Origin of the sequence: Chromatium okenii (genome assembly GCF_016583745.1) — a bacterium.
GTDB lineage: Bacteria > Pseudomonadota > Gammaproteobacteria > Chromatiales > Chromatiaceae > Chromatium > Chromatium okenii.
The window spans coordinates 57,672-115,342 of the sequence record NZ_NRRQ01000005.1 but is presented as its reverse complement, the minus strand read 5'-3'; the positions used below and the strand labels follow the sequence as shown (position 1 = coordinate 115,342).

50 protein-coding genes (2 of these 50 cut by a window edge) are annotated in these 57,671 nt (G+C 52.8%); 26 read left to right on the top strand and 24 right to left on the bottom strand.

Features of this window, described 5'->3' with window-relative positions:
- The 3 genes from ruvC to cobF all read right to left on the bottom strand — a co-directional run.
- Positions 1-100: the 5' end (the start) of a crossover junction endodeoxyribonuclease RuvC gene (gene ruvC / locus CKO12_RS03245; RefSeq protein WP_242466179.1), read on the bottom strand. The gene continues 461 nt to the left of window position 1, outside the view; the window shows 100 of its 561 coding nt (coding positions 1-100); it begins with the start codon at positions 98-100; the stop codon falls past the left edge of the window.
- Entirely contained in the window at positions 72-821 is a 750-nt protein-coding gene (locus CKO12_RS03240) for a YebC/PmpR family DNA-binding transcriptional regulator (protein ID WP_200153296.1), read from the bottom strand. Before CKO12_RS03240 ends, ruvC begins: the two co-directional genes overlap by 29 nt.
- 74 nt (positions 822-895) lie before the next feature.
- Entirely contained in the window at positions 896-1,669 is a 774-nt protein-coding gene (cobF, locus tag CKO12_RS03235; RefSeq protein WP_200153295.1) for a precorrin-6A synthase (deacetylating), read from the bottom strand.
- A gap of 216 nt (positions 1,670-1,885) precedes the next feature.
- On the opposite strand from cobF, the gene bchE reads away from it, so the two are divergent.
- From bchE to CKO12_RS03180, 11 genes are all read left to right on the top strand, one after another.
- Positions 1,886-3,532 (top strand): magnesium-protoporphyrin IX monomethyl ester anaerobic oxidative cyclase, encoded by a 1,647-nt coding sequence (bchE, locus tag CKO12_RS03230; RefSeq protein WP_200153294.1) that lies wholly within the window; start codon positions 1,886-1,888, stop codon positions 3,530-3,532.
- Positions 3,533-3,675: 143 nt separating this feature from the next.
- Positions 3,676-3,876, top strand: a complete 201-nt coding sequence (locus CKO12_RS03225) for a hypothetical protein (protein ID WP_200153293.1) — start codon at positions 3,676-3,678, stop codon at positions 3,874-3,876.
- Positions 3,873-4,127 carry a type II toxin-antitoxin system RelE family toxin gene (locus CKO12_RS15340; protein ID WP_200153292.1) on the top strand — a complete coding sequence of 85 codons (255 nt, stop codon included), beginning with the start codon at positions 3,873-3,875 and terminating at the stop codon, positions 4,125-4,127. Before CKO12_RS03225 ends, CKO12_RS15340 begins: the two co-directional genes overlap by 4 nt.
- Positions 4,128-4,382: 255 nt before the next feature.
- On the top strand, positions 4,383-4,814 hold the full coding sequence (locus CKO12_RS03215; RefSeq protein ID WP_200153291.1) for a DUF29 domain-containing protein: 432 nt from the start codon (positions 4,383-4,385) through the stop codon (positions 4,812-4,814).
- 49 nt (positions 4,815-4,863) lie between these two features.
- Positions 4,864-6,432, top strand: coding sequence for a cobyric acid synthase (locus tag CKO12_RS03210; RefSeq protein WP_200153290.1), 1,569 nt, complete (start codon positions 4,864-4,866; stop codon positions 6,430-6,432).
- Positions 6,433-6,435: 3 nt separating this feature from the next.
- Positions 6,436-6,729 carry a cysteine-rich small domain-containing protein gene (locus tag CKO12_RS03205; protein ID WP_200153289.1) on the top strand — a complete coding sequence of 98 codons (294 nt, stop codon included), beginning with the start codon at positions 6,436-6,438 and terminating at the stop codon, positions 6,727-6,729.
- Positions 6,713-7,030, top strand: coding sequence for a nucleotidyltransferase domain-containing protein (locus CKO12_RS03200; protein ID WP_200153288.1), 318 nt, complete (start codon positions 6,713-6,715; stop codon positions 7,028-7,030). The genes CKO12_RS03205 and CKO12_RS03200 overlap by 17 nt, the downstream gene beginning before the upstream one ends.
- Positions 7,031-7,066: 36 nt before the next feature.
- A complete protein-coding gene (gene metH, locus CKO12_RS03195; protein ID WP_200153287.1) occupies positions 7,067-10,822 on the top strand; it encodes a methionine synthase in 3,756 nt (1,251 codons plus the stop codon).
- Positions 10,815-11,384 carry a bifunctional adenosylcobinamide kinase/adenosylcobinamide-phosphate guanylyltransferase gene (cobU, locus tag CKO12_RS03190; protein WP_200153286.1) on the top strand — a complete coding sequence of 190 codons (570 nt, stop codon included), beginning with the start codon at positions 10,815-10,817 and terminating at the stop codon, positions 11,382-11,384. Before metH ends, cobU begins: the two co-directional genes overlap by 8 nt.
- Positions 11,384-12,232, top strand: a complete 849-nt coding sequence (locus CKO12_RS03185) for an ABC transporter substrate-binding protein (protein ID WP_200153285.1) — start codon at positions 11,384-11,386, stop codon at positions 12,230-12,232. The genes cobU and CKO12_RS03185 overlap by 1 nt, the downstream gene beginning before the upstream one ends.
- Before the next feature lie 62 nt (positions 12,233-12,294).
- Positions 12,295-12,783: a peptidylprolyl isomerase gene (locus CKO12_RS03180; protein WP_200153284.1), complete on the top strand. Its 489-nt coding sequence runs from the start codon at positions 12,295-12,297 to the stop codon at positions 12,781-12,783.
- A 5-nt stretch (positions 12,784-12,788) separates the two neighbouring features.
- Here the strand turns inward: CKO12_RS03180 and CKO12_RS03175 are convergent, their stop codons facing one another.
- The 3 genes from CKO12_RS03175 to CKO12_RS03165 form a co-directional block, all read right to left on the bottom strand.
- Entirely contained in the window at positions 12,789-14,414 is a 1,626-nt protein-coding gene (locus tag CKO12_RS03175) for a methyl-accepting chemotaxis protein (protein WP_200153283.1), read from the bottom strand.
- Positions 14,415-14,538: 124 nt separating this feature from the next.
- Complete coding sequence (locus CKO12_RS03170) at positions 14,539-14,868, bottom strand: Rieske (2Fe-2S) protein (RefSeq protein ID WP_200153282.1); 330 nt, start codon at positions 14,866-14,868, stop codon at positions 14,539-14,541.
- Position 14,869: 1 nt separating this feature from the next.
- Positions 14,870-15,985, bottom strand: coding sequence for an anthranilate phosphoribosyltransferase (locus CKO12_RS03165; protein ID WP_200153281.1), 1,116 nt, complete (start codon positions 15,983-15,985; stop codon positions 14,870-14,872).
- Between the two features lie 404 nt (positions 15,986-16,389).
- On the opposite strand from CKO12_RS03165, the gene CKO12_RS03160 reads away from it, so the two are divergent.
- Positions 16,390-17,199 carry an RMD1 family protein gene (locus CKO12_RS03160; RefSeq protein ID WP_200153280.1) on the top strand — a complete coding sequence of 270 codons (810 nt, stop codon included), beginning with the start codon at positions 16,390-16,392 and terminating at the stop codon, positions 17,197-17,199.
- Here CKO12_RS03160 and CKO12_RS03155 read toward each other — a convergent pair.
- From CKO12_RS03155 to CKO12_RS03130, 6 genes are all read right to left on the bottom strand, one after another.
- The gene (locus CKO12_RS03155) at positions 17,196-17,957 is read right to left on the bottom strand and encodes a phosphate signaling complex PhoU family protein (RefSeq protein ID WP_200153279.1); all 762 of its coding nucleotides are present in this window, start codon (positions 17,955-17,957) and stop codon (positions 17,196-17,198) included. The genes CKO12_RS03160 and CKO12_RS03155 overlap by 4 nt on opposite strands.
- Before the next feature lie 42 nt (positions 17,958-17,999).
- Positions 18,000-18,863, bottom strand: coding sequence for a phosphate ABC transporter ATP-binding protein PstB (pstB, locus tag CKO12_RS03150; RefSeq protein WP_200153278.1), 864 nt, complete (start codon positions 18,861-18,863; stop codon positions 18,000-18,002).
- A gap of 44 nt (positions 18,864-18,907) precedes the next feature.
- Entirely contained in the window at positions 18,908-20,224 is a 1,317-nt protein-coding gene (pstA, locus tag CKO12_RS03145; RefSeq protein WP_200153277.1) for a phosphate ABC transporter permease PstA, read from the bottom strand.
- The gene (pstC, locus tag CKO12_RS03140; RefSeq protein ID WP_200153276.1) at positions 20,217-21,608 is read right to left on the bottom strand and encodes a phosphate ABC transporter permease subunit PstC; all 1,392 of its coding nucleotides are present in this window, start codon (positions 21,606-21,608) and stop codon (positions 20,217-20,219) included. Before pstC ends, pstA begins: the two co-directional genes overlap by 8 nt.
- A 96-nt stretch (positions 21,609-21,704) precedes the next feature.
- Complete coding sequence (locus CKO12_RS03135) at positions 21,705-22,748, bottom strand: PstS family phosphate ABC transporter substrate-binding protein (RefSeq protein WP_200153275.1); 1,044 nt, start codon at positions 22,746-22,748, stop codon at positions 21,705-21,707.
- A 96-nt stretch (positions 22,749-22,844) separates the two neighbouring features.
- A complete protein-coding gene (locus CKO12_RS03130) occupies positions 22,845-23,228 on the bottom strand; it encodes a hypothetical protein (RefSeq protein WP_200153274.1) in 384 nt (127 codons plus the stop codon).
- A gap of 90 nt (positions 23,229-23,318) precedes the next feature.
- Between CKO12_RS03130 and CKO12_RS03125 the strand changes: the two genes are divergently transcribed.
- Entirely contained in the window at positions 23,319-24,467 is a 1,149-nt protein-coding gene (locus tag CKO12_RS03125) for a glycosyltransferase (protein WP_200153309.1), read from the top strand.
- Between the two features lie 73 nt (positions 24,468-24,540).
- On the opposite strand, the gene CKO12_RS03120 is transcribed toward CKO12_RS03125, so the two are convergent.
- Positions 24,541-24,756, bottom strand: coding sequence for a hypothetical protein (locus CKO12_RS03120; RefSeq protein WP_200153273.1), 216 nt, complete (start codon positions 24,754-24,756; stop codon positions 24,541-24,543).
- Between the two features lie 99 nt (positions 24,757-24,855).
- Positions 24,856-25,782, bottom strand: a complete 927-nt coding sequence (locus CKO12_RS14835; protein WP_242466178.1) for an Lcl C-terminal domain-containing protein — start codon at positions 25,780-25,782, stop codon at positions 24,856-24,858.
- Between the two features lie 123 nt (positions 25,783-25,905).
- Between CKO12_RS14835 and orn the strand changes: the two genes are divergently transcribed.
- Positions 25,906-26,454 (top strand): oligoribonuclease, encoded by a 549-nt coding sequence (orn, locus tag CKO12_RS03110; protein WP_200153272.1) that lies wholly within the window; start codon positions 25,906-25,908, stop codon positions 26,452-26,454.
- Here the strand turns inward: orn and CKO12_RS03105 are convergent.
- Together CKO12_RS03105 and CKO12_RS03100 are read right to left on the bottom strand one after the other, a co-directional pair.
- Entirely contained in the window at positions 26,451-26,867 is a 417-nt protein-coding gene (locus tag CKO12_RS03105) for an SseB family protein (RefSeq protein ID WP_200153271.1), read from the bottom strand. The two genes, orn and CKO12_RS03105, sit on opposite strands and share 4 nt — an antisense overlap.
- A gap of 74 nt (positions 26,868-26,941) precedes the next feature.
- Entirely contained in the window at positions 26,942-27,997 is a 1,056-nt protein-coding gene (locus CKO12_RS03100; RefSeq protein WP_200153307.1) for a 3-deoxy-7-phosphoheptulonate synthase, read from the bottom strand.
- Between the two features lie 141 nt (positions 27,998-28,138).
- Between CKO12_RS03100 and CKO12_RS03095 the strand changes: the two genes are divergently transcribed.
- Positions 28,139-29,332 carry an efflux RND transporter periplasmic adaptor subunit gene (locus CKO12_RS03095; protein ID WP_200153270.1) on the top strand — a complete coding sequence of 398 codons (1,194 nt, stop codon included), beginning with the start codon at positions 28,139-28,141 and terminating at the stop codon, positions 29,330-29,332.
- Positions 29,329-32,616 carry an efflux RND transporter permease subunit gene (locus CKO12_RS03085; protein ID WP_338032684.1) on the top strand — a complete coding sequence of 1,096 codons (3,288 nt, stop codon included), beginning with the start codon at positions 29,329-29,331 and terminating at the stop codon, positions 32,614-32,616. The genes CKO12_RS03095 and CKO12_RS03085 overlap by 4 nt, the downstream gene beginning before the upstream one ends.
- 6 nt (positions 32,617-32,622) lie before the next feature.
- On the opposite strand, the gene CKO12_RS03080 is transcribed toward CKO12_RS03085, so the two are convergent.
- The 4 genes from CKO12_RS03080 to CKO12_RS03065 all read right to left on the bottom strand — a co-directional run bounded on the left by CKO12_RS03080 (position 32,623) and on the right by CKO12_RS03065 (position 37,025).
- A complete protein-coding gene (locus CKO12_RS03080; RefSeq protein WP_200153269.1) occupies positions 32,623-33,207 on the bottom strand; it encodes a histidine phosphatase family protein in 585 nt (194 codons plus the stop codon).
- Between the two features lie 116 nt (positions 33,208-33,323).
- A complete protein-coding gene (locus CKO12_RS03075) occupies positions 33,324-35,522 on the bottom strand; it encodes a sodium-translocating pyrophosphatase (protein ID WP_200153268.1) in 2,199 nt (732 codons plus the stop codon).
- Positions 35,523-35,579: 57 nt separating this feature from the next.
- Positions 35,580-36,359 carry a hypothetical protein gene (locus CKO12_RS03070; protein ID WP_200153267.1) on the bottom strand — a complete coding sequence of 260 codons (780 nt, stop codon included), beginning with the start codon at positions 36,357-36,359 and terminating at the stop codon, positions 35,580-35,582.
- A 204-nt stretch (positions 36,360-36,563) separates the two neighbouring features.
- Positions 36,564-37,025: a sulfur globule family protein gene (locus CKO12_RS03065; RefSeq protein WP_420826823.1), complete on the bottom strand. Its 462-nt coding sequence runs from the start codon at positions 37,023-37,025 to the stop codon at positions 36,564-36,566.
- Positions 37,026-37,420: 395 nt separating this feature from the next.
- On the opposite strand from CKO12_RS03065, the gene CKO12_RS03060 reads away from it, so the two are divergent.
- From CKO12_RS03060 to CKO12_RS03045, 4 genes are read left to right on the top strand one after another with little or no spacing between them, the layout of a single operon-like run.
- On the top strand, positions 37,421-39,241 hold the full coding sequence (locus CKO12_RS03060; protein ID WP_200153306.1) for an ABC transporter ATP-binding protein/permease: 1,821 nt from the start codon (positions 37,421-37,423) through the stop codon (positions 39,239-39,241).
- A complete protein-coding gene (locus CKO12_RS03055) occupies positions 39,216-40,583 on the top strand; it encodes a GH1 family beta-glucosidase (protein ID WP_200153265.1) in 1,368 nt (455 codons plus the stop codon). Before CKO12_RS03060 ends, CKO12_RS03055 begins: the two co-directional genes overlap by 26 nt.
- A 36-nt stretch (positions 40,584-40,619) precedes the next feature.
- Positions 40,620-42,140, top strand: a complete 1,521-nt coding sequence (locus CKO12_RS03050; protein WP_200153264.1) for a hypothetical protein — start codon at positions 40,620-40,622, stop codon at positions 42,138-42,140.
- Positions 42,141-42,171: 31 nt separating this feature from the next.
- Positions 42,172-42,828, top strand: coding sequence for a hypothetical protein (locus tag CKO12_RS03045; RefSeq protein WP_200153263.1), 657 nt, complete (start codon positions 42,172-42,174; stop codon positions 42,826-42,828).
- Positions 42,829-42,912: 84 nt separating this feature from the next.
- On the opposite strand, the gene CKO12_RS03040 is transcribed toward CKO12_RS03045, so the two are convergent.
- Complete coding sequence (locus CKO12_RS03040; protein WP_200153262.1) at positions 42,913-45,861, bottom strand: DUF4116 domain-containing protein; 2,949 nt, start codon at positions 45,859-45,861, stop codon at positions 42,913-42,915.
- Between the two features lie 266 nt (positions 45,862-46,127).
- Here CKO12_RS03040 and CKO12_RS03035 point away from each other — a divergent pair, with 266 nt between their 5' ends.
- On the top strand, positions 46,128-46,901 hold the full coding sequence (locus CKO12_RS03035) for a hypothetical protein (protein ID WP_200153261.1): 774 nt from the start codon (positions 46,128-46,130) through the stop codon (positions 46,899-46,901).
- A gap of 140 nt (positions 46,902-47,041) precedes the next feature.
- Here the strand turns inward: CKO12_RS03035 and CKO12_RS03030 are convergent, their stop codons facing one another.
- Positions 47,042-47,611 (bottom strand): RDD family protein, encoded by a 570-nt coding sequence (locus CKO12_RS03030; RefSeq protein ID WP_338032683.1) that lies wholly within the window; start codon positions 47,609-47,611, stop codon positions 47,042-47,044.
- On the opposite strand from CKO12_RS03030, the gene CKO12_RS03025 reads away from it, so the two are divergent.
- The 4 genes from CKO12_RS03025 (at position 47,610) to CKO12_RS03010 (ending at position 54,749) form a co-directional block, all read left to right on the top strand.
- Positions 47,610-50,102: a PAS domain-containing sensor histidine kinase gene (locus CKO12_RS03025; RefSeq protein ID WP_200153259.1), complete on the top strand. Its 2,493-nt coding sequence runs from the start codon at positions 47,610-47,612 to the stop codon at positions 50,100-50,102. The two genes, CKO12_RS03030 and CKO12_RS03025, sit on opposite strands and share 2 nt — an antisense overlap.
- 20 nt (positions 50,103-50,122) lie before the next feature.
- Complete coding sequence (locus CKO12_RS03020; protein ID WP_200153258.1) at positions 50,123-50,404, top strand: nucleotidyltransferase domain-containing protein; 282 nt, start codon at positions 50,123-50,125, stop codon at positions 50,402-50,404.
- Positions 50,401-50,865, top strand: coding sequence for a HepT-like ribonuclease domain-containing protein (locus tag CKO12_RS03015; RefSeq protein WP_200153257.1), 465 nt, complete (start codon positions 50,401-50,403; stop codon positions 50,863-50,865). The genes CKO12_RS03020 and CKO12_RS03015 overlap by 4 nt, the downstream gene beginning before the upstream one ends.
- Positions 50,866-50,930: 65 nt before the next feature.
- Positions 50,931-54,749 carry a DUF3683 domain-containing protein gene (locus CKO12_RS03010; protein ID WP_200153256.1) on the top strand — a complete coding sequence of 1,273 codons (3,819 nt, stop codon included), beginning with the start codon at positions 50,931-50,933 and terminating at the stop codon, positions 54,747-54,749.
- Between the two features lie 46 nt (positions 54,750-54,795).
- Here CKO12_RS03010 and CKO12_RS03005 read toward each other — a convergent pair whose 3' ends face one another.
- Positions 54,796-55,710, bottom strand: coding sequence for a hypothetical protein (locus tag CKO12_RS03005; protein WP_200153255.1), 915 nt, complete (start codon positions 55,708-55,710; stop codon positions 54,796-54,798).
- A 46-nt stretch (positions 55,711-55,756) separates the two neighbouring features.
- The gene (locus tag CKO12_RS03000; protein WP_200153254.1) at positions 55,757-57,208 is read right to left on the bottom strand and encodes a vWA domain-containing protein; all 1,452 of its coding nucleotides are present in this window, start codon (positions 57,206-57,208) and stop codon (positions 55,757-55,759) included.
- A gap of 140 nt (positions 57,209-57,348) precedes the next feature.
- Here CKO12_RS03000 and CKO12_RS02995 point away from each other — a divergent pair, with 140 nt between their 5' ends.
- Positions 57,349-57,671, top strand: the 5' portion of a protein-coding gene (locus tag CKO12_RS02995; protein WP_200153253.1) for a class I SAM-dependent methyltransferase. It continues 271 nt past the right edge of the window; only the first 323 of its 594 coding nucleotides appear in the window; it begins with the start codon at positions 57,349-57,351; the stop codon falls past the right edge of the window.

Sequence of the window (57,671 nt, the reverse complement as noted above, 5' to 3'; positions counted from 1 at the left end):
TGATGGCAAAACCGGTGCAGCGCGAGCCGGGATCAATGCCGAGAATGCGCTGGAGCTGGCGCGGAGCGGGATTAACCATCGAGCGCAGCGAGAATCTCATCCGCGATGTCGGCGTTGTGATACACCTCCTGCACATCGTCGAGTTCTTCCAACATCTCGATCATTTTCAATAACTTTTCCGCCGTCTCACGTTCTAATTCAACCAGCGTCGCCGCGTTATAAGTGATTTCGGCCGCCTCGGTATCAAAGCCAGCGTTCGTCAACGCATCCTTGACGGCCGCAAATGCCTCCGGCGTGGTCACAACATCAATCGCGCCATCGTCATAAGTGGTCACATCATCTGCGCCCGCTTCGAGCGCCGCATCCATCACCGCATCTTCATTGGTGCCCGGCGGCAAACTGATCACGCCCTGCTTGGTGAACAGGTAGCCGACCGAGCCATCAGTACCCAGATTGCCGCCGCGTTTCGTGAACGCATGGCGCACATCCGACGCGGTGCGATTGCGATTGTCGGTCATGCAATCGACCATCACCGCCACGCCGCCGGGGCCGTAGCCTTCATAACGAATCTCCTCATAATTCTCGCCTTCCATACCGCCAGCGCCGCGCTTGATCGCCCGCTCCACCGTATCGCGGGGCATGTTGGCCCCAAACGCCTTATCCATCGCCAGCCGCAGACGCGGATTTGCGCCCGGATCGCCGCCACTTTCTCGCGCCGCCACCGTCACTTCCCGAATTAACTTCGTCCACATCTTGCCGCGCTGTTTATCCTGCGCTGCTTTCCGATGTTTGATATTCGCCCACTTACTATGACCTGCCATTGCGACACTGCTCCTAATTAAAAATCACGTCATTGTTGAAGAAAAATTGCCGCATATTGGGCAAATAGTGTTGTTTATTCCTGTGGCGTCATCGTGCGCCGTCGCAATAAATAAATATCCATTAACCAACCTTTGTTCTCGCGCACCTGCGCTTTCAATTGCAACAAATCATCGCGCACTTCATCCACCGCCCCCGCCATTAAAATCTCATCAGGACAACCGAGATAACCGCCCCAATACACATCCATATTTTGCCCGGTGAAGCGTTGAAAAGAAGCATTATAATCCAGCATCACCACCGCATTATCAATGCTTGCCGGATCGCAGGTTTCAACATGGCGTCCAGTGGTAATGGTGATGCTTTCGCCCACGCGATTGAGCGGGATTTTATGCTTTGCCGTCAACACCTGCACTGAGGTAATCCCCGGAATGATCTCGAATTCAACCAGCTCATCCGTATTGGCGACCACTTCAGCAATGAGTGAGACAGTTTGATCGTATAGCGACGGATCGCCCCATAACAAAAAAGCGCCAATCTGACCATCTGCCAATTCATTCCGAATCAACTCAACAAATAGCGCACGTTTCTCATCATGCCACACCTGCACATCATTTTGATAATCAAGCGTTTTGGCACGCGGCGGGCTATTCACAGTCACCACCCGATACTGCTGCGGAGCGCAATACTGCTGCAAAATCGCATGGCGCATTGCCAATAACTCTGCTTTACCGCGCCCCTCTTTTTCTAACATAAAAAAGACATCAACTTGTTTAAGCGTGGTAATGGCTTGCAGAGTGAGATATTCGGGATTGCCCGGTCCCATTCCAATTAAATAGAGCTTTTTCATGATGCGCTGTCTCTTTAGCCCAACGATTGCACCGCTGCCGGTAGCCGCACCGGCGTTCTATAGCGGTTTAAGGATGTCGTTGCTATTATCGCCAACCTGATCCGATTTCCCTAGATTAAGTGCTCAATTGGTGCGACCCTTGCCCCAACGCTCTGTCGTCACCATCTTTCGTCGGCTACCGTAACCGACTGTTTTTTATTCACCCCGGAGTTGCCAATGCGTATCCTCTTTGTCCACCCTAACTACAGCGCCGGTGCCGCCGACATCGCGGGTAACTGGTCGCCAGCTTGGGTTGCCTATCTAGCCGGCTATCTCAAGTCGGGTGGCTACCAAGATTATCAGTTCATCGACGCGCTGGTGGACAAGCTGGATGACGACCAATTGCGCGTCGCCATTCGGAATGCCCGCCCCGACATCGTGGCGACAACGGCAATGACGCCGATGATTTATACCGCGCAGCGCGTATTACAAATTGCGAAAGAAGAACATCCAAATGCCATTACCATGTTGGGTGGTATTCATGCGACTTTCATGTATGCGCAAGTATTCGCTGAAGCGCCATGGATTGATGTTGTGGTGCGCGGTGAAGGTGAAGCGGTCACGCTCAATTTAGTCCGCGCTATTGATGAAGGACGCTGGCTGACTGAACGCGAGAACATTAAAGGCATTGCTTATGTCGATGACAATAAACAAGTCATCGCCACTCCCGTCGAACCATCAATTAAAGATGTCGATTCGATTTGGCCAGATTGGAGCGTATTGGAGTGGAAAAAGTACATTTACATTCCGCTCGGCGTTCCGGTAGCAACGCCGAATATGGCACGCGGTTGTCCGTTTACATGCAGCTTCTGCTCGCAATGGAAGTTCTGGCGTGATTATCGCGTGCGCAGTCCTAAGCGCATGGTCGATGAGATTGAAGAATTGGTGAAGGTACACAAAATTGGCTTCTTCATTCTCGCGGATGAAGAACCGATGATTAACAAGAATATGTTTGTCGAGTTCTGTCAGGAATTGATTGACCGCAAACTTGGGATTTTGTGGGGCATTAACACCCGCGTCACCGACGTGATGCGTGATGAAGATTTGCTGCCGTTTTATCGTAAAGCTGGCTTGGTGCATATTTCACTCGGCACCGAAGCGGCAGCGCAGTTGAATTTGGATCGTTTCGTGAAAGAAACGACGGTCGCGCAGAATAAACGCGCCATTCAATTGTTGCAGCAGAACGGGATTGTGACCGAGGCGCAGTTTATTGTTGGGTTGGAGAATGAAACCCGCGCCACGCTGGAAGAAACCTATGAGATGGTGATGGATTGGGGCGCAGATATGGCCAATTGGTCGATGTTCACGCCGTGGCCGTTCTCCGATATGTTTACGGAAATGGGCGACAAGGTGGAGGTGCATGATTATTCTAAATACAACTTCGTGTCGCCGATTATGAAGCCCGACAACATTGATCGCGCTGAATTATTGGATGGCGTGATGGCGAATTATCGGCGCTTTTATATGCGCAAGATGTTTTTCCAATATCCTTGGGTGAAAGACCCAGTGCGCCGTCGTTATTTGCTGGGCTGTATTAAGGCGTTTTTGAAGAGCGCCTATGAACGCCGCTTCTATCAATTGGGGCAGCAGAATTATTGGGGCCCGCTGTTGAAAAAGCTCATTCGCTTTGATTATGACAAGAGCAGAACGAAGATTGTTGAGCCAGATCATAATGCGTGGAAACAAGCGCCAGCCGCGAAACGTCCGGCGATCAGTGTGATTGGCGCTGCACCGCAAACGTGCAGCAGTGGTGCGCCGAAAGCCTGCGGTGGCGGCAATGAGCAGATGACTGAGGAACAGATCAAGCAATACGAACGGGTTTGAAAACGTTCAGCAAATTGACGTTTAGTCAGTTTGAGTGCGTTTGCTGAATAAGTTGGTCGTGCGCCGATTAGTTTTTATTCTTTTAATTCGGCGCACTACCATTATCAATCGCAGCACTAAATTTTTTTAACAGCAGATGTGCTATGACAAAATTAGAACAGATAGAACACCAAGTGAAACAACTGAATCCCGCAGATTTTGCGGAGATTAAGGAATGTTTTCTTGAATATGAATGGCAGGAATGGGATCAAAAAATTGAGCAAGATGCGAAATCAGGCAAGCTGAAAGCTCTGGCAGAAAAAGCATTGGCCGACCACGCGGCTGGGCGGACGAATCCACTTTGATTCATCACGCCAATCCTGATTTTTGGAACCATTACCGACAATTGCCGCAAGACATTCAACGTCGCGCTGACAAGGCTTACGCACTACTTCAGGAAAATCCACGCCATCCTTCGTTGCATTTCAAAAAGGTTGGTGATTTATGGTCAGCGCGGATCACGCTTGATTACCGGGCATTAGCAGTGGAAAGTCAAGGCGAGTACATTTGGTTTTGGATTGGAACACATGAATATTATAATTTCATTTTAACCTAAGTGCATAAAAAACTCTTATATTTTATTAAGCAATCTTGTTAATTTATTTAGCTGCAATCGAGCGCAAATACTAAATTGCTTTTATAGATGCCGTAAATGGTAAGCCTGCATTTGCCGCAATTGCGGTCTTAATGCAGGCTTTTTAGTATTTAAGCGATGAATATATTTCAGGCTTCGGTAACATAAAAAATTCATCATCTCACTTTATTATGCAATAAACCCTGATGTGTACTTTGATTTAGGGAGCAGAATTTCATGCACGCTTATGATAAAGATATTCTGGCTTGGTCTCAGGAACAGGCGCAATTGATTCGCGCTGGTCATTTTGAATTGATTGATGTGGTGCATGTTGCTGAGGAGATTGAAGACGTGGGCAAAAGCGAGCAGCGCGAAATGATTCATCGCATGGCGGTGCTGCTGGCACATTTGCTTAAATGGCAATATCAACCTGAGCGACGCGGCGCGAGTTGGGAAAAAACAATTAAAGCGCAACGTAAAGAACTCGCTTATCACTTCGATGAAACGCCAAGTTTGAGACCGAAGCTATTGGAAAATCGCTGGCTGGAAATGGTTTGGGCTAAAGCTGTTGCGCAAGCGGTATCGGAAACGGGTCTTGATTGTTTTCCAGATGAATGCCCGTGGGCAATGGAAGAAAAGATATTAAATCCGCATTGGTTTCCGGCGTGATCATTGCCATGTTCTATTATGAACACAACTCTTTTTTGAGAATTAACGCATGACCGATTCTGCACCGCCAATCACGTTGATTTTGCCGCCGTTGCTCGCACACGGCCCGCGTCGCGCCCGTACTTTGATGATTCAAGGCACGGCCTCTGATGTCGGTAAGAGCTTGTTTGTTGCGGGATTATGTCGGGCGTACACGCGACGCGGGTTGGTGGTGCGGCCGTTCAAAGCGCAAAACATGAGCAATAACGCGGCAGTAACGGCAGACGGTGATGCGCCAGCGGATGTTGCTGGCAAGCAACAACGCGGTGAAATCGGCCGTGCGCAGGCGTTGCAAGCGCGCGCTTGTGGCGTCGCGCCATCAATTCACATGAACCCCGTATTATTAAAACCACAAAGCAACGTCGGTTCGCAGGTCGTGTTGCGCGGACGCTCGCTCGGCAATTGTCCGGCGCGGGTCTATCACGAGATGCGCCAAGGCTTGATGCCAGCGGTGTTGGACAGTTTCGAGCGCCTCTGCGCCGAGGCCGATTTGGTGTTGGTGGAGGGCGCGGGCAGCGGCGCGGAGGTGTATTTACGCCACTGCGACATCACCAACATGCACTTTGCCGAACGCGCCAAGGTGCCGGTCATTGTGCTCGGCGATCTGGACAAAGGCGGCACGATGGCGTCATTAGTCGGCACTTGGCTGCTGCTCGATCAAGCGGATCGTGACCGCGTGGTCGGCTACATCGTCAACAAATTTCGCGGTGATTTCTCGCTGTTTGAACCGGCCTGCGCGACGATTACTGCACACACCAACTGGCCATTTTTGGGCATGGTGCGCTGGTTTGAAGGCGCGGCGCGGCTGCCAGCGGAGGATTCGCTGGCGCTGGAACGACCGGCGGAAACGAGCGGCGGCACCTTAAATATCGTGATTCCACGCCTGTCGCGGGTCGCCAATTTTGACGACATGGACCCGCTGGCCGCCGAGCCGAGCGTCAATCTGCGCTGGCTCAACTCCGGCGAACCGCTGCCGGCGAATACCGATGTCGTGATTTTGCCCGGCTCGAAAGCGACCCGCGCTGATTTGGAGGTGTTGCGGCGCGAAGGTTGGGACATTGACATCCTCGCGCATGTGCGACGCGGCGGGCGCGTGGTCGGATTATGTGCGGGATTTCAAATGCTTGGGCGCGTCGTGCGCGATCCGCTGGGCATTGAGGGAGCGCCGGGCGAGACCGCCGGTTTGGGGCTGCTTGATCTTGAAACCGAGATCAGCGGCGATAAACGCCTGATTGAAATTGTGGCGCAAGAACAACAGAGTGGCTGCCGCGTCACAGGCTATGAAATGCACATGGGACGGACGACTGGCGCGGGGCTGGCGCGACCTTGGCTGCTGCTAGATGACAGCGCGGGCGACGTGCGAGCGGAAGGCGCGATGACGGCGGACGGGCGCGTGATGGGCGGTTATGTACACGGAATTTTCGGCGCGGATGCGTTTCGGGCGCATTGGCTGGCGCAGGTTGGCGTGCAAGCAGCGCAAATTGATTTTGAAGCACGAATTGAATCCGCATTAAATGCGCTGGCTGATCACGTTGAAAGCTGTTTAGATTTAGATGCGTTGCTGGCGCTGGCAAAATGAATAATGAATGCCGCTGCATCTTTCCAAGGATTTACCAATACCGCCTGTGCATTTTATCCCTGTCACAGCGGTATTAAAAAAGAATTTAACTGCTTATTCTGCTATTGCCCGTTATATGCTTACAATTGCCCCGGCACTTATTCAATGTTAATTGATCGTCATGGTCAACCGCGCAAAGATTGTTCTCAGTGCCGCTTGCCGCATGATGGTTATGCAGCATCGTGGCAGTTCATTCAAAAGTGGTTAGAACAACCGACGCTGTGGAATAGTGAGACTGCACATGAGCGACATCAATGACATCGTCCGCCGCTGTAAAATAGCACTTGCTCAGTATTATGGCGATAACTTTAATGGCTTGATTTTTTATGGATCGGCAGCGCGTGGTCAAGCACAAGCCGCGAGCGATATTGATTTGTTGGTGCTATTTAATCAATCCTTTGATTATATCGCCGAATTGTATCAATTGATTGAGGTGCTTTATCCCATTCAAATGGAATCAACGTGGTTGATTTCTGCCAAGCCAGTGACGGCAGATGATTTTGAGCACGGTAAAATTCAGCTTTATCGCAATGCAAAACGTGAAGGGATTAGATTGTAATTCATTGCCCACTGACAACCTTTAAGGATACTCATAATGCTTAATTCAACCTCATGCTTAAACGACCGCCTTGCGCAAACGATTTTAATTCTGGATGGTGCAATGGGCACCATGATTCAACGTCACGGTTTAACCGAAGCCGATTATCGCGGCACACGGTTTGCGGACTGGCCGAGCGATGTAAAAGGTAATAATGATTTATTGGTCTTAACGCGCCCTGATGTGATTGCCGGTATTCATCGCGCTTATTTAGAAGCGGGCGCAGATATTATTGAAACCAACAGCTTCAATGCCACGCGCATTGCAATGGCTGATTACGGCATGGAAGCGTTCTCTTATGAAATCAACGTGGCAGCGGCGCGATTAGCGCGAGAATCTGCAGATGCGTATTCAACACCAGATAAACCACGTTTTGTTGCTGGCGTTCTCGGCCCCACCAATCGCACTGCATCTATTTCACCTGATGTAAATGATCCTGGTCATCGCAATGTTGATTTTGATACGCTGGTTGCGGCTTATACCGAATCAACTCGCGGTTTAATTGTGGGTGGCGCAGACATCATTTTAATTGAAACCATTTTCGACACCTTGAATGCAAAAGCGGCCGTATTTGCAGTGCGCCAAGTTTTTGATGAAGATGGGATTGAATATCCAATCATGCTGTCTGGGACAATTACCGATCAATCCGGGCGCACATTAACAGGTCAAACGACTGAAGCATTTTTCAATTCGCTGCGCCATGCTGATCCAATTAGCATTGGCTTAAATTGCGCTCTCGGTCCGTATGAATTGCGCCCCTATGTACAGGAATTAGCACGAATTGCCGACTGCATGGTTTCTGCACATCCTAATGCCGGATTACCGAATGAACTTGGCGGTTATGATCTCAGTCCTGAACAAATGGCAACTGAAGTTGCGAATTGGGCGCAAAGTGGTTTTCTTAATATCATCGGCGGCTGTTGCGGCACGACGCCCGATCATATTCGCGCAATGGCTCAGGCGGTTGCTGGAATGCCACCGCGCCAGCGTCCAAATATCGCGCCAGCGTGTCGGTTATCGGGGTTGGAACCATTTAATATCGGTGCAGAATCGCTGTTTGTGAATATCGGTGAACGCACCAATGTTACTGGCTCGGCACGCTTTAAGCGGTTAATTAAAGACGGTGATTACGATACCGCATTGAGTGTGGCGCAAGAGCAAGTTGAAAACGGCGCACAAGTCATTGATGTGAATATGGATGAAGGGCTGCTTGATGCAGTTGCGGCGATGCGGCGGTTTCTCAATTTAGTGGCTGCGGAACCAGAAATTGCTCGCGTACCGGTGATGATTGATTCCTCAAAATGGGAAGTGATTGAAACTGGATTGAAATGTGTGCAAGGCAAGTCCATCGTCAACTCAATTTCAATGAAAGAAGGTGAAGCAAAGTTTTTACAGCAAGCGCGATTATGTCGGCGTTATGGCGCAGCAGTGATCGTGATGGCATTTGATGAAGTTGGGCAAGCGGATACGCAAGCCCGCAAAATTGAAATCTGCACTCGCGCTTATCGGCTTTTAACCGAACAAGTTGGTTTTCCGGCAGAAGATATTATTTTTGATCCGAATATCTTTGCGGTCGCTACCGGAATTGAAGAGCATAACAATTATGCGGTCGATTTTATTGAAGCGACCCGTGAGATTAAACGCAGCTTGCCTCATGCCAAAATCTCCGGCGGAGTTTCCAATGTCTCGTTTTCGTTTCGTGGCAATAACCCAGTGCGCGAAGCAATTCACGCCGTATTCCTCTATCACGCCATTCGTGCTGGCATGGATATGGGTATTGTTAATGCCGGTCAATTAGCTATTTATGATGATTTAACTGCTGAATTGCGCGATGCAGTTGAGGACGTGATTCTCAATCGTCGCGCTGATAGCACTGAACGGTTATTGGATATTGCACCGCGTTATCAAAGCGATGGCGCAACAGAAGTGCGTCCAGAAGAACAAGAATGGCGCAGTTGGCCAATTGAAAAACGCTTAACCCATTCGCTAGTGAAAGGCATCACCGATTATATTGATGAAGATACAGAAGCAGCGCGGCAATTATTAGGACGACCATTGCTGGTGATTGAAGGACCGTTAATGGCGGGCATGAATTATGTCGGTGATCTATTCGGCGCAGGCAAGATGTTTTTACCGCAGGTGGTGAAATCAGCGCGAGTGATGAAAAAAGCGGTTGCTTATTTATTTCCATATTTAGAAGCGGAAAAAGCTGCTGCTGGTGATATGGCGAAAAATAACGGACGCATTTTAATGGCAACTGTGAAAGGCGATGTCCACGATATTGGTAAAAATATCGTCGGCGTTGTTTTGCAATGCAATAATTATGAGGTGATTGATCTTGGCGTGATGGTTTCCGCAGAAACTATTTTTCAACGGGCGCGTGAGGAGCAGGTTGATATTATTGGTTTATCGGGATTGATTACGCCGTCATTAGAAGAAATGGTGCATGTTGCGCAAGAAATGCCACGACAAGGTTTAGATATTCCGTTGTTAATTGGTGGTGCGACGACTTCTAAATTGCATACTGCATTAAAAATTGCGCCGCAACGCACTGCGCCTGTGATTTATGTGCCAGATGCGTCACGGGCAGTTGGTGTTGCCTCTAAATTACTCAGTGATGAGATGCGTGGCGATTACATTGCCGCAATCAATACAGAATACGCCGCAATTCGTGCTGCGCGTGAAAGCAAAGATAACACCCGCAAAGCGATGTTAATTGCGGATGCGCGTGCCAATCGGACGCGGATTGATTGGGCGAATGAGCAACTACCGCGTCCGGCAATACTTGCACCAGAATTCACGAATAACGCTCAATTTAATCTGCACATTGAACGCGACGGCGACCGCGTGATTGGTGTGATTGAAGATTTCCCGCTCACTGAATTGGTGGATTGCATTGATTGGCTGCCGTTCTTTAATGCGTGGGAATTGGCGGGTAAATTCCCTGATATTCTGGACGATGAAATCGTCGGCACGGAAGCGCGGGCATTATTCGCAGATGCGCAACCATTTTTAGCACAATTAGTGAATGAACGTTGGCTAACGGCGCGTTGTGTTTTTGGGTTTTTTCCCGCCAATCGTATTGCTGATGATGATCTTGCGCTCTATACCGATGACACGCGCCAAACCGAATTAATGCGATTGCATCATTTACGTCAGCAAATGTTGCGCAGCGCCGAACGTAGTCAATTTAATCTCTGTTTAAGTGATTTTATTGCGCCAATTGAAGCGCAGCAGCGCGATTATCTTGGTGCGTTTGCATTAACTACTGGCATTGGTATTGACGCGCATTTAGCGCGTTTTGAAGCCGATCACGATGATTACAGCGCCATTATGTTAAAGGCGCTGGCGGATCGTTTAGCAGAAGCCTTTGCGGAACGGCTGCATCAATTGATTAGAACGCATTATTGGGGTTATGCACCGCATGAAGCATTAGATAATGCGGGATTGATTGCCGAACAATATCAAGGTATTCGCCCCGCGCCGGGTTATGCAGCCTGTCCCGATCACACTGAAAAAGGGACGTTGTGGCAATTATTAGAACCGGAGCGGCGAATTGGTTTGCAACTCACTGAAAACTTCGCCATGTTGCCAACTGCTGCCGTTTCCGGTTGGTATTTTTCACATCCGCAAGCGCGTTATTTTGGCACGGGTAAAATTCAAAAAGATCAAGTTGAAGACTATGCAAAGCGTAAAGGAATGACGCTGGCGGAGGCAGAACGATGGTTAGCGCCAGTATTGGGTTATGAATAAATCTCCTTTGCCCACTGTATTAAAAGGCGAGACCATTCTCATTACTGGTCCAGCGCGAAGTGGTAAAAGCGAATGGGCGGAACGGTTAGCGTATGAATCACAACGGCAAGTGATTTATTGCGCAACCGCACTTGAAAATGCTGATGATGCAGAATGGACGGCACGAATTGCTGCCCATCGCACCCGACGTCCGGCAACATGGGCAACGGTTTGCGCTCCAATTGAATTGTCGGCAACGCTTGCCGCTTATCAGAATGCGCAGTATTGTCTATTGGTTGATTCGCTCGGCACTTGGACGGCGAATTTAATTGAACTGAATGACGCGGATTGGCAACTTCAGATCACGCAATTGTTTGAACAATTGAAAACACATCCCGCGTTAATTATTTTTGTTGCCGAAGAAACCGGCTGGGGTGTCATTCCCGCATATCCGATGGGGCGGTTATTTCGTGATCGTTTGGGTGGATTGATTCGTCATCTCGGCGGGCAATGCGCAGCGACCTATTTGGTGACTGGCGGTTATGCGTTGGCATTAAATCGTTTGGGTGTGCGGATTGAATAATGCAGCAGATTGGTGTATTCATCAGCCTATTGTTATTAACGTTATCGACGCTGGCAGATTCATTGCCAACGGTTGCCAGCACCAATTTATGCGCTGATTTGTTATTGCTGCAAATTGCTGATCCGGCGCAGATTATTTCGGTGTCTCGCGCCAGCCACAATCCGCAACTCTCACCGCTCGCTACTGCGGCGGCGCGTTATCCGCCGAATCGTGGCAGCGTGGAGGAAATGTTGGCGCTCAAACCGAATATCGTGCTGGTGTACAGCGGTTGGATGGGGCGGCGTCATGCACAATTGCTTGCAAATCAAGGAATTGAAGTGATTGCGCTGCCGTATCCGAAACATTGGGATGATGCACTGAACACGGCGCGGCAGCTTGCCGCTCGGCTGGGACGCAGCGCGGCGGAGGCTAAAATTGTAGCGTTAGCGCAACAGATGGCGGCGCTGGCGGCGACTGCTCGACCGGCATATAACGTCTTGTATTTGCGAGCAAATGGCGGTACAGCGGGCGCAAATACCTACGTTGATGACGTGTTGCAGCGGTTGCATTTACGCAACGCAGCAGTGTCACAAGGTGTTGCTGGTTGGGGGCGAATGCCGTTAGAACAAGTGGTGCTCACGCCGCCGGAGGTATTTTTGTTGGGATATTTTGAGCAGAATCAAGCGGTTAATCACGCAACATTTGCGCAACATCCGTTGTTGCAACGAATGCTCGCCCAGCGTCCAACCGTTTCCATCGCGGGCAAAGCGTGGGGTTGTGGCGGATTAGAAACACTGGATGCCGCCGCCCAGCTCGCCGCGCAACTCGCACGCCTCCCGTCATCACAGTCACTTTCACCGCAGCGTTAAATTCCGTATTATACGTTGCTCTTTTTAATGCTATTCATTGCACGAATGAGGAATTGTTTGACATGATTAAATTAACCACCTCACACGGTGACATCGTTATTGAATTGGATACAGAAAAAGCGCCGGAGACCTGCGCTAATTTTGAGCAATATGTGCAAGATGGCTATTATGACGGCACCATCTTTCATCGCGTCATTGATGGCTTTATGGTGCAGGGTGGCGGTATGACCGTCGAGTTCAAAGAAAAAACCACACGGGCACCGATTAAAAATGAAGCCAAGAATGGCTTAAAAAATCAGATCGGTACCTTGGCAATGGCGCGGACGCCCGATCCCCATTCCGCTTCGGCGCAGTTTTTCATTAACGTCGCCAATAATAGCTTTTTGGATTATCCAGGGCAGGATGGCTGGGGATATTGTGTGTTTGGGCGCGTGGTAGATGGCATGGCGACGGTGGAGTCAATTAAAGGCGTGGCGACCGGTTCGCGTAAAGGTCATCAGGATGTTCCAGTCGATGATGTTGTGATTGAAAAAGCCGAAGTTCTGGCTTAATTCAATTAAACGCGGAAGCGCACAATCTGTTGTTTAAGATTGAGCGCCAACGCTTCTAAACGATTGGCAGTGCCTGCTGCCATGTGAATTGTGGCGGTGGTATCCGCAACCATGTGCGCAATGCGATCAATATGTTGGGCAATTTCTGTTGACGCATTTGCTTGTTCATGGGTGGTATCGGCTACGGCATGAATGCGTTCTAAATTGCCGCGTGTATTCTCTTCAATTGCCCGCAAAGATTCCGATGCTGAATTCGCCAGCGTCACGCCAACTTCTAATTCCGGCAGTGCTTTATTCATTGCTTCTACTGCGCCTTCGGTATCGTGTTGAATTCCTAAAATCATCTGTTCAATTTCAGTAGTTGCGGTCGCAGTGCTACTGGCTAATTTGCGCACTTCATCGGCGACAACCGCAAAACCACGTCCTTGTTCTCCCGCTCGCGCTGCTTCAATTGCGGCATTGAGTGCCAATAGATTTGTTTGTCCCGCAATCCCTTTAATGACATTGGCAATGGTAGAAATTTGTTTCGTGCGATCTTCTAAAGCACGCATTCGCGCTGAGGCGTCATTCATGGTGGCGGCAATGGTTTGAATAGCGCGACTGGCTTGATCGGCGCGACCGCGTCCTTGTGTTGCTAATGTCAACGCATCTCGAGAATTGCTTTCTGTTTCGCGGGCATTATCGGAAATCTGGCTGGAGCTGACAGTCAATTGGTCAATTGCGGCTGCCATTGCTGACGTTGCTGACGTTTGTTGATTCGCGGCACTGGAGACTTCATTGAAAGCTAATTTAATTTCTTCGGCATCATCAACTAATGAATTCGCTTCTTTATTGATGTTTGTAATCAATTGGCGCAAGGCGCTGATCATGGTGTTGAGCGATTCAAGTAAACTTTCTGGCGGAGGATTTTGGAATGAGATGGATAAATCTCCGGCAGCGATCTGTTGCATTTTTACTTGTGCGGCAGTGGGCTCTCCGCCTAATTGCACCAAAATAGTATTGCCAATTAACCAGCCAACTACGGTTAATACTACCAATAACACTCCTGCAATGCTGCCGAATAACAGCACGGCGTTCCAATATGCGCGTTCAATATCATCAATATAAACGCCAGTGCCAACGACCCAGCCCCAAGGTTGAAATAAGGTGGCATACGAGAGCTTGGGTTCCATTTGGGTTTGATTAGGACGCGGAAACCAATAATCAACAAATCCTCCGCCTTTCTGCGCGGCGGTGACTAATTCTTGCACTAAAAATTTGCCGTTGGAGTCTTTTAAGTCGCGTTTATTTTGTCCTTCAAAGTCGGGTTTAGAAGGATAAAGGACATACACATGATTGGTATCAAAAATGAAATAGTAGTTATCTTGGTCATAACGCAAATGCCGCAGGGTTTCACGCGCTGCGCTTTGCCCTTCTTGTTCTGAAAGCGTGCCCGTTTGTACTAATTGTTGAAAGTGTTTTAAGGTGGCGACGCCAACGTCAACTAAATTCTTGGCTTGCGCTTTGCGTTCTGCCAACATATTTCCTTGCAATTGAAATAATGCAATCATGCTAATGCCAAGTACCCCGAATAACATTAACCCAATCAATGAGCGAATGCGGGTGGCGACTTTCAATTGTTTGAATAACATAATGGCTCCAAGAAATGCTGGAATTCAGCAGCGCGACCTGACATCAACTCATTTTAGCGCAAATAGCGTGACCCACCGCACAAATGCGAGGCGCGGTGATGCGCCTCGCAGCGGGCGATGGGCGTTAATTTGCGGTTGAACTGCTGGGATGCAGCCAGATTTGCCCGTCAGCAACCATCAGGCGATAGGTGCGCAGCGGGGTGACGGCGGGTTCTTCGCAGGCGGCACCGCTGGCGAGATCAAAACGACTGCCGTGCAGCGAGCATTTGATCCGTGCGCCTTCTAAGCAGCCAAACGCCAGCGGGTAGTCTTCGTGGCTGCAATTGTCTTCCACTGCATACAGCACGCCGTCAACGTTGGCGAGGAGACAGCGTTGTCCGGCGGCGGTGACGCTGATGAATTCACCCGCTGCCAGCGCGTCGGCGGCGGCAACTGCAATCCAAGGTGCATCCATGTCAGCGTACCCGGGCGACGGCAGCGCCGGAGTTGAGAACGTCGCGCACGCGGTCGGCGGCGACTGTCAAAGACGGTTCGCGCCCGATATGCCACAAAATCAGTGCGCCCGCGCAGACGAGGCTGTCATACGTCGGGCCGGGCTGTCCGGCGAGAGCGGCCATGCCGACGGCGGCAGCCGCTTGCGCAGTGGCGGTGACATCAACGGCAACTGCGATCTCATCGCCGGGGCGCATCGCTTGCGGCAGGCTATCGGGCAACGGCACCGCCCGTTCTGGCTGTTCAATGCCGAGCGCGACCGGATCAATATCAAACGCCTGTTCTTCGGCATGATGGTGATAGTTAAAACAGACGCCCGTTTGCCGCAGCGAGGGCATCATTCCGCCTTCAATGCCGCGCACCAACAGCGCCGAATCAAACCCGGCGTGTCGCGCCAGCAGCGCATAAATCCGCGAATAGGGTTTATGCACATAACCCGTCACCAGATGAGTGCGGTTGCGACCGTGAAGCGGACGCGCCATCACCTCAACCGTCGTCAACGCCTGCCGCTTCACGATTGCCGTGCGCAACGCCGTCAACGCGTGCAAGGGCGGGCAAAATTGACTCTGATCGAGATAACTCCAGCCCAACGTCGGATCGGCGAGCCGCGCTGCCGCTTGCGCGGGCGTCAACTCCGTCGCCACGCCCGCTGCCGCCAAAATATGCCGATGCGTCACACCAAACTTCGGCCCCACCGCCAACGCCCCCTGCGTGATCGCCGCCACGCCGCACTCCGCTAACAACGGCAACACAAACGGCGCAGCCGGCAAACAACGGTTATAGCCATCGTAGGGATCGGCGATGTCCACCACCTCATCAACTTCCGCCGTTACCGCGACAGTCACATCGCGGATCGCATCTAAAATACCTTTAAATTCATCATCGGTTTCGCGCTTCATTCGCAGCGCAATTAAAAAGATGCCCGCCTGCACTGGCTCAATCAATCCATCTAAAATTGCCCGCATTCCCGCCCGCGCTTCTTCTTGTGAAATCGCTTTAGATAACGTGGGGCCAGTAGCAATGCGTTGAATAATTGAGCGCATTTGTAAACGCGCAACATCAATCTGAGCATAATTCATTCTTTAATGTCCAAATAAAATTCTAATCGCCATTGATTAGAAAACTTCATTGATACTTGGTGGGCGATAACGCTTGCTCGCCCCATCCAAGCTCCCAGTAGCCGTACATGATGTCACACGACTGCCGCCCGGTGACAACGCAGCGCGACCGAACGCAATCAACTCAGCACTTCTCAGCCGCCAGCGGCGGGAACAACCACCGCTGTTTGGCGCACCTTTAAGATGGGTAAGCAGCGTGCATCAATCAAGCGGTGCAGAAATAGCACCAGCGCAAGTCTAAATCACACTGCCAACTGCCAACTCAAAAAAATCGCCATTCCTGTCTTATAAACTTCACAATTTTAATCACCCAATTATGTTAGTTTTTCTGTAACGCAACACGGAATAACACATGGAAACCGGCGATGTCTTTTGCTTCAGTCAATCCAGAATTACCTATTTTAACAGCGCGAGCGGTGTTAATTGGACGTTATCTTGATTTGCGGCGTCTCGATCAATTTGAGCCATTAGCAACTAATCCATTGCTAGTGACGGTTCCGCAGCACGGTCAAGCCGTCTTATTACGTTCTGGTGCCGTAGTTTTATTCGGCGTCACGCTGGAAGATGAGTTGGCATTTATTACCCAACTGCGTCCGCTGATTAAAGAACCGTTAGCGCGGAATGAATATGAAGAATTGCTATTAACGATTGATAGCAAACGTCCCGAAGGCATTGAGCGAGAGCGCGTGATTTTAGCCAATACGGAAAGCGCACGGTTACAAGTGATTGCCGATATTCTCGGCAAAAGCGTATTGCTGGCGGAACAGGAAACGCGAGTAGCCCGCGCCTTTGATCGCATTGAACCATTGGCGAATCGTTTACGCAATGATGGACGCGGCGGCAGCAATGCCAAAACCCTGATTCGTCATATTGGCGAAGCGTTAGCAATTCAACAGGAAATGGTGGGACGGGGTGAAGTGGGCGATAAACCCGAAGTGATTTGGGAGCGCCCTGATTTAGAACGGCTCTATTTGAATTTGGAAGCGGAATATGAAATCCGCGAGCGTCAAGTGGCGTTGGAACGTAAATTAGCGTTAATTAACGATACCGCCGCCACCTTATTAGATTTGCTGCAAAGTAAGCGCAGCATTCGCGTGGAATGGTACATCGTGATCTTAATTGTCGTCGAAATTGTTTTGACGCTGTACGATCTGTTTATTCATTCCGCGACTTAATATCCATAATGGCGCAGGGTATCAATTAAAATCTCACGATTGCGATAACGAATATCCTGCCCCAACGCCACATAAATCACCTGCTCGGCAATCGTTGCAGCGTGATTACCAATCCGTTCCAGCGCATGAGCCGCAGTTAATAAACACACCACTTGGCGCGGAATTAACCCTTCACGATTCATCTTGCCCAACAATTGCCGCGCTGCATTGGAAGCCTGATATAAACTCGGTTCATCTTCAAAAATACTGAGTGCGAGTTTCACATCAAAGGTGGCAACGGCTTGAATACTCCGCTCAAACATGCAGCAGGCTTTATCATCTAAGGCTTGCAGCGCCTGATTCAACTCATCAGAAATCACATCAGCATTCGTATCTAATAACGCCAATAATTCCGATGCTTGCCGCGCAATTCGTGCCGCTTTATCGCCAGCGCGTTCGACTTCTCCCGCAATTTTTGACAGCGCCAACACAATACGCAAATCAATCGCAGTGGGTTGTCGCCGCGTAATCACACGAAAGACTTCTTCATCCGCATCCAGCGATAAATAATCAATCAACGGTTCCCGATCCAAAACGCGATAGGCTTGGCATTCAACGCGATCAACTAATGCCACCACTGCTGCTTGCGTTTGTTCGACAACGCGCCCACCCATCTCTAAAATAATGCTGCGCAGTTTGGCGAGTTCTTCATCATAACGATGTACGGTGTGACCAGTGGTAATATCCGTTTTTGGTTTAGCAAAGCTAGGGTCTGGCATGATGAATCCGGGCAACAGGATGAATGGAAATGCGCTGCGACATTAACCGAAACGACCGGTAATATAATCTTCAGTTAATTTGTGTTGCGGGTTGGTAAAGATGTGATTGGTTTCTCCCACTTCAATGAGATCGCCTAAATGAAAATAAGCGGTACGTTGTGAAACGCGAGCCGCCTGTTGCATGGAATGGGTGACGATGGCGATGCTGTAATTCTGGCGCAATTCGTCAATCAATTCTTCCACAATTGCGGTGGCAATTGGATCCAATGCCGAACAAGGTTCATCCATTAAAATCACTTCCGGCGAAACCGCAATGGTGCGGGCAATACACAGCCGCTGCTGTTGTCCACCAGATAAGCCCGTACCGGGTTGATCTAGCCGCTCCTTCACTTCTTTCCATAAACCCGCTTTTTGTAAACTGGCTTCGACCAGTTCATCTAATTCCGCTTTGTTATTGGTCAAGCCGTGAATGCGCGGGCCGTAAGCGACGTTCTCATAAATCGACTTGGGAAATGGATTGGGTTTTTGAAATACCATGCCCACTCGCGCCCGCAATGGCACCGGATCAAGTTTTTTGTCGTAAATCTCTTCACCGTCTAATTGAATGGAGCCGGTGACGCGACAATCAACGATGGTGTCATTCATCCGATTTAAGCTGCGTAAAAAGGTCGATTTGCCGCAGCCAGACGGGCCAATCATCGACACCACTTCATTCTTGCCAATATCTAAACTGACGTTTTTAATCGCCTGTTTGTTGCCATACCACACGTCAACATTGCGGCACACCATGCGCGGTTCAGCGGCAGTGAAATCGCCAACCGTTTCGCGTGAATGTTGGGCGCTGGCGAGTTCGGCAGAAGTCATGACACTCATTGCTTTATCCATTGCTTCAACTGTAGTGCTCATTTTGAATGAAAACCTCAATTCGGGTGAATTCAATAATCATGCGTTTACCAGCGCCGCTCGAATTTGCGGCGTAATAATACGGCGGCGAGGTTCATTAAAAAGAGAAATGCTAATAATACGATAATCGCCGCCGAGGTGCGTTCGACAAAGGCGCGTTCGGGGCTGTCTGCCCACAGAAAAATCTGCACCGGCAACACCGTCGCGGAATCGGTAAAACCACTAGGAATATCAACGATGAACGCGATCATGCCGATCATCAGCAACGGCGCACTTTCGCCCAGCGCCCGCGCCATGCCGATGATCGCGCCAGTCAACATGCCGGGCAGCGCCAGCGGCAGCACGTGATGGAACTGGGTTTGCAGCGCCGAGGCACCAACGCCGAGCGCCGCTTCCCGAATGGAGGGCGGTACCGATTTGAGCGCCACCCGGCTGGCGATGATGATGGTCGGCAGGGTCATAATCGTCATCACCAGCGCCGCCACCAGCGGGGTGGAGCGCGGAATGCCGAAAAAGCCGATAAACACTGCCAATCCCAGCAGCCCGAATACAATCGACGGCACGGCAGCTAAGTTGTTGATATTCACCTCAATTAAATCCGTCCAGCGATTTTTGGGGGCGAATTCTTCCAGATACAACGCCGCGCCTACGCCAATCGGAAATGACAGCAGCAGCGTCAGCAGCAAGGTGTAAAACGATCCCATCAACGCGCCAGCAATGCCGGCTAATTCCGGCTCCCGCGAGGTGCCGTGCGTTAAAAAGATGGTGTTAAACCGCTTGGCGACGCGCCCCTGCTGCTCCAACTGCGTCACCCAGCCAATCGTTTCATCGCTGACCCGCCGATCTTCGGGCGCGGCGGTGCGGTCGATATTGCCCTTGACCAGCATGTCAATATCGTCATCCGCCAGCACCCACAGCTCCGGCGTCGTCCCAATCAACGCCGGCTCCGCCAGCACCTGCTCACGCACCAGATCACCCGCGCCCACGCTCACCAGCGCATACAGCCGCCGCAAGGCTTGGCGCTCCGTCAGATCGGGAAATTGCTGGCGCAGCGCGTCACGAATCAGCTTGGTGTAATTGGCGGCAGCGAGCGTTGCCGGTTCCCGCGAGCCGCTCGGATCAATCACCTCGGCGCTCAAATTGAGCGGCAGTTGGATATAGGTTTGGGCAAAGGCGGTGTAGCCCTTGCTGACGATGTCGGTAAACAGCAACACGACAAAGCTCAATCCCAGCGCGACGGCAAACGCCCCGAGGCGGCGAAACCGGCGCTCGCGGGCATAACGGCGTTTGAGCGAAGCGTTGACGATGTCGATGGTGCGGCGCGGCGCGTCAGATGCTGGCGGGGGAGAGGGAGTGTTATTCATATTGCTCACGATATTTGCGCACGATAGAAAGAGCGAGAACGTTGAGTGCCAGCGTTACCACAAACAGCGTCAACCCCAGCGCGAAGGCAGCGAGCGTTTTGGCGCTGTCAAATTCCTGATCGCCGGTCAGCAAGGTCACGATCTGCACCGTCACGGTGGTCACGCTGTCGAGCGGATTCGCGGTCAGATTTGCCGCCATGCCTGCCGCCATCACCACGATCATCGTTTCACCAATCGCCCGCGACACCGCCAGCAAAATCCCGCCGACGATGCCCGGCAATGCCGCTGGAATCACAACGAGGCGGATCGTTTCCGACTGCGTCGCGCCGAGCGCATAAGACCCATCGCGCAGCGCCTGCGGCACCGCGTTAATCACGTCATCAGCCAGTGATGAAATAAACGGGATAATCATCACCCCCATCACCAAGCCAGCCGCCAGCGCACTTTCTGACGCCACCTCCAGCCCCACTGCCGCGCCCAGCTCGCGGATCACCGGCGCGACCGTCAGCGCCGCGAAAAAGCCATACACCACCGTCGGAATGCCGGCGAGCACTTCAATGATCGGCTTGGCAATGGCGCGGACAGAACGCGAGGCGTATTCGGAAAGATAAATCGCTGACATCAAGCCAATCGGCACTGCGACCACCATCGCAATCAACGACACCATCAAGGTGCCGGTAAACAGCGGAATCGCACCAAATGCGCCGGTTGCGCCCACTTGATCGGCGCGGAGTGCGATCTGTGGACTCCAATTCGTGCCAAAGAAAAATTCCAGCGGCGAGACCAGCTCGAAAAAGCGCAGCGATTCAAATAACACGGAGAGCACGATCCCCAGCGTGGTCAGAATCGCCAGCGAGGAGAAAATCACCATGATGACCAGAAAGACCGACTCAACCCGATTTCGCGCTCGCATCTGCGGTTCTGTGCGCGACCACGCGAAGCTGGCACCGCCCAGCGCCAGCGCCAGCACTGCCAGCCACTGCGCCTGCGTCGATAATTCTTCAAAGCGGGCAAATTGCGTGGCAGCGGCTTGAATCTCCGGCGTGACCGTTGCTGACACGATATTGCCGGTGGCTAAGTTTTTAATGTCGTTGAGAATTAAATCAATTTGCCCAGCGGATTGGGCAGCGACCAGATCGGGCGGCAACTGCGCCGTGACCAGCGCGGTGATGAAATGATCCTGAAAACCCAGCCACAGTCCCAGCAGCAACAGCGCCGGAATACCCGCCCACAGCGCGGCATAAACGCCGTAATACGCTGGCAGCGAGTGCAGATGATTGATCTGTTTGAGACCGCCGACCCGCGTGATGGCTCGTTTCATTCCGAGGTGATAGGCCAGCGCCATCACTGCGAGCAGGAGAAGAATAAGCGTCCAGGTGTGCATGAACAATTCGCCGGATGGGACAAGGGAACGCCGCCGCTTCGGAAGTTGAAGCGACGGCGGGCGAGGCGCGATTGGCCTCGGAGCAACGCCGCGATGTTATTCAGGTTTGCTCATCGGTGTCAGCGCCCGTGCGGACTTGGCGACGCTGGTGCGGTCAGCATCTGGCAAGGAAATCAAGCCTTTATCTGCCAGATACCCTTCTGGCCCCCACGCTTTATCGTTGGTGAATTCGCTGACGAATTCTTTGATGCCGGGAATGGTGCCGACGTGCGCGTTCTTGACGTAGAAATAAATCGAGCGCGAGACCGGATAGGAACCATCAGAAATCGCGTCATAACTCGGCGCGACACCAGCGATCTTGGAACCCTGCACCTTGTCGGTGTTCTGGTCGAGGAAGCTGTAGCCGAAAATGCCCAGCGCATTCTTATTGGACGACAGCTTCTGCACGATCAGGTTGTCATTCTCGCCGGCTTCGACGTAAGCGCCATCTTCCCGCACGCCGCCGCAGACTGCCTTGTGCAGCTTCTCATCGCTCTTTTTCAGTGCCTTGATGACAGGAATGCTGTTGCAGCCGCCTTCCATCGCCAGCTCAACAAACGCATCGCGGGTGCCGGAGGTCGGCGGCGGGCCGAGCACTTCAATTTTGGTATCTGGCAGCGCGGAGTTGACATCCTTCCACGTTTTATTCGGGTTCGGCACGAACTTGCCGCTGCTGTCTGGAACGTCTTTCGCCAGTGCTAAAAAAATGTCCTTCAGCGATAAATCCAACTGCTTGGCGGACTTCGCGTTGGCAATGGCGATGCCATCAAAGCCGATTTTGACTTCGGTGATCTCCGTGACGCCCGCTTTCTGGCAATTCTCAAACTCCGACGCCTTCATCTGCCGCGAGGCGTTGGTGATGTCAGGATGGTCAACGCCGACGCCACCGCAAAACAATTTCATGCCGCCGCCAGTGCCGGTTGATTCCACTTTGGGCGTATTGAATTTGCCCGTGCGCCCGAAGGTTTCCGCGACTGCCGTCGAAAAAGGAAACACAGTTGAGGAACCAACGATGTTGATGGTGTCGCGGGCGGCCAGCGCCTGACCCGATAACAGCGTCATGGCGACCGCAACGGCAGAAGTCAGCAGAGTCTTATTCATCAAGTGCCCCTAAACTCAAAAGTGAAATAAAAAATTGATTGAGGTGATCGGCGCGAATGCTAAACAACATTGGTGACTGTTTGATGACGCTGCGCTTTATTGCGCCTTTAATTGCCCCAAAGCGCGAATTAAGCGCACGCTGGCATTAAAAAAATCCTCATCAGGATGCGCTGCGCACAGCGCCCGAATCCGCACCATCGCCGCTGTCAATTCCGCATCGCGCAACACATCGCGCCCGGTGGTCAGATTCAAGCCCGTGACCAAACCCGCCAGCCATTCCTGATAACGGCGATACTCTTCGCCAGCCAGCGGCAGTGATAAGGCATCGGCGGGAGCGGCAGCGAGAAATTCGCCGCAGCTTTTCATCCCATATCCCCATAATGCCGGCACGCCGGGCGCTTGCTGCGCGGGGCGATCTGCTGCCGATGCGGCCGTCGTGCTGAGGAGTAACAGCATCAACCATTTACCGTTATGATTCATTCAACTCATCCTATTATTTCACTGTGAATAACCAGCGCCAGCGCCAGCATGATTGCGCCGTTTATTCCGGCATGTGACGACTCTTTTATTATGCGCATTTTAATGATTTCTGATGTGTATTTTCCCCGCATCACCGGCGTGTCCACGTCGATTCAAACCTTTGCCCGTGAATTTGTCCGCGCTGGACACGAGGTCACGCTGATTGCGCCGGACTACGGGCACAGCGCCGCAGAACCATTCGAGATTCTGCGCATTCCGTCGCGGTATCTGCCGATTGATCCCGAAGATCGCATCTTGCGCCTGCGCCAATTGCGGCGCTATGACGCGGAGTTACAGCGACGCGGCTTTGATCTCGTTCACATTCACACGCCATTTCTGGCGCACTACAGCGGGCTGCGGCTGGCGCGGCTGCTCAAGGTGCCGGTGGTCGAGACCTATCACACGTTTTTTGAGCAGTATCTGCATCACTACGTCACCTTTGTGCCGGCGGCGTGGCTGCGGTGGACGGCGCGACATTTTGCGGTGTCGCAATGCGTGGCGGTCAACGCGCTGATTGTGCCGTCGCAGCCGATGCGCGAGGTGTTATTGCAGTACGGCGTCAACACGCCAACGGTGGTGATTCCGACCGGAATTGCGTTGGAACAATTTCGACGCGGCGACGGGGCGCAATTTCGAGCGCGTTATCAGATTGCGCCGGAGCGCCCGCTGTTGGTTCACGTCAGCCGGCTGGCGTTCGAGAAAAACATTGATTTCATCTTGCGGGCGCTGGTGCGGATCAAGCAGCAGGTGCCGGATGTGATGCTGGCGCTGGTCGGCGCAGGGCCAGCACACGCGCAGCTCGTCGCGCAAATTCAGACGTTGGGCTTGACTGACAACACGCTGCTGACTGGGTATCTCGCCCGCGATGGCAGTTTGGAAAGTTGCTACAGCGCGGCGACGGCGTTTGTTTTTGCTTCGCGGACGGAAACGCAGGGCTTGGTGGTTTTAGAGGCGCTGGCGCTGGGGGTGCCGGTGGTTTCAACGGCGGTGATGGGCACGAAAGCGGTGCTGGCTGGCGGGCGCGGGGCGCTGATTGCGGAAGACGATGAAGCTGATTTTGCAGCAAAAACGGTGCGAATGCTGACGGATACGGCGCTGCGGGAGCGGCTGGCGCAGGAGGCGGTGGACTATGCGCAAACGTGGTCAGCGCCGGTGTTGGCAGAACAGTTATTGCAGCTTTATGCGGAAGTGTTGGATTGAAAAAAGTTGTCAGTTGGCAGTTGTCAGTAAAAAATGGCGTTGCAATCAATCATTTTTATCTGCAACTGCATCATCATTGATGTAGTTGCGCGATTGCAGCTTCCGCAGAACTGGCTTGCAATTGACCTGCATAAAAAGAATTAACGGCATATTGTGCCTCAGCAGCAATTTCGGCGCGACGTATTTCAATTTGGCGCTGCTGTAAAATTTGCACCAGTATTTCCTGTTGCTCGATTGGCAATTGCAACACCGTTTCAAGTGCTTGATCCAAAGTCATCACTGCCGACATGTTAAAAACCTCATTTTCTATCCAATCTCCGAATCAACCTGCATTCCCTTTTTTTATCAAGGAAATGCGGTTTTATTAAAGAATCAAAAAAGATCAAAATCACTGTCCGCCGCGGACGAGGCGAACGTGGTAGTCGTCGTACCGATCGTCGCTGCTGGCGTGGCCATAGTCGAAATTCACGTACCACGCGAAGCCCGAGTAGTTGGCATACGGAGAACCGGACCAAAACCACGAACTCGGCGTATTGGGAAAAGCCTGTTGGTCGATAGTCGGTTTTTGACCTTCTACGATCAGCGTTTTTAATTCATCAATTGACGGCAAGCGCCAATCGCTGTGTCCGGCATATCCGCCACGTTGATTCAATTCGTTGGCTGCGGCATGTGCAGCATCCCAGTTGTATTCTTTCGCTTCGCCGTTGCAAGTTTCACCTGCCCAAGTTTGCCCCAAAGCGCAACGCATCCACTGCAAATCGGTTTCTTTATCCAATACTGTACCGTCGCCTAAATCACGATAGCGTCCGTTAATAGCAGATGAACCGATGGTGCAATCTTTGAAAATCAACGCGCCGTCGTTTCCTTCCAAAGTCAGCGTCATGTTGTCTAAAGATTTGAGCGTCTCTAAAACAAGAACCCGATTCTTAAATAGTTGAACTGCGTTGGCTTGAATCGGCAGCAATTCGGAAAAATCAATCGCTTGGTTATCGGTCTCGCTATGCGTAACCACTTCCGCAACGTTCAAACCGAATTTAGGCGCTGGCTCGTTAAACAAAACCGCAATCACGGCATCATCCGCTTCAACGGCGAAAATCTCGCACAAGCGTTTGAATACCGTTTGATCGTCATCGCTGATGTCAATTGCCTGTAATGCTTCCAATTCGGTGTTCAATTTGCGCACCGCCAGCCATTTTCCCAACAATCTGCTGCGATAATGCGCGAGAATTTCCAGCGTAAAATGCTCGCGGATTTCCTCGATATTCTTCGCTCTGATGCCGTCAAGCGGCAGATCAAACTTGATGATTTTGGGCATAACATCCTCTCCACAATAAATGCCATTGAAACGACCGGCAGCGCATACGCCGCAGCTTTTTGATTGCTAAATGCCAGCGCAGTGTACATACTTAACAACAACTCACGCAACTGTGGACTTACCATGAGCAGCAATAAACATAACTTAATTTGGTTAGATTTAGAAATGACCGGCTTGGAACCTGCGCAGGATTTCATTCTGGAAATTGCCACCATCGTCACCGATAGCGAATTGAATATCTTGGCAGAAGGGCCAGTGCTGGCAATTCACCAACCGGCTGCGGTTTTAGAAGGAATGGATGAATGGAACCGCACTCATCACGGCAATTCTGGTTTAATTGCGCGGGTGCAAGCCAGTGAATTCACCGTTACCGCTGCGGAAACGGCGACTTTGGAGTTTTTAGCGCAATGGGTGCCAGCCGGAGCTTCGCCGTTATGCGGCAATAGCATTTGTCAAGATCGGCGTTTTTTAGCACGGTGGATGCCGCGTTTTGATGCCTATTGCCATTACCGCAATTTAGATGTGAGCACCCTTAAAATTCTCGCCCAACGCTGGGCACCCGCCATCGCTAATGATTTCAAAAAAACCAATCAACATTTAGCGTTGGCGGATATCCGCGAATCAATTGGTGAATTGCAACATTACCGCACCCATTTCTTGCGCACGGCTTAAACCACAGGCGGCACAGCAGCGAGCTGTGCCAATTCTTGCGCTTCAAAATCCATTCCAAACTCCAAGCCCGGATTGAGCGTGATTGCATAACCCACGCCGAGCTTCTGTAAAATCCAGCGTAAATCAGTCACCAAACCGCCGCCATAGCCCGGAAAACTCGCCACAAATGTTTTCGCTCGCTCCGGACTGGTGAATAACACCAATACTGTTTCGCCAGTTTCAGTCGTCACTTTCAACGGCTGCGCGGTGGTCGATACTTGCAAACCACCGGGTTGAGTGGGCGGTTCATAAATCGGCATAAAGACTTCTGCATCCAACAACGTCGCTAAAAACGTTTCTGGCGCTAATTCCCCGTTTTGCGCGGACATCAACTGCCGTTCTAATTCATTCTGCGCTACAAAAATTGCATTCATTGTTATGCTCACATCCTCAAAAAAAGCCCCTCACTGTAAACAGTGAAGGGTTTATAGTGCAATAACGCCAGCACTCAACAGCACCCGTGCCGCCGCGCTTGCGCTTCGGCTAATTCGTGCAACATTGGTACCGTATCATCCCAACTCACGCAGGCATCAGTCACGCTCTGGCCAAAAATTAACTCTTTGTTAGAGTCAAGATTTTGCCGTCCCGCTACCAAATGACTTTCAATCATCACGCCAATAATGCTGCGCTCACCACGTCCAATTTGTCCCGCCACATCTTGGCAAATCCGTATCTGTTTTTCAGGACGTTTGGCGCTGTTGGCATGACTAAAATCAATCATAATTTTAGGCGTTAAACCGGCGGCTAAAATCTCTTCTGCCGCTAAACTCACGCTCTCGGTGTCGTAATTCGGGCGCTGCCCACCGCGTAAAATAATGTGGGTATCACGATTGCCGGTGGTGCTAAAAATTGCAGATTGCCCTTCTTTCGTCACCGACATAAAGACATGCGGACGCGCTGCGGCATGAATCGCATCAATGGCAACGCGCACATCGCCAGTGGTGGCATTCTTAAATCCAATCGGACACGATAAACCAGAGGCTAATTCCCGATGCCCTTGGCTTTCCGTCGTCCGGGCACCAATTGCGCCCCAACTGACTTGATCGGCAATATATTGTGGACTGATTAAATCAAGAAATTCCGTGCCTGCCGGAATGCCCATTTCATTCACGTCCAATAATAATTTACGCGCAATTGCCAAGCCGCTATTGATGGCAAAACTGCCATCTAAATTGGGATCGTTAATCAGCCCTTTCCAGCCAACAGTCGTGCGCGGTTTTTCAAAATAAACCCGCATCACCAATAACAATTGCTCATTCAAATCGCGGCATAACGGCTGGAGTCGCTGCGCGTATTCCAACGCCGCCAGCGGATCGTGTACCGAGCACGGGCCGACGACGACCAGCAGCCGCTGATCTTGACCGTGCAGAATGTTTTGGATGGCGTGGCGGGCGGTGTAAACGGTGGTTGCTGCCGCAGCAGACAATGGGATTTCTTCGTGCAAAGCGCGGGGTGAGCGCACTTCAGTGATATTGCGAATGCGCAAATCGTCGGTTTGGTGCATGGTTTTGACGCTAACGGTTGCGAAAAAGTGACAAGTATAAACCAAAGCCGTCTCCCGCTTGCCGTGCCACAATTTGCCCACAATTGCATCTAACCCCACGATGACCACCTCCGCCGTCACCTCAGACTTTTTGAAATCAACATGCTGCGTCGTCTCCTCCCTGTTCTCATCCTGATCGCCGGCGTTGGCGGTTTTTATCTGCTCAAAACCACGCGCCCCAAGCCGCCACCAGTCGCGGCGCAAGAACGCATCTGGCGCGTTGCCGTCACCACCGTCACGCCCGCCACCCAGCACCCCGTGCTAACGCTGTTTGGACGCGTCGAAGCGCCAGATCGTATTCGCGCTGCCGCTCCCGTCGCTGGACGTTTGGCGGAAGTGCGGGTGCGCGATGGCGAACGGGTACGCGCTGGCGCAGTGCTGGCGCGACTTGATCCGCGTGATTTGCAACCGCGTCTCGCCAAAGCGCAGGCCGAGGTGGACAAGGAACAATTGCGCCTGACGCACGACCGTGAGGCGCTGGTGCAGGAGCGGGAACTGCTGCGGTTGGCGGAAGTGGCGGTGAATCGCGCTGACACGGTGCAAGCCAAACAATTGGCATCAGTCTCCAGCGTCGATGAAGCGCGGCAGCAATTGGCGCGGGCGCGGCTGACCGTCACGTTGCGCGAGCAGTCGCTTGCCGAACATCCAGCGCGGCTGGCGACGCTGACTGCGACCTTGGCGGAGGCGCAGCGCGATGCCGAGCGCGGTGAAATTCGCGCTCCTTTTGCGGCGCGAATCGGCGTGGTGGAAGCGGCTGCCGGCGATCAATTGCAGCCCAATCAAACGATTTTGACCTTATTTCCGCAGAACGGGCTGTATCTGCGCACCACCATTCCCGGCGCATACAGCGCGGCGCTGCGGCAGGCGCTTGATGGTGGTGAACGTTTGACTGCCAGCGGCACCTACTCCGGTCAATCGCTGACGGCAGTGTTGGAACGGCTCGCTGGTGAAGCTGACGCTCGCGGCGTGGAGGCGCTGCTGCGGCTCAACGCGACGGCGGAGGTGCCGCTGGGCGCTTTCGTGACGCTGCAATTGGAGCGCCCCGCTGTCGCCAATACCATCGCGCTGCCGTTTGCGGCGCTGCATGGCGGTGATCATATTTTTGTGGTGACGGATGGACGATTGCGGCGCGTCAGCGTGGAGCGGATCGGCGAGCTGGCACATTCAAAGGGGGGCTTTGAGGATGCGGGCAGCTTGATGTTGATTCGTGCCGCTGAACTGACCGCTGGCACGGCGGTGATGACGACGCATCTGCCCAACGCGATTGATGGTCTCAAAGTGGAGTCAATCCAGTGAAACACGGACTGATTGCCATCTTTGCTCGGCATCGCTTGCTCGCTAACTTATTGATGGGCATGATTTTTGTGGTCGGCGGGCTGGCGCTGCTGCGGATGAATGTCCAGTATTTTCCGAGCTTTGCGCTGGATGTGATTTCCGTGCGGGTGGTGTGGAGCGGGGCGGCAGCCGAGGATGTGGAAAACGGGATTTTGATTCCGCTGGAGGAGCGGCTCAAAACCGTTGACGGCTTAAAAAAGCTCAATGCGACTGCCGCGCAGGGCGTCGCCAGCCTGATGCTGGAATTGGAAGAAGGCACCGATTCGTTGCTTGCGCTCGATCAGGTGCGGCAGCGGGTCAGCGAGTTTCGCAACTTCCCGAAAGATGCGGAAACGCCGCAAATCAGTCGCATCTCGCGCTATGAATCGGTGGCGCGGGTGCTGGTGTCCGGGTCGAGCGTGGCGGAATTGCGTCCTTGGGTGCGGCAGTTTGAGCGTGAGCTGCTGGCGCGGGGCATTGATCGGATTGACATCAGCGGGCTGCCGACGGAGCGCATCGCCATTGAAGTGCCGGGGCGGACGCTGGAAACGCTGGGGCTGTCGATGGATGGCATTGGCGAACAGGTGGCGCGGCTGGCGCGAGATATTCCGTCGGGCACGGCAGGCGATGCCGATGGAGCGCGAGAATTGCGCAGTTTGGAGCAGCGCCGCGATCCGCAAGCCTTTGAAGATTTGGCGATTGTGAGCGATACGCGGGGCATGGTGCGGCTGGGCGATGTGGCGGTGATTGTGCGCGAGGCGCGTCCAGCAAGTTTGGAATTGCGAGCGTTGGCAACGTCGCCGCACGCGCCGAGTGATGAATCCGCCCAACCGCCTATTGACCAATCCCCCCAACCCCCCTTTTCCAAAGGGGGGCTTGATGTGTCCTTTTCCAAAGGGGGGCTTTCTGCGGTCTCAAATCCCCCCGTTGAAACAGCCACCGCATCATCTCCCCCCTTTGAAAAAGGGGGGTCGGGGGGGATTGCGGCGACGGTGGAGATTTTCGTGCAGCGGGCTGAAAACGGTAATTCGTTGACGGCAGCGAAACTGTTTGAACAGTGGCTCACAGAAACGCGCCCCACCTTGCCACCCAGCATCACGCTCACGATCTTTGATGCCCAGTGGGAACAGATTCGAGATCGCGTCAACTTGTTGACCGACAACGGTTTACAGGGCTTCACGCTGGTGATGCTGCTGCTGTTCATCTTTTTACCCGGGCGCGTTGCCTTTTGGGTGGCGATGGGTATTCCGACTGCGTATCTCGCCGCACTGGCGCTGCTGTGGTTATTCGGCGGCACCATCAACATGATCAGTCTGTTTGGGCTGCTGCTGACTTTGGGCGTGATCGACGATGACGCGATTGTGATTGGCGAATATGCCGAGTCGCGCTTTCGTGCCGGATTAGCGCCAGCCGCTGCCGCCGTCGCCGGAGCACGGCGCATGTTTTGGCCGATTTTCGCCTCTGCCCTGACCACCGTCGCCGCCTTTCTGCCGCTGATGCTGATTGGCGGCGTGATGGGCAACATCCTCGGCGACATTCCATTTGTGGCAATCATGGTGCTCATGGCGTCGCTGGTGGAGGTCTTCCTCATCATGCCCGCGCATCTGCGCGTCGCTTTTGAGCATCACGCGGAAGCCAAAATCCCGCGCTGGCGGCTGCGCGTTGACGCTGCGTTTGACCATTTCCGCGACGGCATTTATCGCCCGTTGGTCACAACCGCCCTGCACTGGCGCGGCGTCACCGTCAGCTTCGTCGTCGTTCTGATGCTGTTGGCAGTGGGATTGCTGGCAGGCGGACGCATTCAATTTGTCTTTTTCCCGACTCCAGAAGCGCAAATCGTCTTTGCTAACGCGACCTTCGTTGCTGGCACCCCGCGCCAGCACACCGCCGCATTTTTAGCGGAAATGGAACAGGCGCTGCACGACGCCGAGCGCGAGTTGGGCGGTAACTTGGTTGATGCAGCAACGGCGCGGCTTGGTGGCACGGTCTCGGTAGAAAAGGGCGACGGCGCAGCGGGCGATCAATTGGCATCGTTGATGGTGCAATTGGTGCCGACCGAGCGGCGCACGGTGCGCAATGAGCAGTTTTTGGCGCTGTGGCGCGACAAGCTCAGGTTGCCGGCAGGATTGGAAAATCTGGTGATTTCATCGCGCCGCGCTGGTCCGCCCGGACGCGATTTAACCCTGCGCATGACCGGCGACGATGCTGGGCAATTGAAGGCAGCGGCGCTGGCGCTGGCACAGAGTTTGGAAACGCTGCCGGGCGTGTCCGACATGCTGGATGACATGCCGTTTGGGCGCGAGCAGTTGATTTATCGGCTCACTCCCGCTGGACAGGCGCTCGGACTGACCACCGAAATGCTGGGGCGACAACTCCGCGCTGCATTCGACGGCTATTTAGCGCAACTGGTGCAGGTCGGACAGGATGAATTGGAAGTGCGGGTGCTGCTGCCGCGTGCCGAGCGCACACGGTTGGATGTGCTGGAGCAGTTACTGATTCGCGTCGCGGACGGCAGCTTTGTGCCCTTGCCGACGGTGGCGCAGTGGGAGACGCGACGCGGTTTTGAGGCGCTGCGCCACGCTGACGGACGGCTGGCAGTTGAAGTCTCGGCGGACGTCAATCGGGCGCTGAGTACGCCAGACAATGTGCGCGAGGCGCTGGAGCGCGAGCTGCTGCCGAAGCTGGTGGCGGATTACGGTTTGGAATACAGCTTTGAAGGTCGCGCCGCCGATCAACGCGAGACATTGGGCGAGATGCGGCTGGGATTGTGGCTGGGGCTGGCGCTGATTTATGTGATTTTAGCGGCGGTCTTTTCGAGCTGGGGTTGGCCGCTGGTGGTAATGACCGCCATTCCGTTAGGTTTAATTGGCGCAATTGGCGGACATTGGCTATTGGGATTGGATTTAACGCTGCTGTCGTTATTCGGTTTATTCGGCTTATCGGGAATTGTGGTGAATAACGCGATCATTCTGGTGAGCATGTATCACGAATTGCGCGATGAAGGTATGGAAGTTGAAACAGCGTTAATTGAAGCGGCAACCTCGCGGCTGCGAGCGATGTTATTAACATCAGCGACGACGGTGGTGGGATTGGGGCCGCTGATTTTTGAAACCAGTTTGCAGGCGCAGTTTTTAATTCCAATGGCAGTATCATTAGCGTTTGGAGTGGGATTTTCTACAATTCTGGTCTTGTTATTTACGCCCGCGCTGCTGTCATTCCATGAAAGTATTCATTATCGGCTGGCGCGGTGGTGGCAGAATAAATGAGAGCAGTTAATTCCGATGAAACACCAAACTCGGTTGCCCACCGGCTGCCAGCCGCAAGCGGGTGAGCGTGGCGGGTGGCACCTCGATTTGCCACAGCGTCACATTCGGCTGTTGCAGCACCTCGGCGAGAATCACGCGGATGACGCCGCCGTGCGTGATGAGCAGTTGGTGCGACGGGGCGGCGGTGCTGTTGGCAACGACCAGCGCGTGCCATGCCGCAGCGACACGGGCGCGAAATGCGGCGACGGTTTCAGCCGCTGGCGGAGTGAAGCCAACGGGGTCTTGCCACCACTGCGCCAGCAGTTCTGGCGGCAGCTCGGCAGCGGTCAAGCCTTCCCACGCGCCAAAATCGCGCTCACCAAACGCGGCGTTGAGGTGCAGCGGGACTTCAAGTTGGGTTGCCAGATGCTGCGCGAAGCTGGCGCAGCGACTCGCAGGCGAGCTGTGCAATGCTGTCCACGCGGGCGCAACGGCGGTGGCATGTACCATCTGCGCCCAACCCGGCGCGGTTAATGGCACATCGCTCGTGCCGCAAAACGCGCCGGTGCTGGCGGTTTCGCCGTGACGCAATAAATCAATAAAAGAATCCATCGCTTGCTCTTGAAAAAGTTTTCGGTTTTCAGTTGTCAGTCATAACGGCGTTTTTTTCACAAAAAAAATGACGCCGCTGCCGAAGCAACGGCGTCATTGATTACAATCAAACGCAATTATAAAAGGCTGTAAGTCACCGTCACGCCCGCCATGATGATCGCCACAATGCTCATCAATTTGATGAGAATGTTGAGACTTGGCCCGGAGGTATCTTTGAACGGATCGCCAACGGTATCGCCAATGACGGCGGCACGATGTGCGCGTGAGTTTTTACCGCCGTGATTGCCCGCTTCAATGTACTTTTTGGCGTTGTCCCACGCGCCACCGGAATTCGCCAAGAACACTGCCAACACGAAGCCGCTCGACATGCCGCCCACCAGCAGCCCGATCACGCCCGCCACGCCTAAAATCAAGCCGGTCAACACGGGCGCAATCACCGCAATCAACGCCGGAATCACCATCTCGCGCTGCGCTCCCAAGGTCGAAATCGCCACGCAGCGTTCATAATCCGGCTGCGAGGTGCCCTTGAGAATGCCCGGATCATCGCGGAATTGCCGCCGCACTTCTTCGACCATCAATAACGCCGCCCGTCCGACTGCCTGCACCGTCAACCCGCTGAACGCAAACGCGACCATCGCGCCAGTCAAAATGCCCACCAACACCGTCGGATTCAGCAAATTGATGTGGTAGTAGGTCATAAAATCAGTCAGCGTCGCCGTGTCGGTCGGAATGGTCGAACCATGCCCCAGCTCCAGCGTCGTGATGCCGATTTTGATCAGCTCCATCCGAATCACTTCGACGTAGGACGCAATCAGCGCCAGCGCCGTCAGCGCCGCCGAACCAATCGCAAACCCTTTGCCGGTCGCCGCCGTCGTGTTGCCGAGCGCATCCAGCGCATCGGTGCGTTCGCGCACTTCAGGCCCCAAGCCACTCATCTCCGCATTGCCGCCAGCGTTATCGGCAATTGGCCCGTAAGCATCGCTCGCCAGCGTGATGCCCAAGGTGGACAACATGCCGACCGCAGCAATGCCGACGCCGTACAGTCCTTGGTTCATCTGGTTGGGATCAAACCCGGAGGCAAACAAAAACGCCAGCAAGGTGCCCGCGCCAACGGTCAATACCGGAATCGCCGTTGACAACATCCCGACGCCAATCCCCGCGATCACCAGCGTCGCTGCGCCACCTTCGGCTTGACTGGCGATCTGGCGCGTCGGGGCGTAACTCGGCGAGGTGTAATATTCGGTTGAGCGTCCGATGATGACGCCGGCGATCAAACCCGCAATCACCGCGCCCCAAATGCCCCACGTATTCGGCATTCCCAATAAAAACAAGAAGATCAGCGACACCACAACGATCATCGCCGCGCTGCTGTTAATCCCGCGTCCGAGCGCATCGAGCAGTTGTTTTTGGTTAGCGCCTTCTTCTGTTTTGACCAAATACACGCCCAGAATCGACAACAAAATCCCCAGCCCCGCAATCACAATCGGCGCAACTACTGCCTTCATTTGCAACGCCGGATCGCCCATGTACGCCGCTGCGCCCAACGCGCTGGCAGCCAGAATTGAGCCAACGTAAGACTCAAATAAATCCGCGCCCATTCCTGCCACATCGCCGACGTTATCGCCCACGTTGTCCGCAATCACCGCCGGATTGCGTGGATCATCCTCCGGAATGCCGCTCTCAACCTTGCCCACCAAATCCGCGCCGACATCCGCCGCCTTGGTGAAAATACCGCCGCCAACGCGGGCAAACATCGCTTGCAATGACGCGCCCATGCCAAAGGTCAGCGTGGTCGTCGTGATTAAAACCATGCGATGGGTTTCACCCAGATCACCTACCGGAATCAACAGGTTAGCGAGAATGAACCAAAACACGACGTTGCCCAGCCCCAGCCCCACGACGACCAGCCCCATCACCGCGCCGCTGCGAAATGCAATCCGCAGCGCGTCTGGCAGCGACGTTTGTGCGGCTGATGCCGTGCGGGTGGAGGCCTTGGTAGCGGTTTGCATCCCGAAATAGCCCGCCAGCGCCGAGAAAAAACCGCCGCATAAAAACGTCACCGGCAGCCAAGTGCTCTGGACGTGGAGGTGATACGCCAGCACATAAAAAACCGCTGCGAGTGCGCCAAACACCACCAGCATGATTTTGTACTGTTGCCACAGATACGCCATCGCGCCACGGCTGACGTGACCACCGATTTCTTGCATCAGCGCGGTGCCCTGATCCTGCACCAGCATTTCTTGGTAAAACCGCCATGCGTAGACCAACGCCGCAACTGCGGCGATGGGCGCAATCCAAAAGACAAATTCATTCATAAACTCAATGACCTATTTCAAAATGAATCAGAAAAGAGCGTGCAGAATACCCGGCACTCATGCCAAACCAGTGACCTGCGCCGAGCGCCACCAGCCACGATATTGATTGTCCAACGCGGTGCGGTCGGGGAAGCGATAAAACGCAAAATCGTGTTGATCGCCGATATAAAACCCGCCCTGCACCATGCGATAAATCACGCCCTCATGTACTTGTTTTAATACCAGTTTGCTGGGTTTGCCCTGATTGTTTTTCAGCTCGCCGAGCACGTCGCGCAGGTGTTCCAGATTGTTGTAAGGCAAATCGCGTGCCGAGCCTTGCTCAGGATCATCGGCTAATTCACCGAGCTGCAATTGTGAAAACACGAGGCGCGGAACGTGAACGGGATTGGCGGGATTGGTGATGAAGTTGGAAAACTCATGCGGTTCCAAACTGCTGGCCACCATCGGCGTGATCGGGCAAAACTCTTGATAGAGATGGAGATGTGCGGCGGGATCGGGCTGATAGTCTGCCCGTTCCAGCGCCAGCGTTTTGCCGTCGCTGGTGACGAGATACAGATTGCCGAGCGCGGAGATCGGAATCCGCGATAACACGCGGTAAATCGACAGATACACCGAATTTTTCGGAGTGCCATCGGGCTTGGCGACGCAGCGTTCATCAATGAGATGAAACGGAAAATCGTCCGAGCGGAAGCTGGGATCGACCTCGAAAAACATCGCTTCGCCTTGAATGTGTACCTTGGTACCCACCGCGTAATAGCTGCCGAATTCTTCGGGGGTCAACATCGACGCAATGAGCGCCTGCGGAATTAAAGACAGGTAAAGATGCTTGTCGGCCATAAGAAACCTCTGAAATCACCTGAAAAGCGCCCGTGACACGGACGCGAGATTGCGGGAAAAGGTTCAATCTCGGCGGCGATTATCCGCGCAACTGGGGCGGGGTGCATCTAACGATCTGGCGGGGGATGGTGCGAGCGGCGGGAACATCGCGCCATCCTTGGCGCAGTCGGCATTCACGAGCGGAATGCCGCTTAAAACAACTGCTTAACGTGCTGGAGCCGACTGCGGTTGTGCCGGAGCTGGCATCTGCGGAGGCATCCCATAAGGTGCGGGATAAGGCATTGCACCGCCATAAGGAGCAGCACCGTAAGGCGCTGCGCCATAACCTGGCACCCCGTAACCACCGCCGTAAGGAGCGCCATAACCATAAGGTGCGCCATAGCCGTAGCCATCGTTGCCATAACCACGACCGTCGCCGTAGCCATAGCCGCGCCCATCGCCACGACCGTAGCCACGACCACTGCTGCGTCCGCTGCCGCCCATGCTCATGTTGAAATCACCGTTGCCGGTGCCGTCACCAAACATGTCGCCCATGCTGTCCATCATGCCGTTGCCGTTATTGCCATAGCCATTATTGCCATAGCCGTTGTTGCCACCCCACCATGCCTGCGCCGTCAACGAGACGGTAGATAAACCGATTACTGCCGCCAGACCAACAATCTTCATCGCTTTCATCATTAAAATCGCTCTCTATTTAGAAACTGTTGACAATCACGATGAATCTCGTGAGTTGCTGCCGTTACGCGGCGAGTCGAGTATAAGCGTTTATTTCGCAGCCGTGCAATCGCCTAAATTGCACCGAGATCAAGACTTTAGCCGAATAAACCACGCAACGGTTTAAGTGTCTGTATTCAATCAAAACTTTAATAAAAATTGCACTAATGCCGCATCAATCAATCAGCAATTAAGGGTATTCTTTAATCCGCGTCGATGCGACGCTGAGAAGGCACGCGGCGCTGGCCTATACTTGCAATTATTTCCGTCTAATGAACCAACGCACTCAGCCATGAGCTGCTTGTTTTAACAGCGATTTTTATCATTTCACGCCGATGCTGCCACCCATGCCAACTGTTTGGTCACTGTTAAAAACGCTGGGCGTACCGATCACACCGGACATCTGGCACCGTTTCTTTCAAATGCTGCGCGATCTCAACCGCTCCAACGTCGGCGGGATGGCGCGATGGCTCTTTATTCTTTTGATCGTGTTTATGTTTTCGATCAATGGCTTAAATGTGCTCAACAGCTACGTCAACCGCGATTTTATGACCGCGATTGAACATCAAAATATGGACGGATTTGTCGGTTATGCCCTGCTGTATATCGGCGTGATGGGCATCGCCACCGTCGTCGCCGTGCTCTATCGCTACGCCGAAGAGCGACTGGGCTTGTTGTGGCGCAAATGGCTGACCCAACAGGCAATTGATCGCTATCTCACCGACCGCACCTATTTTCGCCTTCACACCAGCGACAACCTGAGCAATCCCGACCAGCGCATCGCCGAAGACATCCGCGCCCTCACCGCCACCACGCTCTCGTTTACGCTGATGTTCCTCAACGCCACCTTCACCGTGATCGCCTTTTCCGGCGTGCTGTGGAGCATCAGCCCGCTCCTGTTTCTCGTCGCCGTCGCCTACGCCATTCTCGGCTCGCTGCTGGCGATTTATCTCGGCAAACCGCTGGTCAAACTCAATTATGACCAGCTCGACCGCGAAGCCAATTTCCGCTCCCGCCTCGTGCATGTGCGCGAAAACGCCGAATCCGTCGCCCTGCTGCGGCGCGAAGGACGCTTGAAAGCGCGACTCCGCGACCGCCTCAACGATCTCACCGACAACTTCCAGCACATCATTCAAATCAACCGCAATCTCGGCTTTTTCACCACCGGCTATAACTATTTGATTCAAATCATCCCCGCGCTGCTCGTCGCGCCGCTGTTCATTCGGGGACAAGCCGATTTCGGCGTCATCACCCAATCCGCCGTCGCCTTCGCCCATCTGCTCGGCGCGTTCTCACTCATCATCACCCAATTCCAATCCATCTCCGCCTATACCGCCGTCGTCGCTCGCCTCAACGCGCTGCGCGATGCCATGCACGAACCGCGTCCCGCGCAAGCGCCCAGCGTCGAATTCAACCCCGCTGGCGGCAGCATCGCCTTTGAAGACTTGACGCTGTATTCGCCCCGCGACGGCCGCCCGCTGGTGCAAAACCTCAGCGTGTCGATCACCGCCGGCGTGTGTTTGCTGGTACGCGCCACCAGCGAATCCACCGAAAAAGCGTTATTTCGTGCCACCGCCGATCTGTGGAATCAAGGCACGGGACGGATTCTGCACCCCGGTCACGATGAGATATTTTTCCTGCCCGAACGCCCGTATTTACCACCCGGCACCTTGCGCGAAGTGCTGCTGCGCACCGGACAAGAAAAGGGCGTCCCCGATTGGCAAATCTGCGCCAGCCTCGCTGCGCTCAATTTGCAGCACGCGCTGGTGAAAGCCGGCGGTCTCGATGTCGAACAAAACTGGAGCGATCTGCTGTCGCTGAGTGAACAGCAGCGGTTGGCATTTGCGCGAGTGCTGCTGGCAGCGCCGCAATTCGTCTTTTTAGACCATCCCAGCCGCAGCCTCAGCGAGTGCGCAGTGGGCGAATTGCTCAATCTGTTGCGGCTGCGCGACATCACCTATCTCACGCTCGGCGATGTTGGCGACGATCCGCGTTTTTACGACCGCTTGTTGACGATTGCCGACGATGGCAGTTGGCAGGTGCGACCGCCAGCGGATCGGCGCGTCGCGCAGCGCCCGGCGGTGGTGGCTGCTCCGGCGCGACGCAGTGGCGATTTTGTAGGCGAAACAGCAGGAGACCGCGATGAGCAGTTACCACTTTCCGGCTAATTTTTTGTGGGGGGCGGCGACCTCGGCATATCAAATCGAAGGCGATCCGCTCGCAGATGGTGCTGGCGCGAGTATCTGGCACCGTTTCGCCCACACGCCGGGGCGCGTCGCCAACGGCGATACCGGCGACCGCGCTTGCGGGCATTACCGGCGTTGGGCAGAAGATGTGGCGCTGCTGGCAGAATTGGGCATGACGGCATATCGCTTCAGCGTGGCGTGGGGGCGCGTGCTGCCAGACGGACGGGGCGCAGTGAATCAGCGCGGTTTGGATTTTTATCGGCGGCTGGTGGATGCGCTGGTGGAGCGCGGGATCACGCCCATGCTGACGCTGTATCACTGGGATTTGCCCGCTGCGTTGCAGGATCGCGGCGGCTGGCGCAATCCCGACAGTCCAGCGTGGTTTGCCGATTACGCGCAGGTGCTGTTTCACGCTTTGGATGATCGGGTGCCGCTGTGGGTGACGATCAACGAGCCGTGGGTGGTGACGATTCCGGGGCATGTGGACGGCGAGTTAGCGCCCGGGCTGCGCGATCTCGATGCTGCGCCGCGAGTGGCACATCATCTGTTGCTGGCGCATCTCGCCGCCGTCGCTGCGTATCGCGCCAGCGGTCGCCACCAGATCGGGATCGCTGTCAATTTAGAGCCGCAACATCCCGCCAGCGCCGCGCTCGCCGATCAGATGGCGGCGCAGCGACGCGATGCGTTTATCAATCGCTGGTTTCTTGATCTGCTGCTGCTGGGCAGTTATCCGCCAGAAATGGCGGAGATTTTCGGGGCGGCGTGGCCGGAAGAATTCACGCCAATCTCAAATCCCCCCAACCCCCCTTTTTCAAAGGGGGGCGAAAGCTCTCCAACTACTGATTTTATTGGCGTGAATTACTACTCACGCGGGCTGGTGCAGGCGGAGCCGACGGTGCGACCGCTCGGCGCTCGGCGCGTCAGTCCGGCAGCCGAGGTGCCAATCACGACGATGGGTTGGGAGGTGTATCCGGCAGGCTTGACGGCAACGTTGCTGTGGCTGCGCGAGCGTTACGGCGCTCTCCCGCTCTATATCACTGAAAACGGCGCAGCTTTTGCTGATCCGCCCGCTGCGCACGGTGTGATTGACGATGCGCAGCGGGTGGATTATCTGCGCTCGCATCTCCACGCTGCGGCGCTGGCGCTGGCGCAGGGTGTTGATTTACGCGGTTATTTTGCGTGGTCGTTGCTGGATAACTTTGAGTGGGCGCATGGTTACGCGCAGCGGTTTGGCTTGGTGCAGGTCGATCCGCTGACGTTGGTGCGGACGCCTAAACGCAGCGCCAGCGTGTACCGCGATGTAATTCGGCGCGGTGGGATATAACTGCTTGTTTATATTTTATTTAATGGAGATGCTGCCGTGTTGCCAAAACTGTTATTGCTGCCGTGCCTGACGGCGCTGGCGCTGACTACGCCGGGCTGTTTGATGACCATCACTGAACCGGCGCTGCGGGTCGATTACGAGGCACCGGTGGCGGTGGAATATCGCCCGCTGCTGTATGACGGCTTCGTCGTGTACTACGCCGATGATGGCATTCCGTATTACTTGCGCGGCGGGATGCGCCATTGGGTGCCGCATCATGCGCGGGCGCGTTATATCTCGCATTGGCGCAGTTATAAACCGGCATATCGTGATTGGTATCGCCAACATCGTCCTGACCGTCCGCAGCAGTGGCGCGGCGATGATCGGCGCAATGACCGTCCCCGTGACAACAATCGGCGCGATGATCGCCCGCGTCGTGATGACAGCAAACCTTGGTACCGCGACCGCAGTCGCTTTGGCGACAATCGCCCGGCTGATACGCAGTCACCGGTCGCAGCAATGCCACAATCACCAGATCAAGCGCCCGCGCCTTGGTATCGCAATCGTGACCGTGATCAAAATCGGCGCGATGACAACCGCCCGGTTGATACGCAGTCACCGGTCGCAGCAACGCCGCAATCACCAGATCAAGCGCCCGCGCCTTGGTATCGCAATCGTGACCGTGATCAAAATCGGCGCGATGACAATCGCCCGGCTGATACGCAGTCACCGGTCGCAGCAACGCCGCAATCACCAGATCAAGCGCCCGCGCCTTGGTATCGCAATCGGCGTGATGCGTCGCGCCCAGCTCAAGAATCGCAGCGCGAAATACCAGCGGCACTGCCGTCAGAACAGGTGGCGGTTAATTCGAGATCGCGTTCACCGTTTCCGCAGCAGCGCCAGCGCGTTGATTCTGAAATGCCAGAGCCAAGCGTCAGAACCGACCGCCGTGGTGAGCCAGAATTGAATGGAGCGATTGGGCAGCGGCAGCGCACTGAATCTGCTCCGCCGTCGTTGGGTGTCAGAACTGACCGACGTGGTGAGCCGGAGCCAGATAGTGCGATGGAGCGGCAGCGGCAAATGCAGGAACAGCAACGCCAGCGGACTGAGGTGCAACAAGCGCAGCGGACGGCGCAGCAACAGCAGCGCACTGAATCTGCTCCGTCGTCGTTGGGTGTCAGAACTGATCGGCGTGGTGAGCCGGAGCCAGAAGGTGCGATGGAGCGGCAGCGGCAAATGCAGGAACAGCAACGCCAGCGGACTGAGGCACAACAAGCGCAGCGGACGGCGCATCAACAGCAGCGCACTGAATCTGCTCCGCCGTCGTTGGGTGTCAGAACTGATCGGCGTGGTGAGCCGGAGCCAGATGGTGCGATGGAGCGGCAGCGGCAAATGCAGGAACAGCAACGCCAGCGGACTGAGGCACAACAAGCGCAGCGGACGGCGCATCAACAGCAGCGCACTGAATCTGCTCCGCCGTCGTCGGGTGTTAAAACTGATCGGCGTGGTGAGCCAGAACAGGCGACGAAAGCAAAACGTGGTGACACTTTGGATGAAGAACAAATACCGCCAGAATGAGCGCGTTTAATGTAAATACGGGAGTTATTTTATGAGTAATCAAATTCGGAACATTTTGGAAAATTTAGAGCAAGTTCGTGAGGACTTGTTATCGTTATCTGATGTTGTTTGGTTGAGTATTGACCACAACGATTCCGAAGCGTTGGAACAAGGTTTCGCCTTCAAAAAAGAATATAACGCCAAAGTCGCAGCGTTTGATCGTTTAGCAGAAGATTTATCAATTTTAGTGCAGCAGTTCACTGCAAGCGACACACTTTCGGCAATCGATCCCATGATTATCCCGAATAGTTCGCAAGTCATTAACGACTTAAAGCAGTACCAAACGATTAGCCTTGATGACGAGTGGACATTTAAGCGCCCTTATGGGGTTGAGATCGGCTCCCTAGCGCAAAATAAACTCAAAACTTGGCGACGCTTGTTTGAGTTTATTTGTCGTTATCTCGCACAACGTGATCCTGAGTTATTTGCAACGCTGCCTGACCACCCTAAATTTAAGACACGACGGGGCAACGTCAGTTTTAGTCGTAGCCCGCAAGATTTACGCAGCGCAAGTGCGTTGCCACTGGGCATTTATGTTGAGGTTAATGCGGCAGCCAATCACTTCCGCGATTATCTCAGAATCCTGTTTAAAATTTTCAATCTTGAGCGGCAGGAGCTGCGCATTTATTTACGCGCTGCAAAATCGTAAACCGCAGCGCATTCGCTAAACAGGGTTCAAAATGTTGGATTAAACCAAAAAACCCCGCCGCTGAAGGCGGGGCTGAATGGGCAGTTATTTTTCAGTCGTGTTTAACTGCGCCATGTGGATAATCTCAGGATCGGCTTTTAATTCATCAGCGGCATATCGTAAAGCTGCGCCATTTTGCTGAATCGCAACAATAACGAGCTTACGGTCAGCTTTTAATTTCGCAGTGGCATATTGCAAAGCCTCGCCATCTTGCTGAACCGCAGCAATAACGATCTTACGGTTAGCTTTTAATTTCGCAGCGGCATATTGCAAAGCACCGCTATTTTGCTGAACGGCGGCGAGAACAAGCTCACGATCGGCTTTCAATTCCTTCGCAGCATACATTAAAGCCAAACCTTCGCGCTGAACGGCAGTGAGGATGAAATCTCGATCGGCTTTCAATTCATCAGCCGCATATTTCCATGCCTTGTCATCTTGCTGAATCGCAGCGAAAACAATCTCACGATCGGCTTTCAATTCCTTCGCAGCATACATTAAAGCCAAACCTTCGCGCTGAACGGCAGTGAGAATGAAATCTCGATCGGCTTTCAATTTATCAGCAGCATATTTCAAAGCGCCGCCATATCTTTGAACAGCGGCGAGAACGATCTCACGATCGGCTTTCAATTCATCAGCGGCATATTCCAAAGCACTACCTTTTTGCTGAACAGCGGCGAGAACGATTTCGCGGTCGGCGGTTAATTCCGCAGTAGCATATCGCAAAGTCCAGCCATTTTTCTGAACCGCAGTAAGGATAATCTCACGGTCGGCGGTTAATTCCGCAGCGGCATATTGCAAAGTCCAGCCATTTTGTTGAACCGCAGCAAGGATGATCTCACGGTCAGCTTTTAATTCCGTAGCGGCATATTTCAAAGCCATGCCATCTTGCTGAACCGCAGCGAGAACGATCTCGCGGTCGGCTTTTAATTCCGTAGCGGTACATTGCAAAGTCCATTCATTTTGAACAGCGGCGAGAACGATCTCGCGGTCAGCTTTTAATTCCTCAGCGGCAAACTGTAAAACCCAGCAGCCATATTGCTGAACAGCGGCGAGAACGATTTCACGGTCGGCAGTTAATTCCTCAGCGGCAAACTGTAAAACTCTGCCATCTTGCTGAACCGCAGCGAGAACGATCTCACGATCAGCTTTTAATTCATCAGCGGCATATTCCAAAGCCCAGCCATCTTGCTGAACAGCGGCGAGAACGATTTCACGGTCGGCTTTTAATTCCGCAGCTGCATATTCCAAAGCACTGCCATCTTGCTGAACAGCGGCGAGAACGATCTCACGGTCAGCTTTTAATTCCTCAGCGGCATGTTGCAAAGCTCCGCCCTTTTGCTGAACTGCAGCGAGGACAAACTCACGGTCAGCTTTTAATTCCTTTAGTTCCTTTAGTTCCTTTAATTCCGCAGCGGCAAACTGTAAAGCCCCGAAATATTGCTGAACCGCAGCGAGAACGATTTCACGGTCGGCTTTTAATTCCGCAGCGGCATATTCCAAAGCACTGCCATCTTGCTGAACAGCGGCGAGAACGATTTCACGATCAGCTTTTAATTCATCAGCGGCATATTCCAAAGCCCGCCCCCATGTATCCTGCTGAACCGCTGCGAGCATAAATTCACGATCAGTTTTTAATTCCGCAGCGGCATATTTCAAGGCATAGCCTCGTTCCTGCACGGCAGCGAGAACAATCTCACGGTCAGATTTTAATTCCGCAGCGGCATATTCCAAAGCAGTGCCATCTTGCTGAACCGCAGCGAGAACGATCTCACGGTCAGCTTGTAATTCCGTAGTGATATAATTCAAAAAGCCGCCACGTTGCTGAACAGCGGCGAGAACGATCTCACGGTCAGCTTGTAATTCCGTAGCAGCACATTCCAAAGCCCCGCCATTTGCACGAGACCCTGCGCGTTGCTGAACCGCTGCGAGAACGAACTCACGGTCGGCTTTTAATTCCGCAGCGGCATATCCCAAAGCATTGCTAAATTGCTGAACCGCAGCAAGAACAATCTCACGGTCAGCTTTTAATTCCTTAGCGGCATATCCCAAAGCACCGCCATCTTGCTGAACCGCAGCGAGAACGATCTCACGGTCGGCTTTTAATTCCGTAGCGGCATATTCCAAAGCATATTTTTGCTGAACCGCAGCGAGAACGATCTCACGATCAGCTTTTAATTCCGCAGCCGCATGTTCCAAAGCATAGCCACGTTGCTGAACAGCGGCGAGAACGATCTCACGGTCAGCTTTTAATTCCGCAGCCGCATGTTCCAAAGCATAGCCACGTTGCTGAACAGCGGCGAGAACGATCTCACGGTCAGCTTTTAATTCCGTAGCGGCATATTTTAAATCTCCGCCATTTTGCCGAACTGCAACAAGGATAAATTCACGGTCAGTTTTTAAGCTACCAGCAGCATATTGCAAAGCTCTGCAATCTTTTTTAATGGCAGCGAGGACAATCTCACGGTCGGCTTTTAATTCCGCAGCGGCATATTGCAAAGTCCTGTAATCTTCTTTAATGGCAGCGAGCACGATCTCACGGTCAGATTTTAGTTCATCAGGGACATATTTCAAAAAAACTCCATTGCTCTTAATAATATCAAGGGCAATCTCGCGGTCAACTGTAGTGGCATATTGTAAAGCCCTGCTATCTTGCTGAACCGCAGCGAGCACGATTTCACGGTCGGCTTTTAATTCTACAGCAGCATACTTCAAAGCACTGCCCTTTTGCTTAACAGCAGCGAGCACGATTTCACGGTCAGCTTTTAATTCCGCAGCAGCACATTGCAAAATCCGGCCATCTTCCTGAATCGCAGCGAGAACAATCTCACGGTCGGCTTTTAATTCCGCAGTGACATGTTCCAAAGCCCAGCCATTTTTCTGAACCGCAGCAAGGACGCTCTTGCGGTCAGCTTGCAGTTCCTCAGCGTTTTTATCCTGATTAGAATCAGCATTCAACGCATCTTGCCCAGCGGATACTACTTTTTTTGAGCTCATAACAAGTTTCCGTTAACATTGATTTGACATTCTCCACGCCTTAAAGCGCATGGATATCGGCGGCTAGATGACGACACCCTGCCGCGAAAAATTATACTAAAAGTTGGATGGAGCAGTCTACACTTGACCATTAACCTGATGTAAAATAGCATCGTGCTGATGTTTGGAGCACTGAACGAGCACTAGAAAAAAGTTGCACCCTATTGTAGTTTAACCGCTGACTGATAACGTCAGCATTTTTCAAAACTGACTGAAGGAGTATATCAATGAGTGAAACTTGCCATAACACACTTGAAGTAGACGGCGATAGCGACAAGGTATCTCAATTTTTCGCTTTTACGAATGCGCTTGCAGATATTGGTCGTTGTTTCCGAGATTTAGAAGACAACAGCAATGGAGATGCGGAATGTGACTGGCCATGCGATTCCCAAGGTCCATGGATTGATAGCTTTTCTACCGAAGGAGACAGTATTTTATGGGAATCGAGGAATTACCCATCACTATGGACTGTATATGAACTCTCAAAACAGTTTCCAAATTTGAGATTTATTCTTGAGTTTGAGAGTATAGCATTGGGAACATCTGGCAAGGTTAAAATGCGGGATGGCGCTATTTTAAAACAGCGTTCCGTCAATACTAACCTCAACGCTCTTGAGTATTTATTGGAATATCATGGCGCTGAGATAATGCGCCTTGAATTGGGAGAAGGAACAAGGTTTGGCTGCGGCGACGTTGATGTTATGTGTACTGAAGCCGAAGAGACGGAAACTGAAATAATCAGGAAATTTGACCTTGAATTCCAATGTGACGAATCTCCTGAGATCGTTATTCGCATCTCAAAAGAAGATGGAAAGACTTTTGATGACATACTCAATGACATAGAAGATGAAGGGTGGGACATTTGTGATGCTACTGTTGAGTATTCTGATGATGAGGGTAATGAAAATATAGAAGACAATGGATGTCATGGAGAAATGAGAATACATGTGGACGATATGGATGAAGGCGACGACGATGAAGATGAAGACGATGATGATTGATTTTTAGCCCAAATAAAATCAACGCTTCCTGATTTAAGAAGTGACGCAGTTGGTTTTATTAATTATTTCACTCCAGCGCGTCCAATGCGCTGGAGTGATTCATGTCTGTGTGACAACAAATGTGAATCAAACAGATACAGTTAGCCAGCCGCTTGAGACAACATCACCAGCCGCGAGTGTGATTTGCGGTCATGCCATGCCAAACCATCACGGTCAAACAGACTCCACCACAGCCCCAATCCCGCTGGCAGCAGACTGAGCAGCGCCCAATCAAAGCGCGTCAACGCACTGCCAAAGGTCAGGTTATTGCCGTCGTCTTGAATCACGCGAAACCGCCACGCCCGCATCCCCAACGTTTGTCCGCCCCGCGCCCAAAAGTAGACGTAGAATGCCGCCACCACTGCGAGCAAATAGAGCCGCAGCAGGGTGAGCGGTACGCTGGTCGCATAAATTGGCGTATGCGTGATCATTTCATACGGAATGGTGACTAGCGCCGTTGCCAGCATCAAAATTCCGAGCAGTAACAGACTGTCGTATAGCATCGCGCCGAGGCGACGAAACAAGGAAGGTTGTTGCGCACGAGTAATATCGAATTCCATATTGGCAGTGACCGAATGGGTTAATGATTGAATGCTTCGGAAGGAAGCTGTGAAGTTAAAACGCCTCACTATTAAACCACTTTTATTCCAGTTATTGCGACGGGTACCCATGCCCTGGATTGCGATTCTGGTCGGCTTGATCGCCGGTCTCGCGGTATGGAGCATTCTCGATCAGATTCAAAGTTTCCAAGTTGATAAAATTTTCCGGCAAGAATTGCGGGTACAACTGGAGCTGCGGGCACAAGAAAGCCTGATTCGTTTTGAGCGTCATCTCGCCAGCTATAGCGGTTTAACGCAATTATTAGCCAATCATCGCCGCCTGTCCGTCTATTTAGAAACCCATCCGCTCTCACCCACCCCGCCAATCGTGTACAGCGCCGCCCGTCCGCTATGGCTGCCAGATTTTTTTGAACGCGCCGCGCTGAGTTTACCCACCCATCTTGTATTGACCGATTTACACGGGCAGGTGCGCGAAATTTTCCAAACTGGCACCACTCCGCTATTCGATGCAAGCGTCACTCAAATCACCGCATCTTGGCTCACCCATGCCGCCATGATTGAACGCATCAATGATCGTTTTTATGTGATCAATAGCGCCATCATTGAAGACATGAATAGCCAACCGCTCGGTTATTTATTGCTGTTAGTGTCAATTGATGACGCCTTTTTGCGCGTCTCACAACACGGACTCGACGTAGAACGGGCAGCGGTAGCATTAGTTGATGCTGCCGATCAACGATTAGTTGCCAGCATTGACTCCAGCGTTTTGCCACCCGGCAGCCCGTTATTGCATTGGAATGGCAACTACATGATTACCACCCAAGCGTTGCCGGAATACGCAGGCGGCGCAGCGCATCCTTTATTTGCAACCTTCATTCCGCGCAGCGTGGTGGAAAAGATGTCGCGGCATGTGCGTATTTTTGAACGCCGCCAACGCTTAATCGCAGCATTGGTTTTTGTGTGCGTCTTTACGGCAGTGATTTATCTCGTTTCAGCGCGGTTGAATAAAGTATTAAAACGCATGACACGCTTTTCGCAGCGGGCATTAGGCATTGCCGAACCGGGCTTTGATCGAGACGGCAATCAATTACTGCTATTAGAAGATTGGATCCGTCATTTCACTCAATTAGTGTTAATTGCGCGAGAAGAAACCAATCGCAAACATCAAGCGGCAATGCGCGAAAGTGAAGCACTGAAAGCCGCAATGATGGAAGCCTCACTGGATGCGTTGGTCACATTAGATCGTGATGGAAAAATGATTGAATTTAACTCCGCCGCAGAACGTGTTTTTGCGCGAAGTCGGCAAGACTCTTTGGGTTTATCTTTTGCAGAACATTGTTTGCCAGATATTGCGCGGGCTGCATTCAAACGCTTATTAGATCGCTCACATCATTTGCATCGTGAACCGCAAGAACGGTGCGAATTATTAGCCAGACGCGCCACTGGTACAGAGCGTCCGGTTGAAATTTCAATTGCGTTAATTGAATTAGAAGATGAGCGGTTTTATACCCTTTATATTCACGACATCACCAGCCGCAAACAGGCAGAACAAGAGATTAAAAGTCTAGCGCGGCTCGCCAGCGAAAGCCCCACGCCAATTATGCGCGTCACCGCCGACGGGTTAATTGTGTATGCCAATAATGCCAGTCGTCCGTTGTTACTGGCATGGCAACAATTAGATGCTGGTGAATACTTGCCGGTAGAATGGTGCGACACCTTGGCGCACGCATTAACCGCCGGGCAGCCGTTAGAACATGAATTTGAAGTGAATGGTCAACTCTATTCGTTATTATTTGCGCCAATTCGTGATCTTGGCTATGTGAATTTATATGCGCGGGACATTACCGCCGTGCGACGCGCCGAACAGGAATCGCGGCAACATCAAGCGGAATTAGTGCATGTGTGTCGTTTAAGTACGCTGGGTGAAATTGCAACCGGAATGGCGCATGAATTGAATCAACCGCTCGCCGCAATTGTGAATTATGCCAACGGTTGCAGTCGGCGTTTGCATAATAGTTCTGCGCAACCGGCAGAATTGATGACGGCAATGGGACATATTACTGCACAAGCGCAGCGAGCGAGTGAGATTATTCGGCGGTTGCGGGCATTAGTGGGAAAACAGCCGCCAATTCGGGCGCAAGTTGATTTGAATCATTTAGTGCGCGAAGTCTGCGCATTTTTAGAATTTGATACCAATCGGTTAGGCGTAGAAATTCGCTTGGATTTGTGCAAAGTTGATTGTATTCCGGTGCGGGTTGATTTAGTGCAAATTGAACAGGTGTTGCTGAATGTGATGAGCAATGCGTTGGATGCGTTGGAATCACAGCCAGAATCACAGCGCCAGCTCTGTATTACCACAGAAATTCGCGCTACTGAAGCGTGGGTATTGATTGAAGACACCGGTCCCGGCATTGCGCCCGCGCAATTAGGAGAATTGTTTAATCCGTTCGTGACCACGAAAGAAAATGGTATGGGTATGGGATTGGCAATCAGTCAAACCATTATTGAAAATCACGAGGGGCGTATTTGGGCAGAATCAGAATTGGGGCACGGTGCAGCGTTTTATGTGGCGCTGCCGTTGGCAGCATTTCATAACGATTAACGATTTCTTGTCAGATACTCATGCGCCTCACTGCATTTGAACAACACACAATCCGCCACATCATCACTGCAATTGATCCCGATGCAGTCGTGTATTTGTTTGGTTCCCGCGTTGATGTGCAAGCACGCGGCGGCGATATTAACTTATTTGTACTATCAAAACGCATCGACTTAATGGCAAAATTAGATATTCTAGCGCAGTTGCATTTAATACTCGGCGAGCAGAAAATTGATTTAATTATCGCGCCAGAGATGACGCAACCAATCGCCCGCATCGCCGTGAAAACTGGAGTGCAGTTATGAGCGTAGATAAAATTGATCTATTGCGTGAGGGAATCATCAACCTTGAATTGGCTGCAACCCATTTGCAGTATTCATTAACGCGCTCGCAGCAACTCATTGAATGCACAACGTGGTCATTGGAAGAACTCGAACGCTTGGAATCGCTCACCAGTCGTTTTGCCCGTCTTGCCGATGTGTTGATACAACGGGTGCTGCGGTTAATTGATGATTTGGAATTAACGCCGCAAGGCAGTATTTTAGATCGTATTCAGCGGGCAGAAAAACGCGGTTGGGTGACGGAAGCACGGCAGTTAGTGCGCATTCGTGAATTGCGCAATTTGATTGCTCACGAATACGCCAGCGCCAAGATGCCAGACATTTATCGCGCAGTTGCGGCGCTCACTCCGCTATTATTAGCAGTCATTCCACAAGTGATGACGTATAGTGACGAATTGATTTACCGTTATCAATCTGCGCTTTAGTAAGGCTACTTTGAAAACATCTCGTTTGATGACAACGCACCTCTCAAATTTTTCAAGTTGAATACATGATGACCACACCGCAGCCCCGTATCCGCGAAATTCCCTATAACTACACGTCGTTTTCTGACCGCGAGATTGTGATTCGCTTTCTCGGTGAACCACTGTGGCAGTTAATTGAACAATTGCGCAATAGTCGTCGCACCGGGCGCTCGGCGCGAATGTTATTTGAGGTGCTCGGCGATTTATGGGTCGTGACGCGCAATCCGTATTTGCAAGATGATTTATTAGAAAATACAAAACGCCGTCGTTTGTTATTACAAGCATTAACGCATCGTCTGGATCAATTTGAATTGCGTTTGAATGACAACCGCGATGCAGCGCGGTTATTGGCGGCAGCGCGAGCGGCGGTGGCGCGTTTTGGCGCTTGGTTCGCTGCCGAACAGCGCCAGCGCCAGCAGTTGCGGCAGGCGCTCGCGGGCGTCACTCGCGCCGATAACCTTGATTTTGGCGGTTTGGCGCGGGTCGCTCACGCGACCGATGCGACCGATTGGCGCGTTGAATTGCCATTTGTGGTTATTTCTCCCGACAACGAGCGCGAAGTTGCGCCCATTGTCCGCGCTTGTCTCGACTGCGGTTTGACGCTGATTCCTCGCGGCGGTGGCACCGGCTACACCGGCTCGGCAGTGCCACTGCATCCGCTGACTGCCGTCATCAACACGGAAAAGTTGGAGCAACTGACGGGCGTGGAGTGGATCGAATTGTCTGGCGGAGCGGAGCGCGTGCCCACCGTTCATTGCGGCGCTGGCGTGGTCACGCGGCGCGTGTCCGATCTCGCCGACGCCAACGGTTTGGCATTTGCGGTTGATCCGACCTCGCAGGACGCCTCTTGCATCGGCGGCAACATCGCCATGAATGCTGGCGGCAAAAAGGCGGTGCTGTGGGGCACGGCGCTGGATAATCTGGTGTCGTGGCGGATGGTGACGCCAGATGCGGAGTGGCTGGAGATCGAACGGCTCGATCACAATCGCGGCAAAATTCACGAGCAGCCGCTGGTGCGCTTTCGTCTCAGCCGCTTTCGTGCCGAAGGCGTGACGCCAAAAAGTGCGCCGGAGCTGTTGGAAATTCCGGGCGTTGCATTTCGCAAAGCCGGGCTGGGAAAGGATGTCACCGACAAATTTTTGTCCGGGCTGCCGGGCGTTCAAAAAGAAGGCTGCGACGGCATCATCACTTCAGCGCGATTCCTGCTGCACCGAATGCCGGAGCACGTCCGCACCGTGTGCATGGAATTTTTCGGCGCAGATTTAGATCGCGCCGTCCCCGCCATTCTCGAAATCCGCGATGACATCGCCGCTCGCGCCACCGTGCAGATCGCCGGTTTGGAACATCTGGATGAGCGTTACGTTCGCGCCGTCGGCTACACCACCAAATCCACGCGGCGGGCGTTGCCAAAAATGCTGCTGCTCGCCGATTTGGTCAGCGATGACGCCGCCGCAGTGGACGCCGCTGCCGCGCATCTCGTCAGCTTGGTGCAGGCGCGAGATGGCGAGGGGTTTATTGCCAGCAGCGTGGAGGCGCGGAAACGGTTTTGGCTAGATCGGGCGCGGACAGCGGCGATCTCGCGTCACACCAACGCCTTCAAAGTCAATGAAGACGTGGTTATCCCGCTGGAGCGGCTGGCGGATTACAGCCGGGGCATTGAACAAATCAACATCGAGCAGTCGCTGCGCAACAAGGACGCGATGATGACGGCGGTGCTGGAGTATTTAACGGACACGCTGGCGCTGCCGCCGGAGATGGATGCGGCTGAAGCGGAGGTGCTGGCGCTGTTGGAGGCAAAACGCACAGCCGCCATCGCGCTGGTGAGCGCAGCGCGAGCACGTTGGCGCGAGGTGTTGGCGGAAATCCAGTTGTCAGGAGCGGTTGCTGCTGTGGAGAAGGGGAGCCGACTGGATGTGCTGCTCCGCCGTGAGCTGCGCCAATCCTATCGGCTGGAAGTGGCGGAGGCGTTGAATGACATCTTTGCTGGCGCGGCGTGGACGCCAGTGCGCGAGCATCTTCTCGCCATTCATCGCCAACTGCGTGAGTCGCGCCTGTTTGTCGCGCTGCACATGCACGCCGGCGACGGCAACGTTCATACCAACATCCCGGTTCATTCTTCTGATTACGCCATGCTGCACGAGGCGGAGCGGATCGTGGCGCGGATCATGGCGCTGGCAACCGCGCTAGGCGGCGTCATCTCCGGTGAGCACGGCATCGGCATCACCAAGCTGCAATTCCTTGATCCCGCCAAACTCGCCGCTTTTGTTGACTATAAACAACGGGTTGATCCGCACGCAGTGTTCAATCGCGGCAAGCTGATGCCGGATTCGGGATTGAGCGGCGCATACACGCCGTCGCTGCGGCTGGTTGAACAAGAGGCGCTGATCCTCGAAGAAACCGAACTCGGGGCGCTCAATGACGACGTAAAACACTGTCTGCGCTGCGGCAAATGCAAACCCAAGTGCATGACCCACGTTCCTCGCGCCAATCTCAGCTATTCGCCGCGCAACAAAATTCTCGCCACTGGCTTGATGATTGAAGCGTTTTTATACGAAGAGCAAACCCGGCGCGGCTTGTCGCAGCATCATTTTGTGGAGATGAACGACGTCGCCGATCACTGCACCGTCTGTCATCACTGCCTGCCGCCCTGTCCGGTGAAGATTGATTTCGGCACCGTCACGATGCGGATGCGGCGGATTTTGGTCGCCCGTCAACAAAAACGCTTCAATCCGGCGGCGTGGGCGACGCTGCAATTTCTCAACAGCACCGATCCTCGCGCCGTGCGGCTGTGGCGACTGCTGCTGGCGCAGTGGGGCTTAACTGCGCTCAACTTCGCGCATCGTGCCGCGAAACTGCTGCATCTCACCGCTCGCCGTACCGCGCAGCCGGGCGCAACCACTGGCGCACCGCAGCCGCTCCAGCAAGTGCTGGAATTAGTCAGCCGCTCGGTGCCGGTCGCGCTGCCGCAGCGGACGTGGCGACAAGTGCTGGCGCTGGAAGATCGAACGTTGATACCGATTTTGCGCGATCCGCGCCGCGCTGCCGAAGATGCCGAGCCAGTGTTTTATTTCCCCGGCTGCGGTTGCGAGCGCCTGTTTTCCGATGTTGGGCTGGCGACGCTGGCGCTGCTGTGGCAACAGGGCGCACAAACCGTGCTGCCGCCGGGCTATCTGTGCTGCGGCTATCCGCAACGCGCCAGCGGTTTGGAGACCACCGGGCGGCAAATGACGATGGACAATCGGGTGCTGTTGCATCGCCTCGCCAACACGCTGAATTATTTAGATATTCGCACCGTGCTGGTGTCGTGTGGCACCTGCATGGATCAACTGCTGCAATACGAATTTGCGCGGATTTTTCCCAACTGCCGCCTGCTCGACATCCACGAATGGTTGCTAGAACAAGGCGTTAGCCTCGCAGCTAGCGCCGAGGTGCAGTATCTGTATCACGATCCTTGCCACTCGCCGATGAAAACTCACGCCCCGCTCAAAGTCGCTGCCGGACTGCTCGGGCAAACAGTGACGTTATCGCCGCGCTGCTGCGGCGAGGCCGGCACGTTGGGCATCACGCGCCCCGACATCGCCAATCAGGTGCGAATGCGCAAACAAGAGGAATTAACGGCGGGAATTCGGCAGTTGATTGGAAGTGAAAAAGTAAGCAATGAAGAAGTGAAATTATTAACTGCGTGTCCGGCGTGTCAGCAAGGTTTGGCGAAATACCAAATGGACACCGGCTTAAAAACTGATTATATCGTCGTCGAATTAGCAAACCGAATGCTCGGCAGCGATTGGCAGGAAACGTTTTTAATGCAGGTGCAGGCAGGAGGAATTGAGCGCGTATTGCTATAGCTCATTTAAGCTATCGCAACGACGCGCCCAACAACGGTGATTGTGTTTAGCGCGTCGTTTCAAATAACTTGGTGTATTCGTTGCGCAGCGTGTCATAGCTCCGATTAAGCTGCCCCACCAATTTCGTGGTACTGTCGTTTTGCTCACGCAACAGTTTATTTTCCTCAATTAAACTGTCTTGTTTTAAGAGCAATTTATGCACAGCTTTACGATATTCAGTGATGCTGATTTGTAAGTTGTGAATGTGAATTTGCAACGTCTCATGCTCTTTAATCAACAGCTTATAATTGCGTTCTTTCACTGCCAGCGCCCGCATAAACGCAGCATTGCTTTGTTCAACAGCATCCAGTTTTTCCCGAATTTCACGATCTTGATTGACTTGAATTCGGGAGCGTAATTCTTGATTAGCCAGTTGCAACGCTTCAAAGTTATGTTTAATTTCCGCGGTGGCTTCTTGATTGAGCGCAATTGTTGCGGTGGTTGCCTGATATTGTGAAAGCAATTCACCCACTGCTGCATCTAATTGTTCAGTGGCAATACCGCTATGATGCAATTCATCGTGATTGCACGATGCAAGATCGCAATCTGATTGCGCGTGTGCAATTGGATGTGGCGCACGAGACTGAGTGACCTGCGCCAAATGTTCATAATGCTGTTCGAGTTGTTGCAGAATGTGCTCCCATGCAGCAAGCGTTTGTAACTGTTCTGTTTTGAAAGGCGCGGCAAGCATTTTGAGTACTGCAATGTGACTGTCTTGCAATTCAGTTCTTGCGTTGGGGAATGCGTGAAGACGCTGAATGTCTTGCTTAAATAATGCCAGCCCCGCTGCACAAAACGCTTCATAATGGTGATGAACTCGGCGTATTCGCCACCATTGAATCCCAAAAAACAAGGTTAGTATGATGCTCAATACTAACGCTTCAGCAAGGCTGTAAACTGAAATATAATAGGTAAGATTCATAGTGAAATACGCCGTTTTGTTGTGTGTTCACAGCTAAGAACAGTTGTTAATCATCAAGATCAAAATCCTCACTTTCAGTTTTGGCTATTTTAGAACGCCGCCACCACCAAATACCAACTCCGATGCCAATAACGGCGAGAAGTGCAAGATTACTGATGATTAAAATAAAGATAGCAGATTTTCGTGCTGCTTCATCAGAAATGGGTTGTGATGATTCGTTGGTTGAACGTGCTGCTGTTGCATCCTGCGCTGCAGGTTGCGTTAAATTAGGATGTATTTGTTTGACTAAGGTGATAAAGCGATTTTTCTGACGTTGAAAATCAGGATGCGTTGCTGTGACCTGCACTTCAAATGGCCCCGGATGTTCAAACTTGAGAATCCCGCGATAATCATAAGTTGCTAATTCGGTGGCATTGGTTGTGAGTTCTAATTCCTGCATTTTAGTGCCACCAGCGTCAAAAACAACTGCCATAAAGCGCGTATTTTTAACAATTTCAGGATTGATTGGAGTGCCCTGATACAGCAATTGCGCGGCGACAACAACCGTATCACTAAACCGCGCTAATGTTGGCAGCGTCACGCGTAAATCCAACTCGCTATTGATGTAGGCTTTTTTGTGTTCATTATCAGCATTTACTTTCCAAATGCCAGCTTCAGGTTGTTGAATACTCACCTGATCAAAATAGGAAGAGCTTTTCCAAGCAACGTTGGGACGTTTTGTTGTCACGTCAATCTGCTGACCCGTTGGCGTAGTCAGTTGTACTGCGCCATCACCAGCATTCCGTTTTACTAATACGTTGAGTTCTTTAACATTCTCATCAACCTGCACTCCGTTATTCACAATTGGCGCAATAAGTGGTTGATCTGTTTGTTCAAACAAGCGCACAAAGGCATCATAAATATCGGTTGGTTTTTCTGCACGAAAGGCTTGACCGCCGGTTGCCTCCGCAATTTTTGTTAAAAACTCTAAATCGGATTCGGGAGAAAAAGCAACGCCAAGCACGCGAATATGATCGGCTTGAAATTTAGGAATGAGTTCATCAAAAATGGTTGCTTGCGCAGTGTGATTGGCTTCTTCAGTGCCGAGATTGAGTTGCCCATCTGAAAATAAAATTAACACTTTGTCATCGTTGGGATCGGCGGGTTGATCTTGAAAAATTTGATACCCAACCCGCAATGCGGATTCAAAATTTGTCCGAATTCCGCTCATTTGTAATTGTTGCGTGTGTTCAGTGAATTTTTGTGGCATGTTCTCATCAGCAATTGGCGTTAATGGCAAAAGACATTTGCTGTTTTGCGCAAAGCTGGTAAGCGCCAGCCGATCATGGTCGCTTAATAACTGCCCAAACAATTCCGCACCCTTAATGCTATCGCGGTCTGGATCAGTGCCCTTCATACTGAGGGAACGATCAAGCGTTAATACCACATCAACTGCGGTGGTTGGTAAGGAAACAATAAGTAACAGCGTGATAATAATGAGAGGAAAAATGCGTATCATGGGGTGATGTCCTGAGATGGTGGTGACGGGAAATAGCGCGAGAGTTTAAGCGGAATTGTTGGCGCGGTGCTAACAATAATTCACTAAAGTATTTCATTCGTTCGGGGCGGTCGTGCCGAGTGATGGTGAGGAGTAAAAAAATGCCCAGAGTTGATACTGATGATTTTTATCGCACTGCATTAGCAGCGCATGGTGAAACGGCGCAAGGAGTGCATTGGAATTCAACTGCATCACAGCAGCTCCGGTTTCAGATTTTGCGCCAATTGTTACCAACTGATTTAAGTGGCTTTACTTTAGTTGATGTGGGATGTGGTTTTGGTGATTTCTATTGTTATCTTGAGCAACGAGGTGAGCCGCCGCGTAAGTATATTGGTTTAGATATTATGGAGCCAATGGTGGCAACGGCGCGAATTCGCACCGGTTGTGACATTTTACTGCGTGATGTGCTCACGGATGCGTTGCC

Excerpts from the sequence above, each read along its gene's own strand:
- CKO12_RS03105 (WP_200153271.1), bottom strand. The coding sequence starts at position 26,867 with ATGAATGCAATTTTTGTAGCGCAGAATGAATTAGAACGGCAGTTGATG.
- CKO12_RS03040 (WP_200153262.1), bottom strand. The coding sequence starts at position 45,861 with ATGAGCTCAAAAAAAGTAGTATCCGCTGGGCAAGATGCGTTGAATGCT.
- CKO12_RS03205 (WP_200153289.1), top strand. The coding sequence starts at position 6,436 with ATGAATGCCGCTGCATCTTTCCAAGGATTTACCAATACCGCCTGTGCA.
- CKO12_RS03055 (WP_200153265.1), top strand. The coding sequence starts at position 39,216 with ATGAGCAGTTACCACTTTCCGGCTAATTTTTTGTGGGGGGCGGCGACC.
- CKO12_RS03155 (WP_200153279.1), bottom strand. The coding sequence starts at position 17,957 with ATGCCAGACCCTAGCTTTGCTAAACCAAAAACGGATATTACCACTGGT.
- CKO12_RS03185 (WP_200153285.1), top strand. The coding sequence starts at position 11,384 with ATGCAGCAGATTGGTGTATTCATCAGCCTATTGTTATTAACGTTATCG.
- CKO12_RS03060 (WP_200153306.1), top strand. The coding sequence starts at position 37,421 with ATGCCAACTGTTTGGTCACTGTTAAAAACGCTGGGCGTACCGATCACA.
- CKO12_RS03215 (WP_200153291.1), top strand. The coding sequence starts at position 4,383 with ATGCACGCTTATGATAAAGATATTCTGGCTTGGTCTCAGGAACAGGCG.
- CKO12_RS03075 (WP_200153268.1), bottom strand. The coding sequence starts at position 35,522 with ATGAATGAATTTGTCTTTTGGATTGCGCCCATCGCCGCAGTTGCGGCG.
- CKO12_RS03225 (WP_200153293.1), top strand. The coding sequence starts at position 3,676 with ATGACAAAATTAGAACAGATAGAACACCAAGTGAAACAACTGAATCCC.
- pstC (WP_200153276.1), bottom strand. The coding sequence starts at position 21,608 with ATGCACACCTGGACGCTTATTCTTCTCCTGCTCGCAGTGATGGCGCTG.
- CKO12_RS03080 (WP_200153269.1), bottom strand. The coding sequence starts at position 33,207 with ATGGATTCTTTTATTGATTTATTGCGTCACGGCGAAACCGCCAGCACC.
- pstA (WP_200153277.1), bottom strand. The coding sequence starts at position 20,224 with ATGAATAACACTCCCTCTCCCCCGCCAGCATCTGACGCGCCGCGCCGC.
- CKO12_RS03065 (WP_420826823.1), bottom strand. The coding sequence starts at position 37,025 with ATGAAGATTGTTGGTCTGGCGGCAGTAATCGGTTTATCTACCGTCTCG.
- CKO12_RS03020 (WP_200153258.1), top strand. The coding sequence starts at position 50,123 with ATGCGCCTCACTGCATTTGAACAACACACAATCCGCCACATCATCACT.
- cobF (WP_200153295.1), bottom strand. The coding sequence starts at position 1,669 with ATGAAAAAGCTCTATTTAATTGGAATGGGACCGGGCAATCCCGAATAT.
- CKO12_RS03015 (WP_200153257.1), top strand. The coding sequence starts at position 50,401 with ATGAGCGTAGATAAAATTGATCTATTGCGTGAGGGAATCATCAACCTT.
- CKO12_RS03175 (WP_200153283.1), bottom strand. The coding sequence starts at position 14,414 with ATGTTATTCAAACAATTGAAAGTCGCCACCCGCATTCGCTCATTGATT.
- CKO12_RS03070 (WP_200153267.1), bottom strand. The coding sequence starts at position 36,359 with ATGGCCGACAAGCATCTTTACCTGTCTTTAATTCCGCAGGCGCTCATT.
- CKO12_RS03135 (WP_200153275.1), bottom strand. The coding sequence starts at position 22,748 with ATGAATAAGACTCTGCTGACTTCTGCCGTTGCGGTCGCCATGACGCTG.
- CKO12_RS03005 (WP_200153255.1), bottom strand. The coding sequence starts at position 55,710 with ATGAATCTTACCTATTATATTTCAGTTTACAGCCTTGCTGAAGCGTTA.
- CKO12_RS03000 (WP_200153254.1), bottom strand. The coding sequence starts at position 57,208 with ATGATACGCATTTTTCCTCTCATTATTATCACGCTGTTACTTATTGTT.
- CKO12_RS03010 (WP_200153256.1), top strand. The coding sequence starts at position 50,931 with ATGATGACCACACCGCAGCCCCGTATCCGCGAAATTCCCTATAACTAC.
- CKO12_RS03170 (WP_200153282.1), bottom strand. The coding sequence starts at position 14,868 with ATGGATGCACCTTGGATTGCAGTTGCCGCCGCCGACGCGCTGGCAGCG.
- cobU (WP_200153286.1), top strand. The coding sequence starts at position 10,815 with ATGAATAAATCTCCTTTGCCCACTGTATTAAAAGGCGAGACCATTCTC.
- CKO12_RS03210 (WP_200153290.1), top strand. The coding sequence starts at position 4,864 with ATGACCGATTCTGCACCGCCAATCACGTTGATTTTGCCGCCGTTGCTC.
- bchE (WP_200153294.1), top strand. The coding sequence starts at position 1,886 with ATGCGTATCCTCTTTGTCCACCCTAACTACAGCGCCGGTGCCGCCGAC.
- CKO12_RS03030 (WP_338032683.1), bottom strand. The coding sequence starts at position 47,611 with ATGGGTACCCGTCGCAATAACTGGAATAAAAGTGGTTTAATAGTGAGG.
- CKO12_RS03125 (WP_200153309.1), top strand. The coding sequence starts at position 23,319 with ATGCGCATTTTAATGATTTCTGATGTGTATTTTCCCCGCATCACCGGC.
- CKO12_RS03240 (WP_200153296.1), bottom strand. The coding sequence starts at position 821 with ATGGCAGGTCATAGTAAGTGGGCGAATATCAAACATCGGAAAGCAGCG.
- CKO12_RS03025 (WP_200153259.1), top strand. The coding sequence starts at position 47,610 with ATGCCCTGGATTGCGATTCTGGTCGGCTTGATCGCCGGTCTCGCGGTA.
- CKO12_RS03120 (WP_200153273.1), bottom strand. The coding sequence starts at position 24,756 with ATGTCGGCAGTGATGACTTTGGATCAAGCACTTGAAACGGTGTTGCAA.
- CKO12_RS03095 (WP_200153270.1), top strand. The coding sequence starts at position 28,139 with ATGCTGCGTCGTCTCCTCCCTGTTCTCATCCTGATCGCCGGCGTTGGC.
- CKO12_RS03200 (WP_200153288.1), top strand. The coding sequence starts at position 6,713 with ATGAGCGACATCAATGACATCGTCCGCCGCTGTAAAATAGCACTTGCT.
- CKO12_RS03130 (WP_200153274.1), bottom strand. The coding sequence starts at position 23,228 with ATGAATCATAACGGTAAATGGTTGATGCTGTTACTCCTCAGCACGACG.
- CKO12_RS03100 (WP_200153307.1), bottom strand. The coding sequence starts at position 27,997 with ATGCACCAAACCGACGATTTGCGCATTCGCAATATCACTGAAGTGCGC.
- CKO12_RS03165 (WP_200153281.1), bottom strand. The coding sequence starts at position 15,985 with ATGAATTATGCTCAGATTGATGTTGCGCGTTTACAAATGCGCTCAATT.
- pstB (WP_200153278.1), bottom strand. The coding sequence starts at position 18,863 with ATGAGCACTACAGTTGAAGCAATGGATAAAGCAATGAGTGTCATGACT.
- orn (WP_200153272.1), top strand. The coding sequence starts at position 25,906 with ATGAGCAGCAATAAACATAACTTAATTTGGTTAGATTTAGAAATGACC.
- CKO12_RS03160 (WP_200153280.1), top strand. The coding sequence starts at position 16,390 with ATGTCTTTTGCTTCAGTCAATCCAGAATTACCTATTTTAACAGCGCGA.
- CKO12_RS03045 (WP_200153263.1), top strand. The coding sequence starts at position 42,172 with ATGAGTAATCAAATTCGGAACATTTTGGAAAATTTAGAGCAAGTTCGT.
- CKO12_RS03035 (WP_200153261.1), top strand. The coding sequence starts at position 46,128 with ATGAGTGAAACTTGCCATAACACACTTGAAGTAGACGGCGATAGCGAC.
- CKO12_RS03180 (WP_200153284.1), top strand. The coding sequence starts at position 12,295 with ATGATTAAATTAACCACCTCACACGGTGACATCGTTATTGAATTGGAT.
- metH (WP_200153287.1), top strand. The coding sequence starts at position 7,067 with ATGCTTAATTCAACCTCATGCTTAAACGACCGCCTTGCGCAAACGATT.
- CKO12_RS14835 (WP_242466178.1), bottom strand. The coding sequence starts at position 25,782 with ATGCCCAAAATCATCAAGTTTGATCTGCCGCTTGACGGCATCAGAGCG.